This window comes from Glutamicibacter sp. NPDC087344, assembly GCF_044744225.1.
GTDB lineage: Bacteria > Actinomycetota > Actinomycetes > Actinomycetales > Micrococcaceae > Glutamicibacter.
This window is the reverse complement of the sequence record NZ_JBIUXY010000004.1, coordinates 424,468-480,546: the sequence shown is the minus strand read 5'-3', so window position 1 is coordinate 480,546 and position 56,079 is coordinate 424,468. Positions and strand designations below refer to the sequence as shown.

The window sequence follows — 56,079 nt, the reverse complement described above, 5'->3', positions numbered from 1 at the left end:
TCGCCGGCGAGGCGACCCGCATGGCCTATATGACCGACGAAGCGGTTGAGGGGCGCGACGCCTTCCTGGGCAAACGCGACCCGGACTGGTCGAACTACCCGTACTACTTCTAGACACTCCAAAACCACCCTTAGATCCGAATCCAGGAGACAGCATTGGACGCACCACATCTGGAACTCTTAGAAGCCTTGGCCGCCGCGGTGAACGACGACGGACCGGCCGTGGAGGTCATTGCGGATCCCGATTCCCCTCAGGGCTGGAGAATCACCGCTCTCGACCCCGCGCAGTTGGCGGGCTTCGAAGAACCCATGGTGGTGATCCGCACGTCCGGCTCCACCGGGCGTGCCAAGCGCACGGTGCTCAGCGTCTCGGCCATGGCTTCCAGCGCGCAGGCAACCGCCGAATTCCTGGGCTTCGAAGGACAGTGGTTGCTGGCCCTGCCGGTGCACTACGTGGCAGGGCTCAGTGTGCTCACTCGTTCACTGTTCGCCGGCACCAAACCGGTAATCATGGCCCAGCAGGGAAGCTTCTCCGCCGAAGACTTCACCGCGGCCGCCGAGCAAATGGTGGACACCCACCGGCTCACCGCCTTGGTCCCGACCCAGCTAGCCCGGCTGCTGGATAATCCAAGCCCACGAACTTCAGCGGCGCTCAAACGTTTCGACGCGATCTTGCTCGGCGGGGCCCGGGCCAGCAAGGATCTGCTGGCCAACGCCCGCCACCATGGGCTGAAGATCTTCCAGACCTATGGCTCCGCGGAAACCTCCGGCGGGCTGGTGTACAACGGCACCGCCCTGCCCGGGGTGAGCCTGCTGGAGGAGAACGGGCGCGTCTTGGTCTCCGGGCCAATGCTGGCCGACGGCTATGCCGACGATCCTCAGGCAACCGCCGAGCACTTTGTGCACCGTGCGGGACAGCGCTGGTACCTCACCGATGATCTGGGCAGCGTGGATGGCCCCCGGCTGAAAATCCAGGGGCGCATCGACGATGTCATCAACACCGGGGGCGTCAAGCTTTCCGCGGCCAAGATCGAGGGGCTGCTCGAAGAATTCTTCACCCAGACTTTGGTCTTGTCCGTACCCGATCCGCAATGGGGGCAGGCGGTCGGTTTGGCCTATTCCGGCCCGACCCGGACCGAGGATGCTTTCGACGCGGTACGCCGCACCCTGGGCAAGGAGGCAGTGCCGAAGTACGTGCTTCACTACCCGCACGGACTGCCGTTATTGCCCAACGGAAAGTTCAATCGCCAGGTGGTTGCGGCCCAGTTGGCCCAGGCCCGCTAGGCCCTCGATTCGCCTTGCCCGACGAATCGCGGGAAACTAGAGGGTACGGATTTTTGTGTTTTGCCCCGAAAGGACTGAAAGTGGCTACACTTTCCCAATGGGTCGCCGGCGCGCGGCTGCGCACCTTGCCCATCGTCATTGCCCCGGTCGTCATCGGAACAGCCGCCGCGGTGGGCGAAACCGGGATCTTTCACTGGGTCCGTTTCCTCTTGGCGCTGGGTGTCGGCTTGCTGCTGCAGGTCGGCGTGAACTACTCCAATGACTACTCCGATGGCATCCGCGGGACCGATGACGAACGGGTCGGACCGTTACGGCTGACCGGCTCCAAACTCACCGAACCGAAAAACGTGCGTAATGCCGCGTTTGCCTGCTTTGGCTTGGCGGCGGTATTAGGCCTGTTCCTGGTGATCCTTTCCCAGGCGTGGCCATTGCTGCTCATCGGGGTGGCGGCGATCTTCGCCGCCTGGGGCTACACCGGTGGCAAAAATCCCTACGGCTACCGCGGGTGGGGGGACGTGTATGTTTTCATCTTTTTCGGACTGGTTGCCACGCTTGGAACCACGTTCACCCAGAGCGGCACCTTCACCCTGCCGGCCCTGCTCGGCGCGGTGGGCACCGGGCTAATCGGCTGCGCCTTGCTGATGGCCAACAACGTGCGTGATATCCCCACGGACACCGAAGTAGGGAAGATTACCCTCGCGGTGCGTTTGGGTGAGCACAACGCACGCCTGAGCTACGTGCTGATGCTCTCCGTGGCGATCCTGTTGCCGCTGCTTGTCACGGGAACGTTCCCGTGGATGTGGATGATCTTGGTGGCCTTCTTGCCGGCGGTTGCCCCTAGCCTGACCATGTTGCGCCAGCGTGACCTGTCCAAGCTGGTGGTGGTGCTCAAGCAGACCGGCATCGTGAACATGGTGTATGCCGTGCTTTTTGCCGGGGCTATCTTGCTCCCGCTCTGGCTGAACTAGGCCCCGGCTTCCTTACCGCATAAACAAACGCTCCACTGGCCAACCAGGCTGGTGGAGCGTTTGTTTATGGTTTCAGATGCTGCGCAGAAGTGCTTTGGCCATTAGGCGGTTGGATCCTGGGGACGGCGCTGGGCCTCGTCATAAGAATCTTCAATCGCCTCGTCGGCCAGTTGTTTTTGAGTCTTGCCGGCACTGGTTTTGTTGAACGCCTTGCCCACATCCTGGTTTGCGCGAAGCCGTAGATTGTTGAAGAACAGGTAGGACACCGCGAAGGCGATAATCAATCCGACCGCACCTGCCACAAAAATCGGCCATTGCAGACCCCAGAAGAGGCCAAGGAAGACAACCAGGAAGATTCCCAGTCGAAGCACGGTATATTTCAGAAGCTGCATAGTTTAAAGCTTACCGATGAACCTGTGAAGAGAATTATCACTAGACTGTAGTCATGGTCCGCATCATAATATTCGCCGCATTGATTTCCGTCGCGCTAATGATCTACACACTGATCGAATGCGCACGGTCCGAGGCACATCAGGTGCGCTCGCTGCCCAAGCCTGCCTGGTTCGCGGTGATCTTCTTCCTTCCGCTGATCGGAGCCGCATTATGGTTCACCCTGGGCCGCCCGCTGAGCGCCGAGGCAAGCGCCGCCCAGACTTCCAAAGCCCCGGATGACGACGAGGACTTCCTGCGCCAGCTGGAGGTCTGGCGTCGCCAGCAGCAGCGTGACGCCGAGCTGACCAAACGTGAGGAAGAACTCAAGCGCCGCGAGGCCGAGAAGTCCAAGGATCAGTCCGCAGACAAGCCCGCGAAGGAAAATAAAGACCACAAAAACAAATCCGACGGAAACGGCACCGCCACCCCGGACAGCTAATTCCACGGCAACACCCGCAGCAGTTCAACTGCACAGCACCCTCGTCAGGATCCTCTGGCGGGGGTTTGTTTGTTTGAGGTCCGGGGTTGACTCGCGCTCCTGGGTGACCGGTCCACCCGGACGGCTCCGCCGGTTCCAGACTCATTCACTTGCGCCGCAGTCAGCAGGAAATTAAAACACTCCGGCGGCCCACCTGGTGGTGGGCCGCCGGAGCGTCACTACTGGCTTGCGGTAGTGGCTACACGCCAGCGTAGGAGTGCAGGCCGTTGAAGTAGATGTTCACGATGGTGTAGTTGAAAACAACACACAGGAAGCCGATGATCGAAAGCCACGCCGAGCGAGGACCGGTCCAACCGCCGGTGGCGCGCGCGTGCAGGTAGCCTGCATACACAACCCAGATCACGAAGGACCAGACTTCCTTCGGGTCCCAGCCCCAGTAGCGGCCCCAGGCCGCCTCGGCCCAAATGGCACCGGCAATCACGGTAAACGTCCACATGGCGAAGCCGATGGTGTTCAGGCGGTAGGCGAAGTTCTCCAGGGCGCCGGCACCGGGGACCACACGCATGAACGGCAGCTTATCCGACTGTCCCTCGGCGATGCGCTTCATGCGGTAGTGCTGCAGCAACTGGAGAACATTCATTGCGAAGCTGATGGCAAACAGGGCCGACGCAAAAACGGCGATCGACACGTGGATCACAATCCAGGGAGACTGCAGGGCCGGCACCAGGTGTCCAACGGGGGTCGGGAAACCGATGGTCGCGCCGCAGAGCATCAAGGTCACCAGACCGGAGATGAAGCTGCCCATGAATCGCAGGTCCTTGAAGAACAGCGAAACCAGGAACACAACGGAAACCACCAAGGCTCCGGTAGACAAAAATTCATACATGTTGCCCCACGGCACACGGTGCGCGGCGAAGGCCCGGGCGAAGACGGCGAAACCGTGCAACACGACGGCCAAGCACATCAGGACCACGGCGATGCGGGCCATCTTGCGGCTTGATGAAAGTTTGGTGTACTCCATCTTGTCGGTCACGACATCCTCACCGACATTGTCGGCACGGACATCCTGGCCACGGCGTCCGCGGACGGGGCGTGCTGATCCACCGGCTGAAATCAGAAGCTTTTCATCTTCCTTCAGCGCCGCGGCGTCCATTTCGCTGATCGACTTGTTGGTCTTGGCCAGGTCTAGCGCGAAGAAGATAAAAACAACCATGTAGACCATGGCCGCCAGCAACATGAAGAGCTGGCTGTAGACACCCAGCGTTTCGTTGATCGGCTCGAGTGAGGCATTGCTACCCATTTACGGCTCCTAGGTCCTGTTCTTGGCTTGCCAATGGCCAAGCCTTGTCAAAGATTTTCTGCAATTCTTCGGATTCGCGTTCAAGTCTTGGATCCTCACCACGAGCCAAGAGCGCGTATTCGATACTACGCCTACCGTCCTCATTCTTGAGTTTCACCCAGACGCGGCGACGCGGGGTGAACATCGAGATGATCAAGCCCAACAGGGCAAGTCCGGCGAAGATCGCGATGGGTAGCTTGCCCGGATCGTAGTTCACATCCAGGGCGACGTACCGTTTGAGGTCGTCAAAGGTGATGCTGCCAAGTCCGTTCGGCAGTTCGTACGTGTCCCCGGCGCCGAGGACAATACCTCCGGCGTCAAGATTCCGGCTGTTCAGTTCCGTCATCTGCTCGGTATCCAGCACGTACACGTTCTGCGGTTCACCGGAGTCCAGGCCAAGGTCCCCATAAAAGGAGTTCAGCTGAAGCTGCGGGTTGATGGCGTTCGGATCTCCGGAGAAGGCCACGTTGTCCTCACCCACCAGTGCGGTCGGCAGCAGGAAGCCCTGGAAACCTAGCTGTTCTGGTTTCGCGTCCGGTACCTTGATGACCATCAATGAGGTGTAAACCGAATCCTGCGGGACCGATACCAGCGGCCCCGAATAGGAGACGTTGCCTTCTCCGTCGCGCACGGTGACCACCGGGGCGTAACCGTTGCCAACGAGGTATACATCCGCACCGTCAATACGCAGTGGGTGGTTTACCTTCAGATCCTGTGCGACCGGTTCTGCATCCGGATTTTCTCGGACCTGCACGTGGGCGGTGAAGTCCAGTGGCTGCCCAAAAAAGTCCTTGGAATCGCGGTCAAAGAGGATGTCGAACTTGTCCAGTTTCACCGAATACCCCTTGAGGTTATCGGCCGAGAAGTTGCTTCCGGGGCTGAATGAATCGTAGGAAACCAAGGAGTTCACAAAGGTTTCGCCCTCTACGACCACACGTTGCCCGCCGTAGCCATAGGCCTGGCCGATTCCCGCAGACGCGAGGACACCGAGCAACGAAATGTGGAAAAGCAGGTTGCCGATTTCGCGGAAGTAACCACGCTCCGCTGCCACCGAACGCCCGGTCGCGTCTTCGCGACGTTCAACCCGATACCCACGCTTTTTGAGGATTTTATACGTATCGTCAATCAGCTGGTCATCGGTGGGTGTGTCGGGCTGGCCCTCCATAACCGCCAGCGAATGGTACTGCGGCAGCCGATCCAGTTTCGCCGGAGTCCGCGGAGGCGGGGTGCGCAGGGCCTTTGCATGCTTTTTGATGCGCGGGGTGATACAGCCAACCAATGAGATGAACAACAAGATGTAGATCGCGGAGAACCAGGCTGAGGAATACACCTCAAACATCTGGAAACGATCCAACCACGGTCCGGCCACAGGATGCTGGTCAAGGTACTGGGCCACAAGCTCAGAGTTGACCGAACGCTGCGGGAAGATTGATCCGGGCACCGCGGCAACCGCCAGCATCAGCAGGAGGAACAGCGCCGTCGGCATCGACGTCAGCTGAGTCCAAATCCACCTCAGGGATCCGACAAAACCAAGTGCCGGCGCATCGCCCCGGTTCTTGGTTTTCTGCTTGTTCTTCGCCATTAGATTGGCAACCTCACTTCATTGGCAAACCAGTTTTGCAATTCGGTTACCCAGCTGCCCCACAGGCCGGTAACCATAACAAGACCCAAAAGAATCAGTAGTCCGCCGCCCAACCGCATAATCAGCAGCTGGTGACGCCGGAAAAAGTTCAGCGCCTGCATTCCTCGCTGCAGCCCCAGCGCAATCAGGATAAAAGGCAGTCCCAAACCCAGGCAGTAGAACACCGTGAGCAACGTGCCCCGGCCAACGTTTGCATCGACGCCGGTGGACATGATCAGAACCGCGCTCAAGGTTGGGCCAATACACGGTGCCCAGCCCAACCCGAAGGTCAGCCCCAGCACGGGAGCTCCCCACAGGCCGGCCGGTGGTTTGCGGTGGATCTTGCGGTCGCGTTGCATGAAGGAGAATCCGCCCATGAACACAACACCCATAAAAATAACGACGAGGCCCAAAAGCTGGGTGACCCAGCCGCCATTAAAACGAAGCCATGCGGTAGCTTGGCTGAAGAGCACACCGACGGCGATAAATACCACCGAAAAACCCGCAACAAACAACAGCACCCCGGCGAGGACTCGCCCCCGCCGGTGATCTTTGAGGTCGGCGCCGGTCAACCCGGTGACATAACCCAAATAACCCGGTACCAGGGGAAGCACACAGGGTGAGAGGAATGAGACAAGTCCAGCCAACAACGCGACCGGCGCGGCTAACAGCAGCGAACCGTCCAGCACGATGTCCGCAAAAGGATTAGAGGTCAAACCTGGCTCACAACTCTTCGGTCAGAGCGGTGCTGATCAATGACTTCAAGGTGCTTGGCTCCACCGCTCCGATAACTCGGGCACGGACCCGCCCCTTGCGGTCAAGGATGAGGGTGGAGGGAACCGCCTGCAGCGGGACGTACTTGGTCATGGCCAGCTGAATATCACCGCTGGTGTCCTGAACGGATTCGTAGGGAACCTCAAAGGTGCGTTCAAAGGCCATGGCGGCCTCGGCTTCGTCACGGACGTTGACCCCCAGGAAATTCACCTGGCCCTCGAACTCTTCGGCCAACTTCTTCAAATCAGGTGCTTCGATGCGGCACGGTGCACACGCCGCGTACCAGAAGTTCAAGACCACCGGCTGGCCCTGCCAGTCTTCCAAATCAACGGCCGTGCCGTGATAAGTTTCGGTTTTGATCGCTACGGGATCGGTGCGCTGCTGGACATCGTATTCTTGCACGGCCCCATCGCCTGCGATGTAGTTTTTTCCGTCGCCGCTGTTTGCCTGTGCGGTGAGATTATCCTCCTTGACCGAGCAAGCGGCCAACGGCACCACCGCCGCGGCCACCATCAAGGTACGCAACATGGTGCGCCGAGATAGTGGACGAGAGTTCTGCACGGGATCGATCATTTGCTTTAAGCTCCAGGGATGTTTGCCGCGCCCGCAAGAAGTTCAGGACTCGGTTCGGTGTAACGCACGGAGAGTATCTCATCTCCATCAAATTCAAAGCTGGTAATTGAGCTCAGCGTGCACTCGCGCTTGCGCGGATCATGCCACAGCGGTTTGCCTTCCGCTCCACGCCGAGTCACCCAAATCGGTAGCTGATGGCTCACAATGACCACTTCGGCACCCTCACCGTGTTCGGCAAGAGCCTGATTGCGGTGAAAATCCATGGCCTGACGCATCCGAGCGACCTGTTCGGCATAGGGTTCACCCCACGAAGGTTTGAGCGGGTTGATCAACAGCGGCCAGTAGCGCGGGCTCTTCAGATGCTGCGCAACCTTGGACAGCCCCTGCAGTTGATTGCCTGCTTCGATAACCCGATCGTCCGTGAGAATCGGCAGGTCAAGGGCCTTAGCCGTCGGAGCTGCGGTCTGTTGCGCCCGCACCAGCGGCGAGGCGACCAGGCGAACAATTCTCCCGCCGGAAGCCTGGTACTTGGCGAAGTACTCACCAGCACCATCGGCCATTTTGAAACCCAGCTCTGACAAGCCGAAACCGGGGATACGTCCATATAGAACACGGTCGGGGTTAAAAACTTCCCCGTGGCGCAACAAATGAACAGTCGAGATTGGCATGCTTCCAGTGTCTCAAAGAATCAACCTAAAAGATGAATAATGTGCTCACCGTCAACGATTCACAGGGCTTGCATGGCATTCGCAAATAGAAAACCATCCTTTCGGATGGGGTGCATCACAATACACGGCGACTAGGCTAGGAAGGAGAGAACGCACGCCGAACTGGTATCTGGAGCCGCCTTGGTTCTATGACCCGTTCAACCTTTGAGGAAACACATGAGCAACTACGATCCGAATCAACCGGGCCAACCTTACGACCCCAATGCCGGGTCAAATGCTTCAAGCCCGGATCCCTACGGCCAAAACCCCTATGGGCAAAACCCCTACGGTCAGGCTCCGTACGGACAGCCTCAGCCACCGGCCCAGGGCTTTGATCCGTACCCGCAGCAGCAGGGCGGCTACGCTCCGGTTCAGCCGCCAACGCAACGACCTAAAACGCTTCAGTGGGCGTTTTTGCTGATCTTGCTCTCGGGTTTTGTCAATGCCATCGCAACTTGGTTCATGTTCAACTCGAACATGCTCGCCAACATGGTCACCGACCAATGGGCGCTCTTCCAGGAACAGCTCGAGATTCAGCTGCAGGCGACCCCTGAAGCCGCCAACGACCCGCTGATCCAGCAGATGATGAGCAGCCCAGAGGCGTTCATTGCCGAATTCAACTCGGTGATGTCAGGCTTTGTGATTACCTCCGCGGTCATCAGCATCGGCCTGTACTTCCTGGTCGGCTTTTTCGTTGGCCGCGGTGTCAGCGCCATGCGGATTATCGCCACCATTCTTGCGGTCTTCTCCGTGATGGGTTTGTTCTCCTCGGTGGCCATTGTCTCCATGTTCGGGGATACCCAGGCCGGGATGCTGAACACCTTGCTGGTCCTGGCCGTTGGCCTTGGAGTCGCTGGCGTGGTCTTCTCCTGGCTGCGCCCCTCCTCGGAATACATCATGGCCCGCCGGATGGCTCGCCGGGCCGGTTACCGCTAAACCGCAGCAGACTGCAAAAGGCATATGGCCCGTTCCCCAAAGGGAACAGGCCATATGCCTTTTGTGCAGGTTTTTAGGGTTGTACGGCCAGGTAGGCCAAAATCTGAAGTTCCGTAGAAAGATCCACCCGCCGCAGGTTCATACCCCGCGGGACCACCAGCGGTTTGGGAGCAAAGGACAACACCGAGTTGACTCCCAACTCCCCCAGTTCATAAATCAGTTCCTGAGCCGCCTCACCGGGCACGGCAAGCACTGCAATGTTGATCTCTTCACGCTGCACCACGTGAGCCAGGTTGTTTCGGGCCTCCACCCGCAGTTCGCCAACTTCGGTTCCAACCATTTCGGGAAGCACATCAAGTATTGCCCTGACCTTGAATCCGCGAGTGGTGAATCCGGCATAGCCGCTCAGGGCGCGCCCCAGGTTACCAGCGCCGAGGATCAGTACCCGCCAGTCTCGATTCAGCCCCAGGGTGTTGTTGATGTGCTCGGAAAGCTCACGCACCACATATCCCACCCCACGCGTCCCATAGGAACCCAACCAGGACAGGTCCTTGCGCAAGATCGCCGGATTGACCCCGGCCTCTTTGGCCAGGACACCAGAACTGGTGCGTTCTAGGCCGCGGGACTCCAGCACGTTGAGCGCTCGAAGATATTGGGTCAGTCGTGCCACCGTGGCTTCCGGGAGCACCTTGGCCTCAGGCTCAGACATGCAGGTCCCCCCGTTCACTGTGCTTCCCCATGATGGGCTGGGACTGGGCGGTGGAAAACATCAGCTCGTCAGCAGACGTTCAAGCCTGGCCGGATCAATGGTCCAGAAATCTCGAACCTCTCCGTTGATCAGCAATACCGGGACTTCTTCATGATGGCGTTCAAGAAGCTGCGGGTTGGAATCGATATCGAGTTCGGTAAATTGCATCCCCAGACGACCGGTGACCTCGCTGACGGTTGACCGTGCCGCTTCACACAGGTGACACCCTTGGCGCACCAAAAGCTGGATTTCATGCAAAGTACTCATTCATTCATATTCTCATGAGCCGCGACGGGTCTTAAAGTTCGCAATGAAATAAACTGGAGCAAATGTCTTCCTTCGAATCAACCTCACCGTCCGAACCAGCGCAGCGCGCGGAAACTGTCGCCGCGTTTTTCGACGTCGACAATACCCTGGTTCGCGGGGCGTCCCTCTATTTGCTGGCCCGAAAACTTCACGAGCATCGGTTCTTCCGCATGCGTGAGATCCTCTGGTTTGCGCTAAAACAGTTGCGTTTTGCCGCCCGGGGTGAGCATCTGGGAGATATTCACCAGATTCGCGATCGTGCGTTGCTGATGGCCCAAGGCATCAAGGTCGCAGAGATCGAGGAAATCGGCAATGAGATCTTTGACGAATACATCGAGCCGAAGTTGTGGCGTGGCACCGTTGCCATCGCGCAGCAGCATCTAACGGTCGGACGGGAAGTTTGGCTCGTGACCGCAACTCCCCTGGAAGTGGCCAACGTCATCTCGGACAGGCTCAAGTTCTCCGGTGCCCTGGGCACCGTAGTGGAAAGTGTTGACGGCGCGTATACCGGCGCCTTGGCAAGCCCCATCCTGCATGCCGCAGAAAAGGCCCAGGCGGTGCGTGCCCTCGCCAAGGACCGTAGGATCAGCTTGTCCCAGTCCTGGGCCTATTCCGACTCTTACAACGATGTTCCCTTGCTTGAGGCCGTGGGACACCCGGTCTGCATCAATCCCGATGCCAGGTTGCGTGCCTATGCCAAACGTCGAGGCTGGCAGACCTATGACTTCCGCACCGGGCAGCGCGCCGCTAAATTCAGCCTGAAGGCCGCCGGAGTCATCGGATTCATCTGGGCCGCCAAGCGCTCGCTCAAGGACCGCCGAGGCCGTTAGCGGGCCTTTTGAATGCTTCTGAGGGTAAAGCAATCGCCACCGTCCAGGACAAGATCCTGATTCGGTGGCGATGATTGCCAAGCGGCAAGCTGCTCGAAGTATATTTACTTCTTATTGCGGCGCTGGTGGCGGGTCTTACGAAGCAATTTGCGGTGCTTCTTCTTCGACATACGCTTACGGCGCTTCTTGATAACAGAGCCCATACTGGTTCCTCACAAACTAATTAAAATGCGCCAACCTCAATAATCTCCATGCACATCAGCACACAGCAAGGTTGACCGGACGTTAAACGTTCCTTAATAGATTACCCGCTTTTCGGCCATGCTCTGACCACCGCTTGGCTTATCGACCGAGGGAACCCGTACCTCGCTGCGGATCAATAGCCGCAGACTGCAAGTAGGATTCCACAGCGTTTTCCGGAACGCGATAGGAGCGACCAAACTGAACCGCGGGCAGATCGCCCGCGTGGATCAGACGATAAACCGTCATTTTGGAAACGCGCATCATGTCGGCCACCTCGGCCACCGTCATGAAACGGGCTCCTGCAAAATTCTGCTTATCCTGCATGCGGGATATTCTCCTGACGCTGATCTCTTGTTCGTCGCGTGACTAGCACACGTGACCTTACACGACTTAGGATCAACACCGGCGATCGGATTCACGTTTGCTTTGTCCCAGTCTAGTCGCACTTTCATAACTTTCGCATCACGAAACACATACATGTCACGGACAACCCAGCTTTTAACGGGTTCAACGCAACACCCCGGGGCCTGCGGAGTGAAATTGCACTCCACAAGCCCCGGGGTGGCTAACAAACCCGGGCTTAGAACCTTAGATCAGGCCCTGAGCAAGCATCGCATCGGCAACCTTGACGAAGCCGGCAATGTTAGCGCCGGCAACGTAGTTGCCAGGCATTCCGTATTCGTCTGCGGTAGCTGCACAACGATCGTGGATACCAACCATGATCTCTGTCAGTCGGCGTTCGGTGTGTTCGAAGGTCCACGAGTCGCGGCTGGCGTTCTGCTGCATCTCCAGTGCCGAGGTGGCCACGCCGCCGGCGTTTGCGGCCTTGCCTGGGCCGAAGAGCACTCCGGCGTCCTGGAATACGGAAGTAGCTTCGGCAGTGGTTGGCATGTTGGCACCTTCGGCCACGGCAATGGTGCCTGCGGCGACCATCTTCTTGGCAGAAGCTGCGCCCAGCTCGTTCTGCGTTGCGCTTGGCAGGGCTACGGTTCCTGGTACATCCCAGACGTTCCCGCCCTCAACGTACTTCACCTTGCTGCCGCCACGACGCTCTGCGTATTCGGAGATGCGCCCGCGCTCTACGTCCTTGATCTGACGCAACAGTTCAAGGTCGATACCGTTCTCGTCAACAATGAATCCACCGGAATCAGAAGCGGTGAGTACGTGGGCACCCAACGCCTGAGCCTTCTCGATGGCGTGGATTGCCACGTTGCCCGAGCCGGAAACAATCACTCGCTGACCGTCGAAGGACTGGCCGCGGGTCTTGAGCATTTCTTCGGCGAAAATCACCGCGCCGTAACCGGTAGCTTCCGGACGTACCAGCGAACCACCCCAGGTCAGGCCCTTGCCGGTGAGCACACCGGACTCGTAGCGGTTGGTGATTCGCTTGTACTGGCCAAACAGGAAGCCAATCTCACGTCCACCCACACCGATGTCGCCGGCCGGGACGTCGGTGTATTCTCCGATGTGGCGGTACAGCTCGGTCATGAACGACTGGCAGAAGCGCATCACTTCACCGTCGGACTTGCCACGTGGGTCAAAGTCCGAGCCGCCCTTGCCGCCACCGATAGGCATGCCGGTCAGGGAGTTCTTGAAGATCTGTTCGAATCCAAGGAACTTTACAATTCCAAGGTATACCGATGGGTGGAAGCGCAAGCCACCCTTGTATGGGCCCAGTGCCGAGTTGAATTCAACTCGGAAGCCACGGTTGATCTGGACCTTGCCGCTGTCGTCAACCCAGGGAACACGGAAGATGATCTGGCGTTCTGGTTCGCAAAGACGCTGCAGAATGGCGGCTTCTGCGTATTCAGGGTGCTTGAGCGAGACGGCTTCAAGGCTTTCAAATACCTCGGTGACCGCCTGGTGGAACTCTGCTTCGCCGGGATTGCGGCGGAAGACTTCGTCGCGAATCGTCGCTAAGTGCTTATCCAAGTTTCTCTCCTCATCACTTGGGGCAGGCACAGGCCGTGACGGGGCCACAAAATACCCGGCGTCACTGCCCCAGACACGAGAATGCCATGTAAGGCAATCTGAACAAAAATTTTGCGTTATAAAACCGAAATGTCCGCGTAACGTAAATTCTTGGCCATTTTGTAGGCTCGGCAGACGATCTACTGGTCAAATGTCTAACGACGGCGTCCGAAGCGCGGTAGCTTGTCGAAAAATTCCTGAGCTCGTTCGGTGACTTGCTCCAGACCGCGCCCGACACTTCGTCCCAACTGTTGCGTTGCCGGAGTGGCGGCGGTGAGTTCGTCTTGCTCCTGGCGGTGTTCAACGTCTACCGAGACCGCTGAAGGTTCCGGCGCCGGCAAAATATCCGCACACCACCCCACCAAGGTTTCAACTGCTTCGGTATCAACACTGTAGATCCGTCGCTGTCCGGCCGCGGTCATGCTCACCAGGTTTGCTTCGCGCAAAACCTTCAGGTGTTTGGACACCGTTGGCTGGGAGATCTCCAGTTCGGTGACCAACGACCCGACAGCCTTCGGTTCAGATTTCAGTGCTTCAACAATCCTGCGCCGCGTCGGCTCGGCCAACGCAGAAAAAACTTCATCAATAGCCACACACATAACCCTAACGGCATATGACCAATTCGCAACGCAGGTATATGTCCGTGTATCTCATCTGTCCGGTGCTGCCGTACCGGAACGCGGTGTTCCTCACTCCCGCAAGAAGCCTGTGACTAGTCGAACCATGGATCGAGGCCAAAGAGGGGAAACACTTCCTTGCGGGTCGCGATGATGGTGCGGTCAACCGGATCGGCAGGATCGTAGCCGACTTCCCAGTTACGCCACCACAACTGCGCATCATCCCCCATCAGGTACGGCATGGCGCGGCCATAGGTTTCAAGGACGTAGCGACGAAATTCCTCGGGTACGTAGGTACGCAGCGGAATCGGTTTTCCCGCAACGATCCCGGTCAGGTGGGTCCAGGTACGCGGCACCACCCCGGTCACGTTGTAGCCTCCGCCACCGGTAGCGAACCAGCGGCCTTCGCACAGTTCATCGGCAAGCTGCGAAATATCCAATGCCACCTGGCGCTGTGCATCTACGGAAAGTTTGAGGTTTGTCATATCGTCGTCACGGTGCGAATCGCATCCATGTTGCGAAACAATGATCTCCGGTTTGAACGCCCGTACCAGTTGCGGCACCACCGCATGGAATGCACGCATCCAGCCGGCATCAGAGGTCATCGCCGGAATTGCAATATTCACGGCGCTACCCTCTGCACTCGGGCCGCCGACCTCATTGGCGAAACCTGTCCCGGGGAACAGGCTCAACCCCGATTCGTGGATGGAGATGGTCAGGACACGTTCGTCGTCCCAGAAGATTGATTCGGTGCCGTCCCCGTGGTGGGCATCCACGTCGATATACACCACACGTTGGGCCCCGCGTTCAAGCATGCGGTGAATGGCGGCGGCGGCGTCGTTATAGATGCAAAATCCGCTTGCATTGGCGCGGGCAGCATGGTGCATCCCACCTGCAAAATTAACCGCGCGAACGGTGCTCTCATCCATGATTGCGTCGGCTGCAATCACCGAGCCGCCCACAATCCGGGCGGCGGCCTCATGCATGCCGGCGAATACCGGATCATCCTCTGTACCCAACCCGAATTCTTCGGCCACGATGCTCGGATCCAGGCTCACCCTGCGCACCTGGTCGATAAACGACTGGTCGTGGACGGTGGCAATCACCGCATCATCGGCCACGGCAGGTGGCTCGATGCACACGTTGGACTCGCTGAAAACACCAAGTTGATCGCTGAGTCGATACGTCAGTTCCAGGCGAGCTGGATGCATCGGATGCCAGTCACTAAATTTGTATTTCAGGTACTTCTCGTCCCACATCACCATTGTCGGACGGGGGGCATGCTGAGGCTCTAACACACTTTCAGGCTACCCGATAGTGACACAACTCATGCATTTGCGCCGCTTGGGTTGCGTCATGGCCGGGAGAATTTATCTTCATCCGGGCAAAGTCGGGCTCAACGGCCTAGGTTACATGGAGTATGGTTTCCAGTGATTCACTCTTCAAAGAAAGACCGAGCCAAGATCAATGAGCAGCCTAAACAACCCCGGTGCCGGAAGGCAGCCGGGCGAGTTGCGCGATGAGGTCCTCAGAAGGTGGCTGGCGTTTCGCACATCGATCGCCAACTTCACCATCCGCTCCCCCGCGCGCCTGACCCTAGGTACCTTCCTGGTGGTCATCGCGCTGTTCACGTCCCTGCTCGCGGCTCCTTTTTCCTCCGCCACGGGCAAGCCTACGGCCCTGCACGATGCGCTGTTCACCGCCGTGTCTTCGGTCTGCGTGACCGGTCTGACCACGGTGTCCACCGCGGAGCACTGGTCATTCCTGGGGCAGCTGATCATCATTGTCGGTACGTTCATTGGCGGTCTGGGAATCTTGACCCTGGCGTCCATCATGTCCCTGGCGGTCTCCCGCAAGCTCGGGGTGCGCGCCAAACTCATGGCGCAGAATTCCATGAACACCTCCGGCGCCTCTGCACTGGGTGAGGTCGGTTCGCTGCTGCGCATCGTGATCCTGACGGCGATCATTTTGCAGGTACTTATTTCCCTGTTCCTGATTCCACGTTTCTACATCTTGGGTGAGAGCCTGCTCTCCTCGATCTGGCACGGAGTGTTTTACGCGGTCTCTGCATTTAACAACGCCGGGTTCACCCCGCACTCCGATGGATTGGTCCCCTACGAAACCGATCTGTGGATCCTTGGACCACTCATGGCCGGGGTGTTTGTCGGGTCCCTGGGATTCCCGGTCATCATGGTCCTGTTGGCTCACCGGCACAACACCAAAAAATGGAATCTGCACACCAAGCTCACCTTGTTGGTCACCTTGATCTTGTTGGTCTCCGGGGCCTTGCTGTGGTTGATTGCCGAATGGAGCAATCCGAAAACCATCGGCACCCTGAGCATGTCGGACAAATTGATTCACGCGTTGTTCGCCTCGGTGATGACCCGTTCGGGTGGCATGAACCTGGTTGATCAGAACGATATCCATGAAGTGACCATGCTGCTGACCGATGCGCTCATGTTCGCCGGTGGCGGTTCGGCATCCACCGCCGGCGGCATCAAGGTCACCACCATCGCCGTGATGTTTTTGGCGATTGTCGCCGAGGTCCGCGGCGACAGCGAGACCCGCGCCTTTGGCCGGAGCATTCCCGAAGAAACCATGCGGGTTGCCATTGCCGTGGTGGCCCTGGGCGCCACCATGGTGGCCCTGGCAACCGGGCTTTTGATCACCATCAAAGAGGATGTGGGTATATCCCGTGCCCTATTTGAATCCATTTCCGCGTTTGCCACCGTGGGTTTGAGCACCGGGGTCTCCCAGGAGATGCCGCCGGCGGGTAAATACGTGCTCAGCGCGCTCATGTTCGCCGGCCGTATCGGCAGCATTACCCTGGCCAGCGCCCTGACCATGAGGCATCGCGATACGCTATACAAGCTCCCGGAAGAAAGGCCGATCATTGGCTGATAAAAACATTGACCACAATGCACCGGTGCTGGTGATCGGGTTGGGTCGATTTGGTGCGTCGGTCGCCGAGACCCTGGTCAAACAGGGACGTGAGGTTTTGGCCATTGAACGCAGCCCCGAGCTGGTCCAGCAGTGGGCCAGCACGCTGACCCACGTGGTTGCCGCCGATGCCACTAATATCGATGCGTTGCGCCAGCTGGGAGCGCAGGAATTCTCCTCCGCGGTGGTGGGTGTGGGTACCTCGATCGAGTCCTCGGTGTTGATCACCGTCAACCTGGTTGACCTGGGAATCGAACACCTGTGGGTCAAGGCTATTACCCCGTCCCACGGCAAGATCCTCACCCGCATCGGTGCGAACCACGTGATTTATCCTGAGGCGGATGCCGGGGTGCGGGCCGCGCACCTGGTCGGCGGGCGCATGCTCGACTTCATTGAATTCGATGATGGTTTCGCCATTGTCAAAATGTACCCGCCCAAAGAAACCCAGGGTTTCACCTTGGCCCAGTCGCAGGTGCGATCCAAGTACGGTGTCACCATTGTGGGGGTGAAGTCCCCGGGCGAGGATTTCACCTACGCCGTTCCGGACACCGTGGTCACCCGGCGCGACATGCTGATTGTCTCCGGGCACGTGGACCTGCTTGAACGCTTCGCGGCACGCCCCTGACCTTGCGGGCCGTGGCCTCAAAGCAACGGCTGCGCTGCAAGAACTTGAGAGTTCGCGCAACGCAGCCGTTGACTTGTTTGAGATGAGCGGTTAGCCAAGCTCCTTGCTCAGCTGCCCGGCGCGGTCGCAGGCTGCCCGGGTTCCGTCGGCGATAGTCTGCTCGATGCCCTCGGTATCAAACACGGCAATGGCACGCTCGGTGGTGCCATTGGGGCTTGTGACGCCCTGACGCAGGACCGCCGCATCGGCGTGAGGGTCGGCGAGCATCTTGCCGGCACCGGCCACCGTAGCCCTAGCCAGGCTGGCGGAAAGCTGCGCATCAAGTCCCAGGGCCACCCCGGCCTTGGCCATCGCTTCAGCAAGGTAAAAAACGTAGGCCGGGCCGGATCCGGAAATGGCAGACAGCGCGTTCTGCTGGTCTTCGGGGATCACATGCACATCACCAGACCCGGAGAGCAGGCTGGTGACGGCCTGAACCTGTTCCTGGCTGACGGTGTCGGCCGGGGAAATCCCCACCACACCGGCACCAATCATCAACGGGGTGTTGGGCATGGAGCGGATCACCGGCTGCCCGGCGGGAAGCTTAGCCTGCATGGTGGCCAGGGTGATCGCAGCGGCCACCGATACCACCACGGCGTGAGGCTTCAAGGCTGGCGAGATTTCTTCGCACAGGGCCGCGATCCCCACCGGCTTCACACCGAGGAAAATCAGATCAGCGTCGGCCACGGCGGTGCTGTTGGCGCTGGGGTCCAGCGAACTGACCAACACGTTGATTCCCAGCTCACGCAGTTCTGCCACGCGGCTTTCGCTGCGTACCGTGGCGGTAATCAAGTTCGGGTCGTGTCCGGCAGCCAGAATACCGCGCAGAATGGCACCGTTCATTGACCCGGTGCCTAAGAAGGACAGTTTCAGTTTGTTGCTTGCTTCACTCATATTGCTATTTTGCCACCGGCTTGGGGTCCTTACTGACACTGAGGTGATCCCGGGCGAATTGCAGGGTGCTGGCCAGCCATTCTTCCTTCTGGCCGGCGTTTTTGGCCTTCCGTGTGGAGACCTCCACCGCGACCACGCCTTCCCAGCTGCTGTCCCGCAGGAACTGCAACGATTCCGAGACCCGCTGAGTCCCCAGGCCTGGGACCAGATGCTCGTCTTTGCCGTTGTCTAATCCGTCGCAGAGGTGCACGTGCGCCAGCCGGGTGCCGAGGTCCTGAACCGCCTGCCGTGAATCCATGTTGGCGATAGCTGCATGGGAGAAGTCCCAGGTGACATGTTGGTAGGACTGAGGCACCGGGTTCCAGTGCGGAAGATACATTTTGGCTTCACGGCCACGCGCGCGCCACGGGTACATGTTTTCCACCGCGATTTTCATCCCCGTGCTCTCGGTAATGCGGTGCACCCCTTCGGCGAATTCCTCCGCGTAGCTGCCCTGCCACCGAAACGGCGGGTGGGCCACCACCACATTGGCTCCGACCGCCTGCGCCAGAATGACCGAACGTTCAATTTTGGCCCAGGCAGAGCCCCAGACCTGCTGGGTTAACAACAAGGTTGGAGCATGGATGGCCATGATGGGCAGCTGGTATTTGTCCATCAACGCCCGCAATGCGGTGGCCGACTGGCTCGCCGCATTACCGGTGATCAACACCTCCAGACCGTCGTAGCCAACGTCCTTGGCGATCGCAAACGCGTCGTGGACCGTTAGCGGATAAACGGAGGCACTTGAAAGCGTCACCGGAACCTTCGCTGATGAATGTGCTTCCATTCTCATGCCCTCCTAACCGAACCGGCTGATTCCGGTCGCGTAGATCTGAGGAATTTAGCTTTGTTTCTCGGCCATCTGCGGGATGACCGAACCCAAGGCGACTTCCCCTACTCCAACGCTACTACTGAGCGGTGTCGTAGAGTCAAACATCACGTGATCAAAACGTCTCAGCATTAAACCTTCACGCAAGGCCCACGGGCAAATGCGCACGGTTTTTAATTTCAAAGCGCTCATGGCTTCGTGGGCCACGATGGCACCGGCCAACAACTGCGGTGCGCGGATCTCAGACACACCGGGAAGTTCGGCGCGCTCAGCCCAGCTCATGGCGGTCAAACGATTGGTCCACAGCTTCAGAGCATCACGGTGCAGCACCCGCTTGATGTACGGTCCCTCGGTGCTGGGTGCTGCTCCGGTGATCCGTGCCAACGAGCGAAAGGTCTTTGAGGTCGCGGTAGCCAGGGTGGGCTTCCCGTACTGCCGCAACTCGGTGGTGGGATCGGTGAGCACGTCACGGACGTAATCGCGCATCTCACGGACCTCTTTGATGGTTGGCAGGTCGTTCGGCAGCCATTCGCGGGTCAGCCGCCCCGCACCGAGCGGGACGGAGAATGCGACCTGGGGGAATTCATCGGTGCCCAGAGCCAGTTCCAGGGACCCGCCACCCATATCCAGGTTCAAGATGGAATCCGAGGACCAGCCGAACCAGCGACGCACGGAATAAAACGTCATCCCGGCTTCTTCTTCGCCGGTCAGCTCCATCAGGGTCACGCCGGTTTCGTTTTTCACCCGTTCCAGCACCGTATTGCCGTTCGAGGACTCGCGAATGGCTGAGGTGCAGAAAGCCATGAAGTCTTCGACCTGGTGGCTGCTGGCGAAGTCGGCGGCCTCGGTAATGAAGGAAATCAGTTCCCGCTGGCCTTCTTCGGTGATCGCGCCGTAGTCGTTGAGGTAGCGCACCAGCGACAGCGGACGCTTGTGCGAGGCGTAGGGTACGGGGCGCGCCCCGGGGTACGCATCAACCAGCAACAGGTGCACGGTGTTGGAACCGATGTCCAGTACGCCGAGTCTCATGGTGCGCTCCTCAACAGGTGGTTACGAAGAATTATTTCTCGGTGCTTTTAGCGGCCGGCTTCTTGGCTGGGGCCTTCTTCGCCGCCGGCTTCTTGGCTGGTGCTTTTTTCGCGGGAGCCTTTTTCGCGGTACGTTTCACCGGGCCGCGGGCACGCTTGTCGGCCAGCAGCTCGATGGCTTGTTCGCGTGTCAGCTCCTCCAGGTTGGTGCCACGCGGGACCGTAATGTTGGTGACGCCGTCGGTGATGTAGGGACCAAAGCGTCCGTCCTTCACCACAATGTTCTTCTCACTGGTCGGGTCCACACCGAACTCTGCCAGCGGCGGCACCGCGGCACGGCGGCCACGCTGCTTGGGCTGAGCGTAGATCGCCAGGGCCTCATCCAGGGTGATGGTGAAGATCTGTTCCTCGCTCTCAATCGAGCGCGAGTCGCTGCCCTTTTTCAGATACGGGCCGAAACGCCCGTTCTGCACGGTGATCTCTTCACCGTCAGCGTCGGTCCCCAGCACCCGCGGCAGGCTCAACAGCTTCAGCGCATCATCCAGTGTCACGGTTTCGACGCTCATGGACTTGAACAGGCTGCCGGTGCGTGGCTTCACCTTGGTCGGCTTCTTAGGCGGCTTTGGTTTGCCGTTTTTGTAGTACTCAACCGGCAAGGCGGCAATTTCTTCGTCGGTCAGTTCCGGAATGATCTCGGTGACGTAGGCGCCGTAGCGTCCGTCCTTGGCCACGATCTTGCGGCCGGTTTCCGGATCCACACCCAGTTCCTTCTCCGAGACCTGGGAGTTGGCGAACAGCTCCTCGGCCTTTTGCGCCGTGAGTTCATCCGGTGCCAGGTCTTCGGGAACGTTGGCGCGCTGAGGTTCGGTGCCTTCCTCGGCTCCCTCGGGCAGGGCGCGTTCCAGGTACGGGCCGAACTTGCCCACACGCAAGGTGATGTCATCGGTGATCTTGATGGAGTTGATGGCGCGCGCGTCGATATCCCCGAGGTTTTCCACGACGTTCTTCAGGCCTTCGGAGCCATCCTTGCCGAAGTAGAACAGATTCAGCCAATCGGTGCGGGCGCGCTGGCCCTTGGCGATTTCATCCAGGTCGTCTTCCAGGCGCGCGGTGAAGTCATAATCCACGTACTGGGCGAAGTGCTCTTCGAGCAGGCGGATCACCGAGAACGCGATCCAGCTCGGCACCAGGGCGCCGCCGCGCTTGGTGACATAGCCGCGGTCCATGATGGTGGAGATCGTCGGGGCGTAGGTCGACGGGCGCCCGATCTCACGCTTTTCCAGTTCCGCGACAATCGAGGCTTCGGTGTAGCGCGCCGGCGGAGTCGTTTCATGCCCCAGGGCGGTCAGGTCTTCGCCAGCCAGCGGCTGGCCGATGGCCAACTGCGGCAATCTCGCCTCAGCGTTCTCCGACTCGGCGTTCTCCGCCCGGTCCACGTCCTTGCCTTCTTCGTAGGCTGCGAGGAAACCACGGAAGGTAATCACGGTACCCGACGCGGAGAATTCGGCCACACGCTGGTCGCTGGCGGTGCCGGCGAGCTTGATGGTGGCGGTGAATCCCTTGGCATCGGCCATCTGGGAGGCGACGGTACGCTTCCAGATCAGCTCATACAGGGTGTATTCGTCCTTGGACAGCGCCGAACGCACATCGGTGGGGCGGCGGAACATGTCGCCGGCCGGACGGATTGCCTCGTGGGCTTCCTGGGCGGCGTCGGACTTCGCCTTGTAGACACGTGGTTTCGCCGGGATCGAATCCGCACCGTAAAGCTCGGTGGCCTGCTTGCGCGCCGCGGTGACCGCCTCGTTGGAGAGGAACACCGAGTCGGTACGCATATAGGTGATATAGCCGTTTTCATACAGGCGCTGGGCGATCTGCATGGTCAGCTTGGAACTCCAGCGCAATTTACGGCTGGCTTCCTGCTGCAGGGTTGAGGTGGTGAAGGGAGCCGCCGGACGGCGGGTGTACGGCTTGTCTTCAACCGAGGTGACGGCGAAGTCGGTGTTGGCCAGGTTATCCACCAGAGATTGGGCCGAGGCCTGATCCAGGTGGGCAATCTTGGTGCGTGCGGCCTTCAGCTGGCCGCGGTCGTCGAAATCGCGGCCGCTGGCAACCCTGGCCCCATCCACCGCTGAGAGTTTGGCAGCGAATGATTCACCGTTTCCAGTGGCGAACGTTCCCTTGACATCCCAGTAGCCGGCGGAGATGAACGCCATACGCTCGCGCTCGCGTTCAACTACCAGGCGGGTTGCCACGGACTGCACGCGGCCGGCGGACAGACCGCGGGCCACCTTGCGCCAGAGCACCGGAGAGATTTCATAGCCGTACAGGCGGTCCAGCACACGGCGGGTTTCCTGCGCGTCGACCAGGTCGGTATCCAGCTCGCGCATGTTGTCCAACGCGCGGGCGATCCCTTCCTTGGTAATTTCGGTGAAGGCCAAGCGGCGTACCGGGACCTTTGGCTTAAGCACCTGGAGCAGGTGCCACGCGATGGCTTCGCCTTCGCGGTCCGCATCGGTTGCGAGGTAAAGTTCGTCGGCGTCTTTGAGCTTCGCCTTGAGTTCGGAAACTCGTTTCTTCTTGTCCGGGTACACAACGTAGTAAGGCTCGAAGTCGTTGTCCAGGTCCACGGCGAATTTGCCGACCGAGGTCTTTTTAAGCTCGGTGGGAAGTTCCGAGGGCTGCGGAAGATCACGGATGTGGCCCACCGAAGCGTCCACATCGAAGCCTTCACCCAAATACTTGGCGATCGACTTCACCTTGGCAGGAGACTCGACGATGACGAGTTTCTTACCGGTCTTTTCCTTGGCCTTGGCGGGCACGGCTCTCCTTCAGACAACGCGGCATGCCACGAACCCCTCGCGGGTCCCCACACGCCGCCAGCGCAGCTTTGACTGTTTGGGCCTGCTTGGTAAGGCCCAATTCCCGATGATATTACACCGAAAAATACAAAGATCCTGCGCTAGACATATTTCTAAGACGTAGTGTCCCCGACGCTTGAGTATTCGGGAAGCAACGAGATTAAGTAGAACATACGCTTCGAGTCAATGCTGCGTTCCTCCGCCGTGGCCATGGCCTCATATTCGTAAACGAGGTCCAATAAGCGACGGTTAAATTCCAGCTGTTTGGCTTCGGGAAGGAAAACCAACCCGCTAGTCAGCATGGGAGGACGGTCCGGCGACGGGGTAATTCCGGCCTTTGCCTCTGCTTCGCGGCGCTGCACTTCATCATTTAGTCGTGTCCTGAATGCGTTCAACTGCACATTCAGATACGCGGTCTTGGCGTTGGCCGAGTCGATCTGGGTGTTCAGTTCCAGTCGCTCGCCGGCGGCACGCCAACGGCGCTCGCGGGCGTCCCCCTCGCTGGCAGCCCGGATGACGTACCCGTATTTTTCCAGGGCACGCAGGTGATAACTCATGGCGCTGGGTGTCAGATTGCACAGCGAAGCTAGCTCCGTGGCCGTTCGAGTGGTCTGTGAAGCGAAAAGTTCGTCAAGCACGATCAAGCGCGCATCGTGCGCCAGGGCACGGATCGCCTGCGGATCCGTGATCGAGACGAGGTGCGGCAATGTTCCGATGCCGTCCTGCGTCGCTATGGCTTGCTCCTGGTATGTGTTCCCTGTCATACCGAAAAACTTTAGCGCTTGTTTCACATTTTTCGAAGTAGACCATGACGCAATAGTCGGTCAACCGCTTCATAAAGCCGCTCGGTGAAGTCCTCTTCACCTTCCCCGATGAGCGAGTCCAGCGCATTAACCAGTTGTGAAACGGACAAATCCCCATCACAGGCGGAGACAAAGCCAGCCTGCGCGGTATCTAATAATTCGGTGCGGCGCAATCCGGCCCCCTGGCGCAACAGAATCACCCCGGGATGCTCCGCGCCCGGACGCTGGTGGCGTTCCTCAGTGACATCGTCGGCGACCACGAGGTGCCAGTCGCGGAAATCATCCTGGGCCGCGCCCAGCGCATCAGCCATGGCGATATCCCGTTGCAGCGTGCCGGCAACGGGCTGCTCGATGGGATGGGTGATCTGCTCGAAACGGCGCAGGTTCACCGTGCCGTCAAGCGGCTTGCGGAAATACACGAGGCCGAAACCAACCGCGCCGACCCCGCGCGACTCAAAGTCATCCAGGTAGGCGTTGTAGGCAGCGGCGTAGGCGGAACTGTCTTCGGTTTGCGAGGCGTCACGCAACCATGTTTCAGCGTAAACACTCGGAGTGGTTTGTTCGCGTTCGATCACCCAGACATCTAGCTGATCGGGGAACCAGCCTTTAACCCTCCGGTCCCAAGCCTCGTTTGATTCCTCATCCAAAGAATGGATTTCCCAGTTCGACAGCATCTGCATGCTGGCTCCGGGATTCAGGTATTCCGAGGCCTGCGCGATCAACGTGCTGACCAATCGGTCCCCGGACATCCCGCCATCGCGGTAGGTGAAGCGGTCCTTCTCACGTTCGGTGCTCTTGCGCGGAGTGATCACAAACGGAGGATTCGACGCGATCAGGTCGAACCCCTGCCCCGCGACCGGTTCAAACAAACTTCCACGCAACAGGCTCACCCGCTCATCCAAGTTCAGCGGATCCAGCTTGAGCACCTGATGATTGAGCATCAGGTTGAACCGGGTGAAGGCCAGGGCGCGCGCCGACAGGTCGGTTGCGGTGACGTGTCTGGCATGGCCCAGCAAATGGAACAGCTGGATTCCGCAACCGGTTCCCAGGTCCAGTGCGCGTTCAACTTTTTCGCGCACGGTAATTTGGGCCAACGTCAACGAAGCCTGCCCGATACCCAGCACATGATCGGTACGCAAGACCCCGGGACGCTGGTGAGCCCCCAGATCATGAGCCACCCAGAGTTCTCCGGCGGTGTCAGAAGAGTGCAAGGTCAAGGCCACCGTGGACCGGTAACCCGCGGCCCAAGGCTCAACCAGACCCAACTTCAGCAAGCCGTCAACCTTGAGCGTTGGGAACGCTTGGTTCAGGTTCGCGGTTTCTTCGGTTTGCCCGAGCTGGAACAACCGGAAGGCGCATCCCAGCGGCGTCTGGGCGGCATCCCGCTCGATGACCCGCAACGCCGGGAGGATCTGGTCCCGATCCAGAGCGGCCGAGGCTTCATCCCCCAACATTTGGGACACCGCATCGTAATTAAAGCCAATGGCTCTCAGGTCTTCGGCGAGTCGTTCAAGCAACTGCAGATCTGAGCTCTGCGGGGCATCTTCAAGTGCGGAAAATTCGGTGGCATTCACGCCAACTAGTCTATCGACTACTGGCAAAAGAACCGATATGAACCTTGCCCTGCCACCAGCCTAAAATGGTACCCATGACCAACGTCACGATTACCTATCTGCAATTGCTTGCCCCCGAGGATATTAAACCGTCTTCACGCCCGGTACCCGAGGATGTGCGGATCGAGCTGGTCCAGGACATCTCTGCCGAATATTCAAAATTTCTCTACCGCAGTGTGGGTAGCGAACTGAATTGGGCCGATAGGTTGGATTCAACACGTGAGCAATGGGATGCCGTCTTGCGTCGCAGTGGATCGGAGACCTGGGTGTTGTATCGCCATGGGGCACCTCAGGGTTATGTGGAGCTGGTGACCGAAGTCGTTGACGGGCGCAGCGAGGTGGAGGTCTTCTATTTTGGACTGTTCCCTCAAGCCATCGGCCAAGGCCTGGGAGGCATCCTGCTCGGCGAGGTGCTGGCCCAAGCCTGGCGCGTGGATTCACGCACCGGCAGCTTGCCGCCGGTGTCCAGGGTTTGGCTGCACACTTGCTCGCTTGACGGCCCCGCCGCCCTGCCCAACTATGAGGCGCGTGGGCTGAAAATCTACAAACACGATGCCGAAGAAACCGAAATCAAGGACGCCTCGATCGGTTTGTGGCCGCAAAAGTGAATATGGCGGCTCGATAGCTTCCTGCCAGCCGCCGCACCATATACAAAGAGCCAAGGGGCGTGCCCGTCCGGAATGATTCCGGACGGGCACGCCCCTTGGACTTTGAGCTCCTAGACCGCGGCGACGCTGCAGTCCGGGCAAATACGCAACTGCTCATCCTGGGCACAGTCCTCGCAGAACAAACGCAGGTTGCGGCACGACGGATTCGAGCAGTTCTCGAACTTGTTCGTGGGCCCCTCGCAACCCACGCACTGGCCAATGGTCACCGCATCGTCGGAAAACTCGGTGTGCATTCGCTTGTCGAAGACGTAGAGCGAACCTTCCCAGAGCCCGGCATCACCATATTTTTCGCCGTAGCGGACAATACCGCCCTGCATCTGGTAAACCTCTTGGAATCCACGCTTCACCATGAGCGCGGAGAGCACTTCGCAGCGAATACCACCGGTGCAATAGGTGACCACCGGCTGATCCTTGAGGTGGTCGTACTTGCCCGAATCAAGTTCGGCAACAAAGTCGCGAGTGGTATCGACCTCGGGAACAATCGCATCCTTGAACTTGCCGATCTGTGCTTCGAAGGCATTGCGCCCATCGAAGAAGTGCACCTTGGAACCTGATTGTTCCTTGGATTCAACCAGTTCGTGGAGTTCTTCGGGACGCAGGTGGGTTCCACCGCCAACAACACCGTTCTCATCAACTTCAAGTTCACCGGGCGCGCCGAAGGTGACAATTTCATCGCGGACCTTGACGGAAATACGCGGGAAATCGGCTGCGGATCCTTCGGACCACTTGATATCCATCTTTTTGAAGGCAGGTAGTTCGCGAGTTGCCTTCACATACTTTTTGACAGCAGAAAGCTCACCGCCCACGGTTCCGTTAATACCGTCTTTGGAGATGATGATGCGTCCGCGCAGTCCCCAGCGTTCCAGCAGGGAGCGCTGCCAGAGGCGGATCACCTCTGGGTCAGGGAGCGGGGTAAATGCGTAAAACAAAACAATACGTTCAATGGCCACAGATCAAGTTTAGTGGTTTGGCGGCATGAAACGCCGGGTGAACGAGCAAAATCACATTATTCACCCCGCAAAATCGGGGCATCAAGCATACTTTCGTTTCAACTAGGCAACGATTGGCTCAATGTCAGCTAATTCCTAGGAAAGACAAGGTAGGGTCAAGACATGGCATCAAACGCAAGCGATGAACTGATTGGCACCTGGGTCGCCGGCTGGGCAGGAGCCCGCGGATATGAGACCCGTAATGAAGGACGCGTCCATGCAGCGTTGCGTCACGACACGACCGAAGATTGGGAATACGTTATCTACGGCCCTTCCAAGGAAGAGCTGGCCGCGGTAGCCGAAACCCTGAAAAAACATCCAAACCGTCGTTTGACCGCATTCGATGACTCGGTTGAACGATTACTGGTTGCCGCCTCAGAGGTCGGCCTGCAGGTCGCAGCCGATGACGAAGTCTTGATGGTCACCGAGCTGGCAGCTCACGACGTTGAGGTTCCCCTGCCCGCTGAGGGCTTCATGTTCCAGATTGAGCGCGACGGCACCCATGCGTACGTTTCGCTTCACCCGGAGGACAACCAGGACCTTGTCGCGGCCTCCGGCCACGTCTCCGCCGTTGAAGGTTTCGCCATCTTCGACCGGATCATTACCGGCCCGGATTTCCGTCGGATGGGGTTGGGCACTTTGGTCATGCGCGCCCTTGCTTCGCTAGCTCAGGAGCACGACGTTGATGAGGGTCTGCTGATCGCATCGGTGGATGGGCAGAAACTCTACGCATCCCTCGGATGGACTTCCCTTGGCCAGGTTGTAAATTTCAAAGCCTAAGCTCAAGCTTCCCTATCGCCGTTGTCCCCATTTCCCGGGTGCGACGGCGATAGTCTTTTAACACCCCACATTTACCCTCCGGCGATTATTCTCGTTCCGGCGTCGAAAGGCTGTGTTTGTGAAGTCAGTACGCGCCCTGCTTGATCCGTACAACCGGAGCAACGACCCCGACGCGGTGATACATCGCCGCAGTGTTCCCGCCAAGGATCAAATCACCGCCCCATGGCCCGCGTGGTTATCCGATGAGGTCAAACGCACCTTCCAAGACCTCGGCATCAACGAACCCTGGCTTCACCAGGTTCAGGCGGCGGACCTGATTCACGGTGGACGGCACACCATCGTTTCCACCGGGACAGCCTCAGGCAAGTCATTGGCATATCTGATGCCCTCCATTGACGTGTTGTTCCGTACCAGGGATACGGCGGCTAACGATGCCAGCGCCCAGGCCTCCATCTTGTACATCTGCCCCACCAAAGCGCTGGCCGCCGATCAGCTGGCGGCCGTAGCGGGGCTTGAAGTCCCCGGGGTCCGGGCCGCCGCCTACGACGGCGACACCGATCAGGGAACTCGCACCTGGGTCCGTCAGCACGGGAATTTCGTCTTCACCAACCCGGACATGCTGCACCGGGGCATCCTGCCGAACCACCCGGCCTGGTCCCGATTCTTCAAACGGTTGAAGTACGTCGTCATCGACGAAGCGCACTCATATCGTGGAGTTTTCGGCGCCCACGTGGCCAACCTGATCCGCCGCCTGCGCCGGATCTGCGCCCGTTACGGTAACGAGCCGGTGTTCATCGGCGCCTCGGCAACGAGCTCAGACCCCGAAGAATCTTTCGGCAGGCTCATCGGGGCCGAGGTGTCAGCGGTAACCCATGATTTCTCGGCCTCCGGCGAATTGGTGATCGGATTATGGGAGCCCCCGCTGACCGATCGGACCGGCGAAAACGGAGCTCCGCTGCGTCGTACGGCAATTGCCGAGAGCGCATCGATCCTGACCGATCTCATGGCGGACCACATACGAACCATCGTTTTTATCAAGTCACGGCGCGGGGCTGAAACTATCGCAACCCTGACCCGCAAACACCTGGAGAATTTTGCGCCGGAGCTCTCGGTGCGTCTGGCGGCCTACCGTTCGGGCTATCTTCCCGGTGAGCGGCGTGAAGTTGAACAAAAATTGCGATCGGGCGAATTGTTGGGGGTCACCTCCACCTCGGCATTGGAATTGGGTATTGATATTTCCGGGCTGGACGCCGTGGTGGTGGCCGGGTGGCCAGGAACCCGGGCGTCTTTTTTCCAACAGATCGGGCGGGCAGGACGCTCCGGACAAGATGCGCTGGCGCTTTTTGTGGCCGCCGAAGATCCATTGGATACCTACCTGGTCAGCCACCCCGAAGCCATTTTCGATTTAGGTGTCGAGGCGACGGTCTTTGATCCGCAGAACAAATACGTGCTCAGTGGGCACCTGTGTGCCGCCGCGCAAGAAAACCCCCTGCGCCCCGAGGAACTAGCGATTTTTGGCCCGCAGACCGAGACCCTGCTCGATTCGCTGGTGCAGCGCGGATATCTGCGTCGCCGGCCGGCCGGCTGGTTCTGGACCCATCCGCAGCATGCGGCAGGGATGTTCTCCATTCGTGCCGATGGCGGCGGGCCGGTGGACATCATCGATGCGCAGACCGGTGCCCTGCTGGGAACCATGGATTCGCCCCAAAGCCACTATCAGGCCCACCCCGGGGCAATTTATGTTCATCAAGGTGCCAGCTACCACGTTGAAGAACTCGATGAGCAAAACCATGTGGTGGTCGTGACCCGGGTGAACCCCGACTATTACACCACCGCACGCGACATCACCACGGTCGCCATTGAATCCGAAGAACGGACCAGCACCCATCAACAGCTGGAGATCTTCTTCGGCGAAGTGATCGTCACCACCCAGGTGGTCTCGTTCCAACGCAAATCCGTTGCGTCCAATGAGGTGCTCTCCGAAGAACCCTTGGATCTGGAAGCCCGCGACCTGCATACCAAATCGATCTGGTTCACCCTCACCGAGCAACGGCTGGTTCGCGCGGGTTTGAGTGTTGACCAGTTCCCCGGGGCCTTGCACGCCGCAGAACACGCGATGATTGGGTTGCTTCCCTTGGTTGCGACCAGCGACCGGTGGGATATCGGCGGGGTGTCCACCGCGCTGCACATGGACACCGGACATCCCACCATTTTTGTGTATGACGCACAGCCTGGTGGGGCGGGATTCGCCGAACGAGGTTTTGAGCGGTTCTCCACCTGGGTGCGTGCTACCCGTGATGCCATCGAAGCCTGCGAATGCCGCAACGGCTGCCCCAGCTGCGTGCAATCGCCCAAATGCGGCAATAGGAACAATCCGCTCGACAAGGACGGCGCCGTGCTACTGCTCAGTGCAGTGTTGGAGGATGTCCAGCCGAGGCACCATTTTTAGGTTGGTGTAGCCCTAGTCCTGGGTCAGCGGCGGGGCACCGGCTCGCGCTTTCGCCCGGGCCGCCGGGAATTCAAACCCGACCGCAGAAAAACTGATCAAAACCGAAACTTGCACGCTGGCAGTACTCCCGTCGGCCTCGATCAGGCAGGAATCCAACCGGGCATCATTCGCCGCGGCCAGCAACTGTGCAGCGGCGCACGGGTCACCTGCCCGCAATCCGCGCGCGGTGTCGGCAGCTGCCAGCGCGGCGAGGTCCGCGGCACCGGCCGCCTGCATCGCGGCCCGGGTTACCGCTGACCATGCCAAAATCCCCACGGTGAGCAACAAAGCGGCGATGATCAGGGCGGTCACCGCGACGGTGCTGCTCCCCTGCTGAGACAAGTATCCGCGGTATTTCATCGTTCGTTCACCACGCTTGCAGTTCCTTGGACGTCGACCGCCCCGATCACGGGCAGGTCGACTGACTTTCTCACCGTCACGGTCGAGAATTCTCCCGTGTTGCTCACGGTGTAGTGCGCCGAACTGCCGGCAAGCTGAATCCCCTTAGTCATGGCCGCCCCGGGGTCTTCACCGCGGGCCAGCTCCCGCGCCATCGCACCGGCAGCCTGCTGAACCTGGATCTGCTGCATACCCAACACCCCCAAGCACAAAAGCAGCGTAAGCATCAGCGCAATGGCCGGCAGCAGTACCGCGAACTCCGCGGTACTGCTGCCACGATCATCCACGAAGCTCATGGCCTACAAGCTCAGTGCCTTGCTGATCAACCCCATCAGCATGCCGCGCACATCACCGCTGGACAGGATGCTGATGAGCAGGCCGGCGAAGGCCACCGCAGCCAACGTGACCATGGCAAATTCAGCCGTGGTGGAGCCTTGCTCAGCGGCAAGTCGTGTACGAAGCTTAGCCGAAGATATTTTCATGATGTTTCCTTTCATCGAGGGTGGATTCCAATCAGTCCCCGCAGTGGGAGGTCATGGTGGTTACAGGTTGGCAGAGCATTGCTTCGCCCGGTTCGGATCCATGACGGTCTGGGTAAAACTTTGTGGCCGAGCTCAGGACAGGTTTGGAAACTGGGCAATAATCAGCGGCACCACACCTAACGCAATAAACGCCGGCAGTGCGCAGGCGCCCAAGGGCAACACCAGCTTGGTGGCGAACTGAGCACCGCACCTGGCCACACGTTGGACACGTTCACGGCGTTGCAGTTGCGCGGTATTTCGCAGCAGGGCGGAGGCCGGCGCTCCGGTTGTGTAGGCAAATCCCAGCGAACGCTTTAACGGATTAAGCCATGCCGGTGCGGGTTCCCAGGCCCGGTCCCACTCCATGTTCATTTCAAGGCATCTGGCTACCGTGCGCAACGTGGAGCACTGCTCAATGCACTGCCCCAGGGCATCGAGCAGGGCAATCATGGGCAACCCGGAATCCATCAGGCTCGCGCCAAGATCCAGGACAAGCTCAATGGGTTCAATGTGCTGCGCAGGCTTCTGTTCCGCAGTTTCCCGATGTGTTGCGGTGTGGTTCAGCCCTCGGACCAGGTATGGCCCCGGCTGGCGGTGAGTCCACAAGAGCAGCGCCAGCAGTAGCGCCCCCACAGCAAGCGCCGTCATTTCAGCGCCTGAGTTGTGGTTGCCACCATTAATCTCCGGCACCACAGACGATTAAGTATCCACAAGCCCGCCCCAACCACCACACTGAGCTGGGCTATCCACGAGGTCATTAGCGTGTGCCCCACATCGATGCCGAGAAGAAATCCCGCTCCCAGCCCGAGGACCGGTAACCAGGTGAGCAACCGGGTGGTGGCACGGGGACCGGCCATCGCCGCATCAAATGACTGCCTCGCCAACAGTTCTGCTTCCAGGTCCTCGGCTAACTGATCTAGCACCGCCGCCAAGGGGGCACCGGTACGGGCTGAAAGGTTCAGGCACCACACCAGACGCTCAACCGAGGAGTCAGCGACCCGATGTGCTGAACCCTGCGCCAGCGGGTGGTTCTCACCGAGGATTCTTGCGTCGGCATTCATCCGGCGCAAGGTCTCCAGCACCGGGCACGGTTCGTCTCGGACCTTGAGCAGTGCCTCGACTGCCTGCCGAAACATCACCCCGCTGCGCAGCAAGGCAGCAAGTTCTCGAATAATTGCCGCATCCAACAACAGGGTGTGTTGTGCACCGTTGACCCGCCCCGAGCGCCGGGTGAACCAACTGCGGATTTTTGAAACCGAAACCTGTTTCCGTTCGCTACGCCGCACCGGCCAGAGCCAGACTCCGCCGAGCACCAGCAGCACAATAAAAATCATCACTCCCCCAGGAAGTTTCTGCTACGTGTCCACCGTTCAACCTCGCGGGCCACCTGTTGACCCAGTTTTTGCCCTAGGATCTGTAGCCCGTGGGCATCCGGGCTGCTTGCCGATCCCGAATCAATGAGCGGGGACACCAGCAACCGGTCTTGCGAGTCGGTGGCCAAAACACCCAACGCCACCGGCGAGCGCACACCGGTTTCCTGCCGGCTCATATGAATCACCAGGTCCACGGCGCTGGCCGCCTGAAGCGAGGTAGCTTGCAATCCCCAACCGGCCAAGGCGCCCAAGGCGGCTAGACGTGCGGGGACCGCTTCGGGATTGTTTGCATGCAGAGTCCCGGCGGCTCCCTGGTGTCCGGTGTTCATCGCGGCAAGAAAATCGCGTAGTTCCGCCCCGCGGCACTCGCCGACTATCAGCCGGTCAGGTCTCATACGCAAGGCTTGGATCACCAGGTCTTGGAGGTCGATTCGTCCGGCGGCTTCAACGTTGGCAGTGCGTGTTTGCAAACCCACCACGTGGGGATGGTCAATCATCAGTTCGTGCGAGTCTTCGATAATCACCAGCCGTTGGTCAGGATCAACTTCCGCGAGCATGGCCTGCAGCAGCGTGGTTTTTCCGCTCCCGGTGCCGCCGGTGATCAAAAAGTTCAACCGGCGGGCGAGCACCTCTGCCAACAGTGTGCGCCAGAATTCCGGGGCGTGGGCGAGTACCTCGGACAGCGACAGTCGATTCTGGACTTTCACCCGGATGGAAAGCAACGGACCTTCGGTGGCGATCGGTGGGAGTACTGCGTGAACCCGATAGTTTTTGACACTCATATCCATGAACGGATTGGCCGCGTCGAGCCGCCGCCCGGCGAGGGCCGCAAGGTGCACGGCCAGGTTCCGTACTTCTTCGGGAGAGGAAAAACGAAACCCGGTCAGCGCCAGCCCGTGCGGCGAGTCCGTCCATACCTGGCCTTGCCCGTCAACCAGGACGTCCGTCACGCCCTCAGGCGCAGCGAATTGCTCAAGGATCGATAAGCCAGCGACCTCATCTTGCAGGGATTTCAGTGAGGCCCGTGCCCCGTAGGATCCCAGAGCCACCCCGGAGTCATGAATCGCTCCGGCGAGCGTGATGGTGTCCAGTTCTCCCCCGGCGGCCAGGGCGCGCTCTCGCACCGAGTGCAAGATCCGCGAGTCCAACTGCTCCTGCACTGAAGTCCCCGGAATGACAGGCGCATGGCGACCGGGGCTCATGATCCCACTCGATCCGTTGAATGGATGGTGTTGTTGTGTGCGGTGTCGATTTTCGCCGCCGGCAGCAACCGCAGGTCGGCCAGCTGTTGCCGCAGCCTTCGGGATCGCAGTGCATCGAGAAGGTCCCCGTTCGCTACAGCGCGTTCGAGGACAGGCATGTAATTGAGGCAGCCCAACCTTGCGTCATGCCCCTGAGCCTTGGAGGGTTTACGGTGGATGGCTGCCAGAACATAGGGGCCGTGCAACGGAATACTGGATTCATCGCAGATGCTGATCTTCCGGTCGGCAAAGTAGCCGATGACCTCCGCCTGCGGATGCGCCGCTCGTCCGGTGTCCACAACCAGCAGGTCGAACCCTTGCCGGGCAGCTCTCAGCAGCCTGGCGATCAAAGGAGCAGTCACCGCAACCGACGGCCGGACCCCGGACCAGGTCAGCACGGCCGTACCGTGCAGCCTGGGCAGGGTTTCAACCAGTTGGTGCGCGGCCAGGTCACCGCCTGACGCCGCCAAGTCGTCCCAACCGATCCCGCCCCGTGGCTGAGCGCAGATCCGCGGCCAGGTTCCGGAGGAATGCGGGTCTAAATCAATCACCAGGCTTCGCAGTCCGCTCAGGGTTCCGGCGTGGGCCAACAACACCGCAAGCGTAGTGGCGCCGACCCCGCCGGCCTGCGCCTCCAGCACCAGGGTGTGCCCGTGCCCGGCCCGCATCCCCCACAAACCAAGATATTCACCCAACCACTGGCTCGCACCTGGAAGCACTGCCACCCTGGCGTGGGGCAACCGGCTAGCCGCGTCCCAGAGTTGCTGTGCTTGGGTTTCGGTTCCCACCAGCACATCGCATCGAGTGGGTGTCGCCAGCACCGTCGAGATTGAATCGGCACCCCACAGCACCGGACCAGTGGTGTCGTGCAGCAACGGGGACTGCGGGGTGCACCGGCAGATCCGCACCGCCGCCCCCAGAGAGATCAGCGCGCACTGCTCCACCAATTGTTCATCGCTACTCACCAACACACACGATGGCGCACCCCCATCGTTCCGCGGCAGATTCTGAAGCGCCGCCGGCGCTGGTTGATCAGCCGGCGGCGCCGAATGCCCAGGGACGCTTCCGTTGCCGGGCACGCTGGGCCCCGGCTCCAGGGACCGGGGAACAAATCGGGTATCTGAGCCGCGTCCAACATCAGGTGTGTGAAAAGGTAGCCAGTTCATGGATCGAGCTTGCTCCCTGCGCCACGGTTCAAACGCACCACGGCGGCGAACTGGGGATATCTGGGAATCCCACGGCACAATGGATGTATGCCCCGTGGACAATCAGGTGTGTATGCCTTTCTCGCCGCAGATCCTGACGGATTCGCCCTCCTGCAACTGCGTGATGCCTCCCATGGCGAACCATTAACCGCACCACGCACCGTCTCACGCGAAGAACTGTGCCAAACGGTGGCAGAAGTCGAAACCACCCATTGCCCACGCTGGGTGATGCTGCGCACCACCCCATGGCTGGAGATCCTCACCGCGGGCGACGTATATCTGGCGAAGGCACACGTGGTATCGCTCGCGCAGCGATTACTTCACCGGAGCCCCCTCGCAGCGGTGAACATCGCAGATATCGACTTGGAGAACCCTCCGACCCCCGAGGACACCGGAAATCAGGGGGCGCTCTTCTCCACCCCGGTCTCCGGGGAATCCCTGCATGAACTGGTCAACATGTTCGCCGCCCAGCTGCAGGCCCTTCCGGCAGACCCCGGCGCCCGCCGCAGGATTCAGTTGCTTATTAACGCCGAGTCCGTGGGTGCCTTGATCGCAGCCGAGATGGAGACGGCAGGCCTGTCGTGGGACGAACACGGACACCGTCAGCTTCTGCGCCAGATGCTCGGTGAGCGTGTTGCCGAATCCGTGCGTCCGCCAAAACTCGCCGCCCTGGCCCAGCAGCTAGGCCAAGCCCTGCAAACCCCGGGATTGAACCCCGACTCCCCGCAGGAACTGTTGCGTGCCCTGCACCGGGCGGGCTTCGCTGTGCAGTCGGTCAGGGCCTGGGAATTGGAACAGATCAAACATCCGCTCATCACCCTGGTGCTTGAATACAAAAAACTCTCACGGCTTGCCAGCACCCACGGGGACACCTGGTTGGATACCTGGGTAACGGAGGGGCGGTTCCACCCGCACTATGTTTTGGGCACGGTTGCTTCCGGGCGTTGGGCGGCCTCCGGCGGTGGCGCGTTGCAACTTCCCCATTCAATCCGGCAGGTCGTGCGCACCCCGGCGGGCAGGAGCTTCGTGGTGGCCGACGGACGCCAGCTCGAACCACGGATCCTCGCCGCAATGTCCGGGGATCGTGGCCTGCAACAAGCAGGACTCCAAGATGACCTGTACCAATGGCTCATCGAGGCAGGACTGGTCAAAGATCGTGAGGAAGCCAAACTCGGCATGCTTTCGGTCATCTACGGCGGGTCCTCCGGCGGTGCACAAGCAGTAGGCGCGGCGCTGAAAAAGAACTTCCCCGCAGCCATGAGCTTTGTTGATTCGGCCGCCCGCGCCGGCGAACAAGGTGATGGGGTGAGCAGTTTCCTGGGCCGCGGCTGCCCGCCGGCCAACGAGCAGTGGAGGCAGGCTCAGCGCAACACCCGAGATGAGTCTTCGCAACGCGCGGCGGATTCCGCCGCTCGCTCCCGCGGCCGGTTCACCCGGAACTTCGTGGTGCAGTCAACCGCCGCAGAGTGGGCACTGATCTGGATGGGGCATGCCCGGCACCTGATCCATCAGGCAGGCTGGAGCCAAGACTGCCGCCAGGTATTTTTTGTCCATGATGAGATCGTTTTTGAGTGCCCGCAGCACATGGCGCCGCAACTTGCCGAAATCATTCGTCAGGCCGCGGCGCTCGCCGGACGCACCCTGTTCGGGGAGCAATCGGTGAACTTCCCGGTCAGCATCGCGATCACCGACAGTTATGCCGAGGCCAAGTAGCAGCCAGCCGGCTGGGCCCACGCTGGCCTAGAGCATCCGGATTTCGCGTTTGGGTGACCAGGTTTTGGTCCAGCCCAACTCGTTGAAGAGTTTGTCGGCAACCATCGCGGTGAAACCCCAGATGACCCTTCCTTCATATTCGAAGGCCGGGCCGCTGAACTTGCGTCCGCCGCGCTGCACAACACCCAACACGCGGTTGCGGGGGTCTAGGAGTGAGGCCACCGGTGCCCGGAACACTCCGGCGCTTTCCCCCGGGTCAACCGGGAAGACCTCAGACTCGGTGTGCCACCATCCGAGAACCGGGGTGACAATGAAGTTCGAGACCGGCAGTTCGGTGGCGGCCAGCTGGCCTAGCACGTCGATCCCGGAGGTCTGCACCCCGGTTTCTTCCCATGCTTCACGCAATGCCGCATCGGTTTCCGAGGCATCTTGCGGATCAATGCCGCCGCCGGGGAAAGCGATCTGCCCGGCGTGGGCGCGCAGCGTTTCGGCACGTTCAACAAACAACAGGTCCAGGTCTGCCGGATCGGCATCCTGGCTCAGTCCCTGACCGTCGGCCGAGCCGAACAGCATCAAAATTGCCGCCCGACGCACGCTGTTCGCATCAAGCTGCTTGAACGCCCAGGAGTCTGGGAGTTTTTCGGTCGCTCCGCGGGTGTGCGAATGCGCGGCAACTACCTGTCGCAGGTCTTTTAGTGCGCTCATGCGTCCAATCCGTATCCTTCAGCCCGCAGCTCACGGCGGGTTGCCCCGGCGAGCATTTTGCCCAGCAGCTCTTCACGCCCCGGAGCCAGTTCGTACTTAAGCAACGCTTTGGCCTTGGCTGGTATTTCCTCACCGATTCCGTACGACGGGCAGAGGCTAGCCACTGCACAGGCCCCGCAGGCTGGCTTGCGGGAATGACAGACCCGCCTGCCGTGAAAGACAACCCGGTGGCTGAGCATGGTCCAGTCACGTTTTTCAAATAGCTCGCCAACCGCGAATTCGACCTTGACCGGGTCGGTTTCATTGGTCCAGCCGAACCGGTTTGCCAGCCGGCCAAAGTGGGTGTCCACGGTGATTCCCGGGACTCCAAAGGCGTTGCCCAGCACCACGTTGGCTGTTTTCCGGCCAACACCTGGAAGCTTGACCAGTTCACCCAATGTGGGCGGAACCTGTCCGTCGAAACGTTCAACCAGCGCCGCGGAGAGCCCCAGCAGCGAATCCGTTTTGGCGCGAAAGAACCCGGTGGAGCGAATCAGTTCTTCGAGTTCGCTTCGATCGGCCTGGCTCATGGCCACCGCGTCGGGGAATCTGGCGAAGAGTGCCGGGGTGATGGCGTTGACCCGAACGTCGGTCGTCTGCGCCGAAAGCACCGTTGCGACCAGGAGTTCAAAGGGATTTTCGAAATCCAATTCAGGCACCGCATAGGGGTAGGCCCCGGCCAGCAGTCGGTTGATCTTCCGGGCCCTGCGTTTCAGACCCAGTTCGGTTTCGAGTTTTACATTTACAGCCACCTCTTGATCCTGCCATGGACCGGTCGGCTTTTCACCCTTCAGGCTCATCCTCCAGCGCGCGAACTTCGCACCGCGATGGTGCAGTTCGGCGCACCCAATGACCGTTTGGCGCAGAATCGCCCCACCCCCACGCCATTGCGTGACACAAAGCACATGGTTGAGCCTCAAAGCGTGTAACTTTGATCACAGAGTTAAACCTGTCTAACTGGAAGGACCAAATCCCCGTGAGTGAATCCAAGACTTTGGACAACCTGTCGAACGAAACCCGTTCCTTCGCACCGAGCCAAGAATTCAGCGACAACGCCGTCGCAACCCAGGCCAGCTACGATGCCGCGGCAGCCGACCGGTTGGGCTACTGGGCCGACCAAGCACGCCAGGTCCTATCCTGGGATACCGACTTCACCGAAACCCTGGACTGGTCCCAGGCACCGGTGGCCAAGTGGTTCGTCGGCGGCAAGGTCAACGCGGCCTACAACGCCCTGGACCGCCACGTGGAAAACGGCCTGAGTGATCGGGTCGCCATTCATTTCGAGGGCGAACCGGGAGACACCCGCAGCTACACCTACGCGCAGCTGACCGAAGAGGTCAAAAAGGCCGCCAACGCCTTTGAATCCCTCGGTATCGCCAAGGGCGACCGGGTCGCGGTCTACCTGCCGATGATCCCCGAGGCCGTGATCACCATGCTCGCCTGCGCCCGCATCGGCGCGATCCACTCAGTGGTGTTCGGCGGTTTCTCCGCCGACGCCCTGCGCAGCCGCATCGACGATGCCGATGCGAAGCTCGTGGTCACCGCCGACGGCACCTGGCGCCGCGGCAAGCCAAGCCCGCTGAAACCAGCCGTTGACGCCGCCCTGGCCACCGAAGGCCATACCGTGCAGAACGTGCTGGTCGTCAAGCGCAACGGCGAACCAACCGAATTCGGTTCACTGGATTCGTGGTGGCACGACGTGGTGGACGCCGCCAGCAATGAGCACACCGCCGTAGGCCACGACTCCGAGCACCCGCTCTTTGTGCTCTACACCTCGGGAACCACCGGCAAACCCAAGGGCATCGTCCACACCACCGGCGGGTTCCTCACCCAGAGCGCGGTCACCCACCGCGACACCTTCGACCTGCACCCCGAAACCGACGTCTACTGGTGCACCGCGGACATCGGCTGGGTCACCGGCCACTCCTACGTCACCTACGCGCCGCTGATCAACGGCGCCACCCAGGTGATGTATGAGGGCACCCCGGACACCCCGCACCAGGGCCGCTGGTGGGAAATCGTGGCGAAGTACGGTGTCACCATCCTGTATACCGCGCCGACCGCCATCCGCACCTTCATGAAGTGGGGACGCGACATCCCGGACGGTTACGACCTCTCCAGCTTGCGGGTGCTCGGCTCCGTGGGTGAACCGATCAACCCCGAAGCGTGGATGTGGTACCGCGAGGTCATCGGCTCCAACAACGGCGCCAACGGCGAAAAGAAGGAACACCCGACCCCCATCGTGGACACCTGGTGGCAGACGGAAACCGGCGCGCACATGATTGCCCCGCTTCCGGGAGTCACCCACACCAAACCGGGTTCGGCCCAGGTTGCGGTGCCGGGTATCAGCGTCGACGTGGTGGACGAGGCCGGGAACTCGGTCGGCAACGGCGAGGGCGGTTTTTTGGTCATCCGCGAACCGTGGCCGTCGATGCTCCGTGGCATCTGGGGCGACATGGAACGCTACAAGGACACCTACTGGTCCCGTTTCGAGAACATGTACTTCGCCGGAGACGGAGCCAAAAAGGACGACGACGGGGACATCTGGCTGCTGGGCCGGGTGGACGATGTCATGAACGTGTCCGGACACCGCCTGTCCACCACCGAAATCGAGTCCTCCCTGGTGGCCCACCCCTACGTCGCCGAGGCGGCGGTCGTGGGCGCCAAGGATGACACCACCGGCGAGGCCGTGGTGGCCTTTGTGATCCTGCGGGCCGAACCGGCCGAGGGTGAAGATGTCGTGGCGACGCTGCGCAACCATGTGGGCAAGGACATCGGTCCGATCGCCAAGCCGAAACACGTGCTGGTGGTTCCGGAACTGCCGAAAACCCGTTCGGGCAAGATCATGCGCCGACTGCTCAAGGATGTTGCAGAGGGCCGCGAGGTGGGCGATGCCACCACCTTGGCGGATAACACCGTAATGAGCCAGATTGCGCAGTCGCTGAAGAAGTAGCCAAGAACGTCCTGCCCGACCGCCGAACAGCATGGCCGCCACCTGTCACAGGGTGGCGGCCATGCTGTTGGGCGGCGGCCTCAAGCCCGATCGTCAACCGCCACGTTCCAGCGGACGTCGTCGCCTCGAATGCTCAGCTCAATCGATGTCAAGTCCGTAAACTGGCCCTTGGTTGCATCCAGGATTTCGTCGCCAAGTAGGTGAATCGTATGCGGTTCCCCTTGCAACAGGTGGGGGTCTGCGGCGGCGGTTTCTTCCAATGTCACCTTCAGTTCTCCGGCGCTGGTGGATTCGAATCCGTCAATGAAGTAGTACGGCCACGTCAACGCATCGGGGCACCTCGCACCGGCCGAATTCAACCAGGATGCGCCCACCCGGTTGGCCCACTGCTGCTGCACACCGCCGCCCTCAGGCGGATTCCACGCGACGCAGTTTTTATCCCAGGTTGCCGCTGAGCGCCCGAGCTCCAGTGCCCGCTGCCGCGCATCCTCAATCTCGGCCGCTGTGCTCGCCTTGGCCGTGGGCAGCTCTTTGGGAACGATCGGTCCCTGGACGATGGGTGTCCCGGCATTGGCCTCGGCGGTGAGTTCCGGATCGTTTCTCAAAAAGTTCGGATCAAAATGGCTCACAAGAAGAACCGCGACAACACCTGCAAGAAAGGTTCCGACCGATACATTGCCAATGACCCGTTTGGTACTACTCTTCATGCAAGCCCCATTGATCTCATGTTTTTCAATCAATATACCCAGCAAAACCAGGTTTGGCAGTTTTCGCGTTGAAGCATGACACCCCTGGTGCACACTGAGATTAGTACGTCATGGATCACGGTCGGAGCACCTGGCTGTATTAGATTGACTGCATGACTGAAAACGCCTCGCGCACCATCTTGCTGCTTAACGGACCGAACCTGAACTTGCTGGGAACCCGCGAACCGGAAATCTACGGCCGCGAAACACTTGCGGATGTTGAGGCCCTGGCACGAACGACGGCCGAATCCCACGGGTTCGAACTCGTCGCGTTGCAGTCGAATCACGAGGGTGTTTTGCTCGACGCAATCCACGAAGCCCGCACATACGCCGCGGGAATCATCATCAATCCCGGGGCATTCACCCACACCTCGATTGCGCTGGCCGATGCCATCAGCGGTGTTGAGCTTCCCGTTATCGAGGTTCACATTTCAAATGTGCACAAACGCGAAGCGTTCCGCCATCATTCATACGTCTCGCCGGTGGCCAGTTCCATCATCATCGGCGCCGGGGTTAACGGGTATCGGTTGGCCGCAGAACAACTGGTTCACCTGCTGGGCAAGTAATTCACAAGAGGTTGGAGCCGGTTCCGGTCAAGAGCGTTAGTCGCTGAGGCAGGAACCGGTTTTGATCGAGGTCGTCCGATCCCCGCCGGCCGCTAACGCCTGACGCATTTCTGCCAGGCTCAGTGCGAAACCGACTTCGTCATCGCTGCGGGACTTCGCGAAAATCAGTCCTACGGCATCCCCTGATTCATCAAGCAGCGGGCCACCCGAATTGCCCTGTGCGACCTGTGCGGTCAGCTGGTACACCGAAAGCTGCGAGGGGTCTTCCCCGTAGATATTGGCGATCGATACCGTGGCCTTGGAGGCTACCACCGCACCGCGCACCTGTTGCGGCCCGCCGGCCGGATATCCGACAAAGGTTGAGGAGTCTCCGCGCGCGAGGTCCTCGGTGGCCAAATCGATTGGTTCGGCTTCCAGGCCTTCAACATAGAGCAAGGCAATATCAGCGGCCGGATCAAAGTACACCACCTTGCCGCGGCCGAGCTGGCCACCGGGAGTTTCCACGGTCGTTGCGCTGAGTCCGGCCACCACGTGGGCGTTGGTCATCACCACTTCGTGATCGATGACAAAGCCGGAACCGGTCAGGTTGACGCCGCATTCAAGGGCAGTTCCGGAGATCTTTGCCACAGACTTGGCGGCCGCGAGCTGCACGTCATTGGCTTCCCAGTCGGTTTCCGGAACCGGGGCCACCGGAGGCGCAAAGGGTTCCAGGAAGGCCGGAATGGTTTCGGCCATGACCGCCGAACGGGCGCTTGAAATCGCTGAGGTGACGAAATCCGGGGTCAACCCACGGATGGTGTCGATCATTTTTGACTTCGCGATTTCAGCAGACATCCTGGGGATACCCATGCTGGAGGCGGAGAACGCCAGCGCGCCGATGATGGTGGCGGTAATCAGGATCGATAAAGCCCCGCCCGCTAGGCGATCCGCGGCACGCAGGAAATCAACGTTCATCCAGCGTCGGATCTTCGTGGCGATAAAACGCCCCAAGGCCTGGCCCATGATGATCAGCACCGCGGCCGTTGCGACCATCAGCCCAACACGCCACCATGGGTTGGTGGCCAGGGTGGAGACCAGAGGAATGGCGAAGAAGGCTGCGACGCCTCCCACAATCAGCCCGAGCATGTCTCCTACCGTGAGCAGGAAGCCTCGGCGGAGCCCGATAATAAAAAAGCTCAGCAGAACGACGCAGATGACCACGTCCAGCCAGCCAAAAACTCCGAGCACCAGGACTCCACTTCATTCATCTCAACGGTATTAATCCAAGGTACCCTTAGAAGCTGATGGATTTCTGCGAGCATATTCGCGAGTTTTGTTCGAATCTGCGTGATTTTCAACATTTTCTTGGTTAAACCACGTGTGGAAACTGTCACATTGTTACCGAATACGGCACAATGAAGTGAGCGCCTACTACTGTTGACAGGAGATTTAATGGATATCGAGGTACTGCGCCGTGCGCCGCTTTTCGCGTCGCTTGGTGATGAAGTATTCGCCACGCTAACCGAAGAACTGACCGAGGTCGATCTGTCCCGTGGTGCATCGGTGTTCCGTGAAGGCGATCAAGGCGACCGTCTGTACTTCATCGTCTCGGGCAAGATCAAGCTCGGCCGCACTTCATCGGATGGACGTGAAAACCTGATTGCCGTTCTCGGCCCGGGTGAACTGTTCGGCGAGATGGCTCTTTTCGATCCACACCCACGCAACGCAACGGCCACCGCCGTGTCGGAAACCCGACTTGCCGGTTTGAGCCACGAGAACATGCGCAAGGCGATCCTGCACTCTCCTGAGGTTTCGATCCAGTTGCTGCAGGCTCTCGCTGCCCGTCTGCGTCGCACTAACGAGTCCCTAGCTGATCTGGTCTTCTCTGACGTTCCAGGTCGTGTCGCCAAGGCACTGTTGGATCTGGCTGACCGTTTCGGTCGCCCGGCTACCGACGGCATCTTGGTCGCTCACGAACTGACCCAGGAAGAACTGGCCCAGCTGGTCGGCGCCTCGCGTGAAACCGTGAACAAGGCCTTGGCCGAGTTCGTACAGCGCGGATGGCTGCGCCTGGAAGCACGCGCCGTCGTGATTCTAGACATCCAGCGTCTGCGCCAGCGCTCGCGCTAAGCCGTACTAGCGGATCACGGCAAGGGCCGAATACCCCATGGGGTATTCGGCCCTTGCTGCATCCCTGTGCACATCTCGCTTCGCTGGCCTAATGCCCGGCCGTAGCCTGCCACGAGCTGGCTGAGTCGGATTTCTGCGTGCCGATGACCTCTAGGTAGTACGTTCCGTCTCGCACCAGCAGATCCGGGTGTTGCAGGTCGAAGCTCCGAACGCGGGACAGATAGGCAACAACCCCGTTGGCGTCGGTCATTCGTTCAAGCATGATTTCCACCGCCGGATAGGTGATCTGGGACAGTGTCAGGTTCACGGTGTTCGGCTGGCCCACCAGGTCCCCCAGCGCGGTGCTATTTCGTTTGCCGATGACCTGGCTGGCCACGCACCAGCGCCCCCATTTGCCCTTACCGCGCAACACGCTTGGCTCCTGACGCAGGGGAACCGTGACAGCGAAATACCAGGTGTCGAACCTGCGGAAAGCAAAGTTGGGGCTGAGCCAGTGAGCGATCGGGCGCAACAGGTCGGTACGCAAACCAAGGCCGCGGCGGCGCAGGAACTCGTCAAAGGCCAAGTCCTGACCGGCAATCGCTTCGCGAGCGGTCATCCATTCTTCGGGGTCGGTCATTTCGACCACCGACTGCTCGTCGGCACCGGCCAGCAGGATGCCGGTTTCTTCAAAAAGTTCTCGAATCGCGCAGACAATATACGCCTGCACTAATTGCTGGTCCAAGACTTCCATACGTTTGGACCATTGCGACAAGCTCGGGCCGAACCATTGGTAGTTGGCCCGGTCGCTGGCTTCGTGGCTTCCGCCGGGGAAGGCCACGTTGCCCAGGGGCGAGCCCCCTGGCCGATACGTCAGGTAGGTCTCAACTCCCTGGGAGCTATCACGCACCAGCGCCACGGAGGACGCCTTGCGCGCCGCACGCGGGGTGCGCGAGCCGAAAGCGAACCAGTTCTCTGCCGCTGAGACTTCGTGCGGCGGCACGTCAAAGAGCCGGCGCACCACGCCGTGGCGCGGCCCCGACGGGAAAGCCCGCCTGGACCGCGCCACCGCGTCGCGTCGTGGACTACTCAAATTCGGCGACGACCTCAACCTCGACAGGTGCATCCAGTGGCAGCACTGCCACGCCGACTGCTGAGCGGGCATGCAGGCCAGCATCGCCCAGTACCTCGCCGAAGAACTCCGACGCCCCGTTGATCACGCCAGGCTGACCGGTGAAGTCCGGAGCCGAGGCCACAAAACCGACAACCTTGACGATGCGCTTAATGCGATCCAGATCACCAATTTCGGCTTTGATGGCCGCCAACGCATTCAGTGCGGCGGTCTGAGCCTGGGCCTTTGCGGTTTCGGCTGATACCTCTGCGCCGACCTTTCCCAGAGCTGAGAGTTCACCATTAATCAGCGGCAACTGACCTGAGGTGTAGACATAGTTGCCGGTAGTGACAGCAGGCAGGTAGGCGGCTACCGGCTTGGCTACGGCGGGAAGGGTCAGTCCAAGCTCGGCAAGACGAGCTTCGACACGCGAAGAAGTGGCTTCTTGCATGGGGTTTTACTCCTTTAATCGGTGTTGTGAAATTACTGCTTTGGACGCTTGAGGTAGGCGACCGGAGAGGTGCCGTTCGGGCCCGGAACCACGGTTACAAGCTCCCAGCCGTCGTCTCCCCACTGGTCGAGAATCTGCTTTGTAGCGTGGATGAGCAGAGGTAATGTGGCGTATTCCCATTTAGTCATACTCGATACGTTAGCGTGTCCTTGTAAACTAGTTGGTATGGCAGCTAAGAAGTCACCCTTTTTTGATACAGCTACCACTCTGGGCAAAATCGTCGCATTCTTCGGAATCAGTGCTCTGTGTGGTGTGCTTGCCGCCGGCATGATTGTGCCAGTGGCAGCTATCGCAAAAACCGGTTTGACCACCGGTAACAATATTGTGAGCGCGCTTCCCAGCTCGTTCGAGGCGCTCCCCATATCGGAGCCTTCAACGATCGTGGATGCCGACGGTAAAACGATTGCAAATTTCTACGAGCAGAACCGCCAGCCGGTGAAGCTAGATGACATTTCGCCGTTCATGCGTAAGGCAATCGTCTCCGTTGAGGATCAGCGCTTCTACGAGCACAAGGGCATCGACCCCCAGGGCATCGCCCGCGCCGTGGTTAGCAACCTCACCGGTACGTTGCGCTCGGGTGCTTCGACCCTGACTCAGCAGTACGTGAACAACCTGCTGGTGAACAACCAGGAGCTCACCGGCTCCGATGAAAGCACCGTCAGCGGCCAGAAGGACTACGCGGATAAGATTCGCGAGCTCAAATACGCTGTGTCCATCGAAAAGGAAATGTCCAAGGACGAAATCCTCGAGGGCTATCTGAACCTGGTGCTGTTCTCCGGTCGCGAGTATGGGGTGCAGGCTGCCGCGCAGTACTTCTACTCGGTTGATGCCAAGGACCTGAACCTCCAGCAGTCAGCCATGCTGGCCGGTATGGTGCAGCTTCCAAACGTCTACAATCCAATCAACAACCCCGAGCGCTCGTTGGATCGACGCAACAAGGTGTTGGGCAACATGTTGCGTGCCGGGGCCATCACCCAAGCCGAATACGACAAGGCAATCAAAACCGATCTGGAGCTGGATCCCAGCAAGTCCCCTTCGGGCTGTATCGCGGCCGGTGACAACGCATACTTCTGCGACTACGTCACCAACCTGATCCTCACCGATGACGCTTACGGCGAGACGAAGCAGGACCGCGAGAATCTGCTGTACCGCGGCGGTTTGACCATCAAAACCACCCTGAATGGCAAGCTGAACAAAAAGGCCGCCAAGGATGCTCGCAAGGCCATCGATCCCAAGGCCAAGTCGAATACCGACGTTTACTCATCCGTTGTTTCTGTTGAGCCTGGAACGGGCAACATTCTGACCATGGCCCAGAACACCACGTACGACCCGGCCGGCGGTCTGGGCAACACGGTAATCAACTTCGCCGTCGAAAAGTCCTACAACGGCGCTGGTGGCTTCCAGGGCGGTTCAACCATGAAGCCTTACACCACGCTCGCGTGGCTCAAAGAGGGCCACAACATGTGGGACACCATTGATGCTTCGCGCCAGCAGTATCCTTCTTCCTTCAAGTGGAAAGCTTCCTGCCTCGATTCCGGATACGCGCAGGCTTTTGGCGGCTGGAAAGTCGGCAACGCATCGCGCGGCTTCAACCGATCAATGAAGGTCGACTACGGCTTGTACTGGTCGATCAACTCGGCAACGGTTGCAGAAGCCGCAAAGGTTGACCTATGCAACATCACCGACTACATCAACGCATTGGGACTCAAGATGCAGGACAAGGGCGAAAACGGTACGCCTACTGAGTTCACCCCGAGCAACCCATCGTTCATCATCGGTTCCGAGAAAATCACCCCGTTGAGCCAAGCAGCCGCGTTTGCCGCCTTCGCCAACAAGGGTGAGTTCTGCGAGCCTCGTGCGCTGACTTCCGTGACCGACCGCGATGGCAACAGTTACAAGGTGAAGAAGAGCACCTGCAGCCAGGCCGTTGAAGAACAAAACGTCAGCGACTTGAACGGAACGCTGACCCGAATCGCCAAGACCCGTGTCGCCAAGGGAACCATCGATGTTCCAATTGCCGGCAAAACCGGTACGAACAACGGTGCAACCTCCACCTGGTTCGTGGGTTACACCACCGGTATCTCCACCGCCACCTGGGTGGGCCGCTTGAAGGGACAGGGCGAAGACAAGAAGGAAAACCTGATGCACGGCGCCCTCATCAACGATGAGCGTGCTCCATCCATGGTTGACTCCTCGACCTACGCCGCACCGCTGTGGTTGGACTTCATGGAGGAAGCCGTTTACGACTACCCCCACGAGTCCCTTGGCTCGGCACGCAAGGCTCCGGTTGTGAAAAAGAAGGAAACTTCTGACAGCTCCTCGTCAAGCTCCAAGTCTGATTCGAAGGAAGACTCCAAGTCAGAGTCCTCCGACGATTCCAAGTCAGACTCGAAAGAAGAATCGAGCTCAAACGAAGAGTCAAAGCCGGAATCAGATTCCAAGAAGGAATCAGATTCTGACGACTAGCATTTAGCTACGAAGGCCGCGTTCAACTTTGGTTGAACGCGGCCCTTCAGTTTAGATTGGCTTAGTGAAGGCTTTGTGCGAAAGCCATTTTGAAAGGACGATGACGGACTAGTCATGGCGGAACAGAAAAACTTTGTATCGGCACTGGGACACGCTGCCGGAACCGCAGCTCTGCTCACCGCCGGAGCGCTGGCCGCTGGCGGGGCGCTTGTTGGCTACGGGATGTACGAGACACAGAAGTTCGGGGTCCGCCGCGAAACCTTGAAGGTCCTGCCGCGCGGCGCCGCGGATATCCGCATCCTGCACCTGTCCGACATTCATATGATTCCCGGCCAACATGTGAAAACTCGTTGGATCCGCAATCTGGCCAATCTGAACCCCGACTACGTCATCAACACCGGCGACAACCTCAGCCACCTCAACGGCGTCCCGGCGCTGTTGCATGCACTCGAACCGCTCATGCACATTCCCGGCGCGTTTGTCCCCGGCTCAAACTGCTATTTCGCCCCACGACCCAAAAACCCGCTGCGCTACCTCATCCGCCACACCGGAGCCCCGAACCCCTCCGAGCGCGACGCCTTGCCCTTCGAAAAAATGCACCGAGCCTTCGGCTCCGCCGGATGGATCAACATGTCCAACCAGGCGTACTCAACGGTCCTGAAGGGGATCCGGCTGGACCTGACCGGTGTGGATGATCCGCATATTGAGCGCGACCACTTCGCGGGGTGGACCAAGGGATCTTCCACCAGCGATGAAGCACCGCATGTGCGCATCGCGCTAACCCATGCACCCTACCAACGGGTCTTGGATCAGTTCACCGCGGCCAACGCCGACGTGATTTTTGCCGGCCATACCCATGGCGGCCAGGTCTGCATTCCCGGTTACGGTGCCCTCGTCTCCAACTGCGACCTTCCCACCTGGCGTGCTCGCGGCCTGACTTACTGGGAGCATGAAGGCAAGAGCGTTCCACTGAACGTTTCGGCCGGTCTGGGGCATTCGCGCTTCGCCCCGATCCGCATCGCCTGCCCACCGGAGGCCGTTCTCGTGACGTTGACCGCTCGCGACTGACAACCAGAAATCTTGTGGCTTCGGGCCTGACGCACGGTATGGCGACAGGTCCGAAGCCATTTTTTCATCCCTTATGAAACATTTGCTTCCCAATTCTCAGAATGATTGAATTCTCCCAACTAGTGACTGTAGGCTGGAGATCTGTCGAAAATTTGGGTGAATGCGGGGAATCGTGGCGCAGGGCAAGACTGGTGGAACCGCAGAATCGGTTCCACTTTCACAAACACTAAAAAGGCTCGCACCCTTCGTCAAACCGGTACTCCCCCGGCTCATTGGTGGATTCCTTTGCGCCCTTGGCGCAGGAATCGTCGCTTTGGTCATACCGCAGGTTTTAGCCAAACTGGTCAATGACGTCCTCGCGGTCAACGGTGCCTCCGCACAGGTCTGGTTCGCCGTCGCCATCATCACCCTCCTTGGATTTGTTGAAGCGCTGCTCATCTTCCTGCGCCGCCAGTTTGTCCTCAACCCCGCCGCTGGTGTTGAGATGAATATGCGGGTTGGTTTTTACCAGCACCTGCAGCGCCTGCCGGTAGCCTTCCACGAACGCTGGGGTTCGGGTCAGCTGCTGTCACGCTCCATGTCCGATTTGTCGTTGCTGCGCCGCTGGATCGCCTTTGGGGCCATGATGCTGATCGTAGACACCGTCACGGTGATCACCGGCCTTGTGCTGATGTTCACCCACTCTTGGATCCTGGGACTCTTGTTCCTGCTCGGCTCAATCCCCATCGCCATCAAGGCCTTCCATTTCCGCAATGATTTCCGTGCCGCCAGTCGCCTGAGCCAAGACCAGGCCGGCGACCTCGCGACCGCAGTTGAAGAATCGGTACATGGAATCCGTGTTATCAAGGCATTCGGCCGTGGCCGAGACATCTATGAAGGCTTCAACGAGCAGGCTAAGTCGCTTCAGGAAACCGAGCTTTCGAAAGCCAAAACGCTGGCAAGCTTTTTGTTGACCGTGGTTGCCATCCCCGAAACCATCCTCGGGATCGGCTTGATCATTGGCATCGCACAGGTAGCCACCGGGACGCTGAGTGTCGGTTCGCTTGTTGCGTTTTTTGCAATCGCCGCCGTCATCGCCATTCCAGTTGAAGCCATGGGCATGCTGTTGGGAATGACACTGAGCACCAAAACCGCCTTGGAACGCCACTTCGAAGTCATGGACTCAGTGAACGACATCACCTCCCCGGAGCATCCATCCCGGCCGACTCAATACACCGGCCAGGTGCAACTGGAACATGTGCGTTTCGCCTATCCCGACGCCGCGGGACATGCCCGCCCCATCTTGGCAGAGATCAATCTGGACATCCGTCCAGGCGAAACCATGGCGCTGGTGGGCCTGACCGGTTCGGGCAAAACAACGCTGCTGAACCTGATTCCGCGCCTGCATGACACCACCGCAGGATCGGTCCGGGTGCACGGGGTAGACGTTCGCGAGTGGGATCTGGATGAGCTGCGCACCGAAATTGCGGTGGCATTCGAAGACACCACCTTGTTCTCCACCACCATCCGTGAGAACGTCCTCATGGGTGCACCGGCGCACCTGAATGACACCCAGCGTGAAGCGCTGCTGCATGAAGCCTTGGATGTTGCCCAGGCGCAATTCTCCTATCAACTCGTCGACGGGGTGGACACCCTGATCGGGGAGGAAGGATTGTCCCTTTCCGGCGGGCAGCGCCAGCGCATCGCCCTGGCACGCGCCATTGCCGCACGCCCCCGGATCCTGGTGCTCGACGACCCGCTCTCGGCTCTGGATGTGCGCACCGAAGAAGCGGTGACCGAACGGCTTCGCAGCGTCCTGTCCGGAACCACCACCTTGGTTGTGGCGCACCGGCCTTCGACCGTGACGCTGGCCGACCGGGTGGCTCTACTGCGCGACGGGCGCATCGATGCGGTGGGCAGCCATACGAACCTGCTGAGCACCAACGAACACTACCGTTATGTCATTGCCAGCCTGGATGACAACGAACCAGAGATCAGAGCGGAGGTGGCCCGATGAGCCGGCCACTGGGTGTCGCCAATGAAGACGCCGTCAAACTCACCGGCGCCGAACGCAAACAGGTGCGCCGGCGTTCCTTCCGCCTGCTGGCAACTTTGGCCTTGCCGCAGAAAAAGCTGTTTATCATCACCATCGTTTTGGTGTTGTTCACCAATGCCGCCAGGGTGCTGCTACCCATCCTGATCGCCCTTGCCATCGACTGGACCCTGCCTCAGGTGCGGGAGGGCAATTGGGCGTCGCTGGGTTTGACCGGCGGCGCCTACATCCTGTGCGCCATCCTGGCCGGAGTACTGCTGTCCTGGTACATCAAGTGCGCCGCCCGCATCTCCCAGGCGATGCTGCTGGATCTGCGTCAGAAGGTATTCCGCCATACCCAGCGCCTGAGCCTCGAATTCCATGAGAATTACACCTCCGGACGCATCATTTCCCGGCAGACCTCTGACTTGGAAACCCTGCGGGAGCTCTTGGACCAGGGTGTCTCCGAACTGGCATCGTCCTGCGTATTCATCGTTTTCACCCTGATCTCCATCTTTGCCCTCGATTGGCGCTCAGGAGTGGTGGTGTGTGTCGCTGTGATCCCGGTAGCAGTGCTGTTCCACTGGTACCAGAGCCGGTCCGAGGTGCTTTACCGCGAGTCCCGCGTTGTCTCAGCCAAGGTGATCTCCACCTTTGTGGAAACCATGACCGGAATCCGCGCGGTGAAAGCCTTCCGACGCGAACGCGCCAACGATGAGAACTACGCTCAGATCGCCGGGCAGTACCGGGATAACAACGTCCGCTCATTCAACCTCTTCGGTGTCCTGCAGCCCGGTTTGGTCCTCATCGGCAACCTGACGGTTGCAGCGCTTCTGGCCTACGGAGGATTCCGCATCATCGACGGCACCCTCGCGGTGGGTGTGATGGTCGCGATCCTGCTGGCGGCCAAACGGGTCTTCCAGCCAATGGATGAGATCGCGATGTTCTATTCATCCCTGCAGTCAGCCACGGCTGCTTTGGAAAAGGTCTCCGGGCTGTTGGAAGAAGAACCGACAGTGCGTGAGCCTCGCTCCCCCGAACACATCACCGAGGTCCGCGGCGAGCTTGTTTTCCAAGACGCGGTGTTCGGCTACGGGGACGGCCCGGTCATCATGGACCGCTTCGACCTGAAAATCCTTGCGGGTCAGACAGTAGCAGTAGTTGGCCAGACCGGTGCCGGAAAGTCCACGTTAGCCAAGCTGATAGCCCGCTTCTATGATCTGCGTTCGGGAAGCCTCGAACTGGATTCGGTGCCGATCAACAAATTGTCCAATGCAGAGCTGCGCCGTCACGTAGTCATGGTCACCCAGGAAGCATTCCTCTTTTCCGGCACCGTCGCGGAGAATATCGCGCTGGGTCGTCCAGGCGCGTCCTTGGATGAAATCCATGATGCGGCGCGGGCTGTGGGCGCTCACGAATTCATCCTGGATCTGCCCGAGGGATACGACACCGACGTGAACAAACGCGGAGGCCGTGTTTCGGCCGGGCAACGCCAGCTGATCTCCTTTGCCCGTGCATTCCTAGCCGATCCAGCGGTACTGATTCTGGATGAGGCCACCAGCTCGTTGGACATCCCTTCCGAACGCGCGGTGCAGCATGGGTTGCAAACCCTGCTGGGCAATCGTACGGCACTGATCATTGCGCACCGGTTGTCAACGGTGCAGATTGCCGACCGGGTCCTGGTGGTCCATGACGGCCGGATTGTGGAGGACGGAAGCCCAGTTGAATTGATCGCCGCCAACGGCCGTTTTGCGGCGCTGCACAAGGCTTGGATGGACTCGCTGGTATAGCGATCAGGGCTCGGGCCCTGGTTTGGCAGCCTAGTGCCGGCCTGCGTCGATTTCCCTCATATGCGCCAGGACCAGGTCTTTGATCAGCTCGGCGGGCAACGGGTGCGCCGGGGTGAACTGGATTGCATGCACCGTGGTTTTGTAGTCGGTGAGCCGCTCGGCGAGCTCTTCAATGGCCCAAGACGAGGGGTAAAAACTCAGGTGCTTTTTCGACGCGGTGAAGTACACCAGGGCTCGGCCCTTGTATTTCAGTGTGGGCATTGAATAGCTGAGCGTTTCTTCAAGACCTGGAACCAGGTCCATGACCAGTTCACGGATACGTTCAAGCTCAGCACGGAAGCCTGGCTCCACCGCGCTGAAGTACTCTTGGACAGTTTGTATTTTCTCGGCCATGACTTGAGTCTAGCCTTGCGGGAAAACAACGGCAGAAGCAACTCCACCCCGTACCATCAGTTAATGATGGGACGGGGTGGTGTTTTCCTGACAAGAACTAGGCGGTGAAGCTCAGCCCTGTCAGTCGTTCGTAGGCCTCGATATACCGTGCACGGGTTTTTTCGACAATGTCGGCCGGCAGGGCAGGTGGCTGCTCGCCGGAATTCTTGTCCCACCCCGAAGCTTCACTGGTCAGCCAGTCGCGGACAAACTGCTTGTCGAAGCTCGCTTGGGCCTGGCCCGGGGTGTATGAATCGGCATCCCAGAAACGCGAGGAATCCGGAGTGAGCACCTCATCTCCCAGTGTGATCTCACCGGTGGCGGGATCCGCACCGAACTCGACCTTGGTATCTGCAAGAATGATCCCGCGCTCACGAGCGATCTTCTCGGCCTGCTCGTAGAGGGCCACGGTCTTCTCACGCAAAGCCTCAGACACCGCGGCACCCACACGCTCCACGGTCTGGGCGAACGAGATGTTTTCATCGTGTTCTCCGACCTCGGCCTTGGCCGAGGGGGTGAACAACGCCGGTTCCAGTCGCGAGCCGTCAACCAGTCCCGCCGGCAATGGCAGTTCGCACACAGTGGAGGACACCTTGTATTCGGCCAAACCGGATCCGGTGAGGTACCCGCGGGCGATGCACTCGATCGGGTACATGTCCAGCTTCTTGCAGACCATGGCGCGGCCGGCGACGTCGGCGGGAACCTCGGTGGAGATCACGTGGTTGGCGAAATCGCCAAGCTGCTCAAACCACCACAGGCTCAGCTGGGTCAGTACCTTGCCCTTGTCCGGAATTTCACTGGTGAGCACAAAGTCATAGGCACTGATACGGTCCGAGGCCACCACCAGTACCTTGTCGGTGTCCTGGAAACTGACACCAGCCGGAACGTAGAGGTCTCGTACCTTGCCCGAGTAGAAGTGGTCCCAACCTTCGAGGTTGAGCACTTCGGTTTGGAATCCTGCCATGATTCGTTAGTCCTCTACTTGCTTTCGTTTGCCACGACGATTTCGCCGCGTTCTGCCTTCAGTGCGATATCGCTGCGCGACTGGGCACCGGGCCAACTGATTTCTGACACACCCGCATAGGCCGCCGCACGGGCAGCTGACAGGTCATCCCCCAGTCCTACCACCGCGAGCACCCGGCCGCCGGCGACGATGATGTTTCCCGCCTCGTCGCTGGAGGTGCCGGCGTGCATAACGTGCACGTTCTCAAGTGAATTGGCCTGATCCAGACCGTGAATCACGGCGCCCTTCACCGGGGTATCCGGGTAGTTTTCCGCGGCCAGCACCACATCCACGGCGGTCTGCTTCGACCACACCAGCTGCTCGCTGTCATCCAGCTTGCCCTGGGCCGCGGCCAGCAGGATGCCGCCCAGCGGGGTCTTCAGGCGTGCAAGCACTGCCTGGGTTTCCGGATCACCGAAGCGGGCGTTGAATTCGATCACACGAATTCCCCGTTTGGTCACTGCCAAACCGCAGTACAGCACACCGGTGAACGGGGTGCCTCGCTTTTCCATTTCCCGCAGGGTCGGATAGGCAACCCGCTCCATGACCTCGTCCACAAAACCCTGTGGCAGCCATTCCAGCGGCGAGTACGCGCCCATGCCACCGGTGTTCGGGCCTTCGTCGTTGTCGAAGATTCGTTTGAAGTCCTGGGCCGGCGACAGCGGTACCGCGTGCACACCGTCGCAGATGACAAAGAGCGAGACCTCGGGGCCGTCCAAAAATTCTTCGATCACCACGGTGCCACCGGCTTCAAAGCAAGCTTCGGCATGGGCCAGCGCCTCGGCACGGTCGGTGGTGACCACCACTCCCTTGCCGGCGGCCAGTCCGTCGTCCTTCACCACATATGGTGCGCCGAAGTCGTCCAGTGCGTTGGATGCTTCTTCGGTATTGGTTGCAACGTGCGCCATCGCGGTGGGAACCTGGGCCGAAGCCATCACGTCCTTGGCGAAGGCCTTCGAAGCTTCCAGTTGGGCTGCGGCACGGGTCGGGCCGAATACCGGGATTCCGGCCTCGATCAAGGCGTCGGCTACACCGGCGGCCAGTGGCGCTTCGGGCCCAACAACCACGAGGTCGCTGGCTAGTTCCTTGGCGAGCGCCAGAACTGCCGCAGGGTCCTGGGCATCGATCGCGTGGGTGGTGACGTCCTGTGCAATGCCGGCGTTGCCGGGTGCACAATGAACCTCGTTGACGTAGGGGTCTGCACTCAGTGCTCGGACAATTGCGTGTTCGCGGCCGCCTGGGCCAATAACCAGTACCTTCACCTGCCAAAGTTTACCGGACAACGCCACTCTCCCGGGCTTGTGTGACCGGTGCACGCAAAGCAGAACCCGGTAGGGCTGGCAAGTGATGTTGCCGTCCTACCGGGCCGCATGATTCGTGGTGGAAGATTGTTCCTAATGCCGGTTGCGGCGACGCTGTGCTGCAAACAGCGCGGTGCCGATTGCCAGCAGCGCGGCGGCTGCCCCGAGCATGAGCAGGGCACCGTCGGATCCGGTATCAGCCAGATCGTCATTGTCCTGCGAGTCCGATGCCGCCGGTGCGGTTGAGCTGCTGGACGCCGGCGTCGACTGGCTTGCCGAGGCCGAAGACTCCGTAGCCTGAGCAGTCGAACTTGCGGTCGGTGAGCTGCTCTGGCTGAGCGACGGACTCGGGGTGGCGGTCTGCGACGCGGTGGCCGAAGCGGTGGCCGAAGCGGTTTCCGAAGGCGACGGCGTGGTGCTCGGCGTCGGCGAAAGGCTAGGGCTTGGCGTCGGTGTT

General features: G+C 59.9%; 57 protein-coding genes (1 of these 57 only partly in view). 19 read left to right on the top strand and 38 right to left on the bottom strand.

Going from position 1 to position 56,079, the window contains the following annotated elements; genetic code table 11:
* The 3 genes from ACIOWL_RS09855 to ACIOWL_RS09845 form a co-directional block, all read left to right on the top strand.
* On the top strand, positions 1-113 hold the end of the coding sequence (locus ACIOWL_RS09855) for a 1,4-dihydroxy-2-naphthoyl-CoA synthase (protein WP_400384195.1). Its footprint begins 850 nt before the window's first position; 113 of the gene's 963 nt are visible here — the last part of the coding sequence; its start codon lies beyond the left edge, outside the window; it ends in the stop codon at positions 111-113.
* A gap of 42 nt (positions 114-155) precedes the next feature.
* The gene (locus tag ACIOWL_RS09850) at positions 156-1,283 is read left to right on the top strand and encodes an AMP-binding protein (protein ID WP_400384192.1); all 1,128 of its coding nucleotides are present in this window, start codon (positions 156-158) and stop codon (positions 1,281-1,283) included.
* An 80-nt stretch (positions 1,284-1,363) separates the two neighbouring features.
* The gene (locus tag ACIOWL_RS09845) at positions 1,364-2,251 is read left to right on the top strand and encodes a 1,4-dihydroxy-2-naphthoate polyprenyltransferase (RefSeq protein ID WP_400384189.1); all 888 of its coding nucleotides are present in this window, start codon (positions 1,364-1,366) and stop codon (positions 2,249-2,251) included.
* 101 nt (positions 2,252-2,352) lie between these two features.
* Here ACIOWL_RS09845 and ACIOWL_RS09840 read toward each other — a convergent pair whose 3' ends face one another.
* Positions 2,353-2,643, bottom strand: coding sequence for a DUF4229 domain-containing protein (locus ACIOWL_RS09840; protein ID WP_400384186.1), 291 nt, complete (start codon positions 2,641-2,643; stop codon positions 2,353-2,355).
* Positions 2,644-2,696: 53 nt separating this feature from the next.
* Here ACIOWL_RS09840 and ACIOWL_RS09835 point away from each other — a divergent pair, with 53 nt between their 5' ends.
* The gene (locus ACIOWL_RS09835) at positions 2,697-3,122 is read left to right on the top strand and encodes a PLD nuclease N-terminal domain-containing protein (RefSeq protein WP_400384183.1); all 426 of its coding nucleotides are present in this window, start codon (positions 2,697-2,699) and stop codon (positions 3,120-3,122) included.
* A 238-nt stretch (positions 3,123-3,360) separates the two neighbouring features.
* Here ACIOWL_RS09835 and ccsB read toward each other — a convergent pair whose 3' ends face one another.
* From ccsB to ACIOWL_RS09810, 5 genes are read right to left on the bottom strand one after another with little or no spacing between them, the layout of a single operon-like run.
* A complete protein-coding gene (gene ccsB, locus ACIOWL_RS09830) occupies positions 3,361-4,422 on the bottom strand; it encodes a c-type cytochrome biogenesis protein CcsB (RefSeq protein ID WP_400384181.1) in 1,062 nt (353 codons plus the stop codon).
* Positions 4,415-6,043 carry a cytochrome c biogenesis protein ResB gene (locus ACIOWL_RS09825; RefSeq protein WP_400384178.1) on the bottom strand — a complete coding sequence of 543 codons (1,629 nt, stop codon included), beginning with the start codon at positions 6,041-6,043 and terminating at the stop codon, positions 4,415-4,417. The genes ccsB and ACIOWL_RS09825 overlap by 8 nt, the downstream gene beginning before the upstream one ends.
* Entirely contained in the window at positions 6,043-6,798 is a 756-nt protein-coding gene (locus ACIOWL_RS09820) for a cytochrome c biogenesis CcdA family protein (protein ID WP_400384175.1), read from the bottom strand. The genes ACIOWL_RS09825 and ACIOWL_RS09820 overlap by 1 nt, the downstream gene beginning before the upstream one ends.
* Positions 6,799-6,805: 7 nt before the next feature.
* Positions 6,806-7,429 (bottom strand): TlpA family protein disulfide reductase, encoded by a 624-nt coding sequence (locus ACIOWL_RS09815; protein WP_400384172.1) that lies wholly within the window; start codon positions 7,427-7,429, stop codon positions 6,806-6,808.
* A gap of 5 nt (positions 7,430-7,434) precedes the next feature.
* Positions 7,435-8,097 carry a histidine phosphatase family protein gene (locus ACIOWL_RS09810; protein ID WP_400384169.1) on the bottom strand — a complete coding sequence of 221 codons (663 nt, stop codon included), beginning with the start codon at positions 8,095-8,097 and terminating at the stop codon, positions 7,435-7,437.
* Between the two features lie 216 nt (positions 8,098-8,313).
* On the opposite strand from ACIOWL_RS09810, the gene ACIOWL_RS09805 reads away from it, so the two are divergent.
* Complete coding sequence (locus ACIOWL_RS09805; protein ID WP_400384166.1) at positions 8,314-9,072, top strand: hypothetical protein; 759 nt, start codon at positions 8,314-8,316, stop codon at positions 9,070-9,072.
* Between the two features lie 73 nt (positions 9,073-9,145).
* On the opposite strand, the gene ACIOWL_RS09800 is transcribed toward ACIOWL_RS09805, so the two are convergent.
* Together ACIOWL_RS09800 and ACIOWL_RS09795 are read right to left on the bottom strand one after the other, a co-directional pair.
* Complete coding sequence (locus ACIOWL_RS09800; protein WP_400384163.1) at positions 9,146-9,781, bottom strand: redox-sensing transcriptional repressor Rex; 636 nt, start codon at positions 9,779-9,781, stop codon at positions 9,146-9,148.
* A 60-nt stretch (positions 9,782-9,841) separates the two neighbouring features.
* Positions 9,842-10,087, bottom strand: a complete 246-nt coding sequence (locus ACIOWL_RS09795; RefSeq protein WP_400384161.1) for a glutaredoxin family protein — start codon at positions 10,085-10,087, stop codon at positions 9,842-9,844.
* A gap of 62 nt (positions 10,088-10,149) precedes the next feature.
* On the opposite strand from ACIOWL_RS09795, the gene ACIOWL_RS09790 reads away from it, so the two are divergent.
* Entirely contained in the window at positions 10,150-10,956 is an 807-nt protein-coding gene (locus ACIOWL_RS09790) for an HAD family hydrolase (protein WP_400384158.1), read from the top strand.
* Between the two features lie 104 nt (positions 10,957-11,060).
* On the opposite strand, the gene ACIOWL_RS09785 is transcribed toward ACIOWL_RS09790, so the two are convergent.
* The 5 genes from ACIOWL_RS09785 to ACIOWL_RS09765 form a co-directional block, all read right to left on the bottom strand.
* Positions 11,061-11,159: a 30S ribosomal protein bS22 gene (locus ACIOWL_RS09785; protein ID WP_005504750.1), complete on the bottom strand. Its 99-nt coding sequence runs from the start codon at positions 11,157-11,159 to the stop codon at positions 11,061-11,063.
* A 139-nt stretch (positions 11,160-11,298) separates the two neighbouring features.
* Positions 11,299-11,523: a helix-turn-helix domain-containing protein gene (locus ACIOWL_RS09780; RefSeq protein ID WP_141362292.1), complete on the bottom strand. Its 225-nt coding sequence runs from the start codon at positions 11,521-11,523 to the stop codon at positions 11,299-11,301.
* A 264-nt stretch (positions 11,524-11,787) separates the two neighbouring features.
* Positions 11,788-13,131 (bottom strand): NADP-specific glutamate dehydrogenase, encoded by a 1,344-nt coding sequence (gene gdhA / locus ACIOWL_RS09775; protein WP_400384155.1) that lies wholly within the window; start codon positions 13,129-13,131, stop codon positions 11,788-11,790.
* Between the two features lie 194 nt (positions 13,132-13,325).
* Positions 13,326-13,763: an ArsR/SmtB family transcription factor gene (locus tag ACIOWL_RS09770; protein ID WP_400384153.1), complete on the bottom strand. Its 438-nt coding sequence runs from the start codon at positions 13,761-13,763 to the stop codon at positions 13,326-13,328.
* Between the two features lie 119 nt (positions 13,764-13,882).
* Positions 13,883-15,052 (bottom strand): acetoin utilization protein AcuC, encoded by a 1,170-nt coding sequence (locus tag ACIOWL_RS09765; RefSeq protein WP_400384250.1) that lies wholly within the window; start codon positions 15,050-15,052, stop codon positions 13,883-13,885.
* A gap of 202 nt (positions 15,053-15,254) precedes the next feature.
* Here ACIOWL_RS09765 and ACIOWL_RS09760 point away from each other — a divergent pair, with 202 nt between their 5' ends.
* Together ACIOWL_RS09760 and ACIOWL_RS09755 are read left to right on the top strand one after the other, a co-directional pair.
* A complete protein-coding gene (locus tag ACIOWL_RS09760; protein WP_400384151.1) occupies positions 15,255-16,688 on the top strand; it encodes a TrkH family potassium uptake protein in 1,434 nt (477 codons plus the stop codon).
* A 25-nt stretch (positions 16,689-16,713) separates the two neighbouring features.
* Positions 16,714-17,352 (top strand): potassium channel family protein, encoded by a 639-nt coding sequence (locus ACIOWL_RS09755; protein ID WP_400384247.1) that lies wholly within the window; start codon positions 16,714-16,716, stop codon positions 17,350-17,352.
* Between the two features lie 90 nt (positions 17,353-17,442).
* On the opposite strand, the gene proC is transcribed toward ACIOWL_RS09755, so the two are convergent.
* The 6 genes from proC to ACIOWL_RS09725 all read right to left on the bottom strand — a co-directional run bounded on the left by proC (position 17,443) and on the right by ACIOWL_RS09725 (position 25,416).
* Positions 17,443-18,285, bottom strand: a complete 843-nt coding sequence (gene proC, locus ACIOWL_RS09750) for a pyrroline-5-carboxylate reductase (protein ID WP_400384149.1) — start codon at positions 18,283-18,285, stop codon at positions 17,443-17,445.
* Positions 18,286-18,289: 4 nt separating this feature from the next.
* Complete coding sequence (locus ACIOWL_RS09745) at positions 18,290-19,111, bottom strand: sugar phosphate isomerase/epimerase family protein (protein ID WP_400384146.1); 822 nt, start codon at positions 19,109-19,111, stop codon at positions 18,290-18,292.
* Between the two features lie 54 nt (positions 19,112-19,165).
* Positions 19,166-20,182 carry a Ppx/GppA family phosphatase gene (locus tag ACIOWL_RS09740; protein ID WP_400384143.1) on the bottom strand — a complete coding sequence of 339 codons (1,017 nt, stop codon included), beginning with the start codon at positions 20,180-20,182 and terminating at the stop codon, positions 19,166-19,168.
* A 31-nt stretch (positions 20,183-20,213) separates the two neighbouring features.
* Positions 20,214-23,000 (bottom strand): type I DNA topoisomerase, encoded by a 2,787-nt coding sequence (gene topA, locus ACIOWL_RS09735; RefSeq protein WP_400384140.1) that lies wholly within the window; start codon positions 22,998-23,000, stop codon positions 20,214-20,216.
* Positions 23,001-23,152: 152 nt separating this feature from the next.
* Entirely contained in the window at positions 23,153-23,803 is a 651-nt protein-coding gene (locus ACIOWL_RS09730) for an ArsR/SmtB family transcription factor (protein WP_400384137.1), read from the bottom strand.
* A 23-nt stretch (positions 23,804-23,826) separates the two neighbouring features.
* On the bottom strand, positions 23,827-25,416 hold the full coding sequence (locus tag ACIOWL_RS09725) for a methyltransferase (RefSeq protein WP_400384134.1): 1,590 nt from the start codon (positions 25,414-25,416) through the stop codon (positions 23,827-23,829).
* Between the two features lie 74 nt (positions 25,417-25,490).
* On the opposite strand from ACIOWL_RS09725, the gene ACIOWL_RS09720 reads away from it, so the two are divergent.
* Positions 25,491-26,063 carry a GNAT family acetyltransferase gene (locus ACIOWL_RS09720; protein WP_400384131.1) on the top strand — a complete coding sequence of 191 codons (573 nt, stop codon included), beginning with the start codon at positions 25,491-25,493 and terminating at the stop codon, positions 26,061-26,063.
* A gap of 110 nt (positions 26,064-26,173) precedes the next feature.
* On the opposite strand, the gene ACIOWL_RS09715 is transcribed toward ACIOWL_RS09720, so the two are convergent.
* A complete protein-coding gene (locus ACIOWL_RS09715) occupies positions 26,174-27,073 on the bottom strand; it encodes a rhodanese-related sulfurtransferase (protein ID WP_400384128.1) in 900 nt (299 codons plus the stop codon).
* Between the two features lie 162 nt (positions 27,074-27,235).
* On the opposite strand from ACIOWL_RS09715, the gene ACIOWL_RS09710 reads away from it, so the two are divergent.
* Positions 27,236-27,892, top strand: a complete 657-nt coding sequence (locus tag ACIOWL_RS09710) for a GNAT family N-acetyltransferase (protein ID WP_400384125.1) — start codon at positions 27,236-27,238, stop codon at positions 27,890-27,892.
* 118 nt (positions 27,893-28,010) lie between these two features.
* On the top strand, positions 28,011-30,341 hold the full coding sequence (locus tag ACIOWL_RS09705; RefSeq protein ID WP_400384122.1) for a DEAD/DEAH box helicase: 2,331 nt from the start codon (positions 28,011-28,013) through the stop codon (positions 30,339-30,341).
* Between the two features lie 12 nt (positions 30,342-30,353).
* Here ACIOWL_RS09705 and ACIOWL_RS09700 read toward each other — a convergent pair whose 3' ends face one another.
* From ACIOWL_RS09700 to ACIOWL_RS09670, 7 genes are all read right to left on the bottom strand, one after another.
* A complete protein-coding gene (locus tag ACIOWL_RS09700; protein ID WP_400384119.1) occupies positions 30,354-30,740 on the bottom strand; it encodes an Rv3654c family TadE-like protein in 387 nt (128 codons plus the stop codon).
* On the bottom strand, positions 30,737-31,075 hold the full coding sequence (locus tag ACIOWL_RS09695) for a TadE family type IV pilus minor pilin (RefSeq protein ID WP_400384116.1): 339 nt from the start codon (positions 31,073-31,075) through the stop codon (positions 30,737-30,739). The genes ACIOWL_RS09700 and ACIOWL_RS09695 overlap by 4 nt, the downstream gene beginning before the upstream one ends.
* A gap of 3 nt (positions 31,076-31,078) precedes the next feature.
* Positions 31,079-31,261, bottom strand: coding sequence for a DUF4244 domain-containing protein (locus ACIOWL_RS09690; protein ID WP_400384113.1), 183 nt, complete (start codon positions 31,259-31,261; stop codon positions 31,079-31,081).
* 132 nt (positions 31,262-31,393) lie between these two features.
* Positions 31,394-31,948, bottom strand: coding sequence for a type II secretion system F family protein (locus ACIOWL_RS09685; protein ID WP_400384110.1), 555 nt, complete (start codon positions 31,946-31,948; stop codon positions 31,394-31,396).
* Complete coding sequence (locus ACIOWL_RS09680; RefSeq protein WP_400384107.1) at positions 31,945-32,634, bottom strand: type II secretion system F family protein; 690 nt, start codon at positions 32,632-32,634, stop codon at positions 31,945-31,947. The genes ACIOWL_RS09685 and ACIOWL_RS09680 overlap by 4 nt, the downstream gene beginning before the upstream one ends.
* The gene (locus tag ACIOWL_RS09675; RefSeq protein WP_400384105.1) at positions 32,634-33,875 is read right to left on the bottom strand and encodes a TadA family conjugal transfer-associated ATPase; all 1,242 of its coding nucleotides are present in this window, start codon (positions 33,873-33,875) and stop codon (positions 32,634-32,636) included. Before ACIOWL_RS09675 ends, ACIOWL_RS09680 begins: the two co-directional genes overlap by 1 nt.
* Positions 33,872-34,879 (bottom strand): hypothetical protein, encoded by a 1,008-nt coding sequence (locus ACIOWL_RS09670; RefSeq protein WP_400384102.1) that lies wholly within the window; start codon positions 34,877-34,879, stop codon positions 33,872-33,874. The genes ACIOWL_RS09675 and ACIOWL_RS09670 overlap by 4 nt, the downstream gene beginning before the upstream one ends.
* Positions 34,880-35,167: 288 nt before the next feature.
* Here ACIOWL_RS09670 and ACIOWL_RS09665 point away from each other — a divergent pair, with 288 nt between their 5' ends.
* Complete coding sequence (locus ACIOWL_RS09665) at positions 35,168-36,832, top strand: bifunctional 3'-5' exonuclease/DNA polymerase (protein ID WP_400384100.1); 1,665 nt, start codon at positions 35,168-35,170, stop codon at positions 36,830-36,832.
* 27 nt (positions 36,833-36,859) lie between these two features.
* Here ACIOWL_RS09665 and ACIOWL_RS09660 read toward each other — a convergent pair whose 3' ends face one another.
* Together ACIOWL_RS09660 and nth are read right to left on the bottom strand one after the other, a co-directional pair.
* Positions 36,860-37,537 (bottom strand): NUDIX hydrolase, encoded by a 678-nt coding sequence (locus ACIOWL_RS09660; protein ID WP_400384097.1) that lies wholly within the window; start codon positions 37,535-37,537, stop codon positions 36,860-36,862.
* Positions 37,534-38,328 carry an endonuclease III gene (gene nth / locus ACIOWL_RS09655; RefSeq protein ID WP_400384094.1) on the bottom strand — a complete coding sequence of 265 codons (795 nt, stop codon included), beginning with the start codon at positions 38,326-38,328 and terminating at the stop codon, positions 37,534-37,536. The genes ACIOWL_RS09660 and nth overlap by 4 nt, the downstream gene beginning before the upstream one ends.
* A gap of 224 nt (positions 38,329-38,552) precedes the next feature.
* Here nth and acs point away from each other — a divergent pair, with 224 nt between their 5' ends.
* On the top strand, positions 38,553-40,529 hold the full coding sequence (gene acs / locus ACIOWL_RS09650) for an acetate--CoA ligase (protein WP_400384091.1): 1,977 nt from the start codon (positions 38,553-38,555) through the stop codon (positions 40,527-40,529).
* Positions 40,530-40,609: 80 nt separating this feature from the next.
* Here acs and ACIOWL_RS09645 read toward each other — a convergent pair whose 3' ends face one another.
* On the bottom strand, positions 40,610-41,236 hold the full coding sequence (locus ACIOWL_RS09645) for a hypothetical protein (RefSeq protein ID WP_400384088.1): 627 nt from the start codon (positions 41,234-41,236) through the stop codon (positions 40,610-40,612).
* 152 nt (positions 41,237-41,388) lie between these two features.
* On the opposite strand from ACIOWL_RS09645, the gene aroQ reads away from it, so the two are divergent.
* Positions 41,389-41,841 carry a type II 3-dehydroquinate dehydratase gene (gene aroQ / locus ACIOWL_RS09640; RefSeq protein WP_400384086.1) on the top strand — a complete coding sequence of 151 codons (453 nt, stop codon included), beginning with the start codon at positions 41,389-41,391 and terminating at the stop codon, positions 41,839-41,841.
* A 36-nt stretch (positions 41,842-41,877) separates the two neighbouring features.
* On the opposite strand, the gene ACIOWL_RS09635 is transcribed toward aroQ, so the two are convergent.
* Entirely contained in the window at positions 41,878-43,068 is a 1,191-nt protein-coding gene (locus tag ACIOWL_RS09635) for a MarP family serine protease (protein WP_400384084.1), read from the bottom strand.
* A 204-nt stretch (positions 43,069-43,272) separates the two neighbouring features.
* Here ACIOWL_RS09635 and ACIOWL_RS09630 point away from each other — a divergent pair, with 204 nt between their 5' ends.
* Entirely contained in the window at positions 43,273-43,950 is a 678-nt protein-coding gene (locus ACIOWL_RS09630; RefSeq protein WP_400384081.1) for a Crp/Fnr family transcriptional regulator, read from the top strand.
* An 88-nt stretch (positions 43,951-44,038) separates the two neighbouring features.
* Here ACIOWL_RS09630 and ACIOWL_RS09625 read toward each other — a convergent pair whose 3' ends face one another.
* From ACIOWL_RS09625 to ACIOWL_RS09615, 3 genes are read right to left on the bottom strand one after another with little or no spacing between them, the layout of a single operon-like run.
* A complete protein-coding gene (locus ACIOWL_RS09625; RefSeq protein ID WP_400384078.1) occupies positions 44,039-45,022 on the bottom strand; it encodes an NUDIX hydrolase in 984 nt (327 codons plus the stop codon).
* On the bottom strand, positions 45,015-45,491 hold the full coding sequence (locus ACIOWL_RS09620) for a RidA family protein (protein ID WP_400384075.1): 477 nt from the start codon (positions 45,489-45,491) through the stop codon (positions 45,015-45,017). Before ACIOWL_RS09620 ends, ACIOWL_RS09625 begins: the two co-directional genes overlap by 8 nt.
* Positions 45,492-45,523: 32 nt before the next feature.
* The gene (locus ACIOWL_RS09615; protein ID WP_113607488.1) at positions 45,524-45,679 is read right to left on the bottom strand and encodes a hypothetical protein; all 156 of its coding nucleotides are present in this window, start codon (positions 45,677-45,679) and stop codon (positions 45,524-45,526) included.
* Positions 45,680-45,716: 37 nt separating this feature from the next.
* Between ACIOWL_RS09615 and ACIOWL_RS09610 the strand changes: the two genes are divergently transcribed.
* The 4 genes from ACIOWL_RS09610 (at position 45,717) to ACIOWL_RS09595 (ending at position 52,886) form a co-directional block, all read left to right on the top strand.
* The gene (locus ACIOWL_RS09610) at positions 45,717-48,017 is read left to right on the top strand and encodes a transglycosylase domain-containing protein (protein WP_400384072.1); all 2,301 of its coding nucleotides are present in this window, start codon (positions 45,717-45,719) and stop codon (positions 48,015-48,017) included.
* A 114-nt stretch (positions 48,018-48,131) separates the two neighbouring features.
* Positions 48,132-49,085 (top strand): metallophosphoesterase, encoded by a 954-nt coding sequence (locus ACIOWL_RS09605; protein ID WP_400384069.1) that lies wholly within the window; start codon positions 48,132-48,134, stop codon positions 49,083-49,085.
* Positions 49,086-49,245: 160 nt separating this feature from the next.
* The gene (locus tag ACIOWL_RS09600; protein WP_400384066.1) at positions 49,246-51,081 is read left to right on the top strand and encodes an ABC transporter ATP-binding protein; all 1,836 of its coding nucleotides are present in this window, start codon (positions 49,246-49,248) and stop codon (positions 51,079-51,081) included.
* The gene (locus tag ACIOWL_RS09595; RefSeq protein ID WP_400384064.1) at positions 51,078-52,886 is read left to right on the top strand and encodes an ABC transporter ATP-binding protein; all 1,809 of its coding nucleotides are present in this window, start codon (positions 51,078-51,080) and stop codon (positions 52,884-52,886) included. The genes ACIOWL_RS09600 and ACIOWL_RS09595 overlap by 4 nt, the downstream gene beginning before the upstream one ends.
* Before the next feature lie 30 nt (positions 52,887-52,916).
* Here the strand turns inward: ACIOWL_RS09595 and ACIOWL_RS09590 are convergent, their stop codons facing one another.
* From ACIOWL_RS09590 to ACIOWL_RS09575, 4 genes are all read right to left on the bottom strand, one after another.
* Entirely contained in the window at positions 52,917-53,279 is a 363-nt protein-coding gene (locus tag ACIOWL_RS09590; protein ID WP_400384061.1) for an iron chaperone, read from the bottom strand.
* A 97-nt stretch (positions 53,280-53,376) separates the two neighbouring features.
* Positions 53,377-54,282 (bottom strand): phosphoribosylaminoimidazolesuccinocarboxamide synthase, encoded by a 906-nt coding sequence (locus tag ACIOWL_RS09585; protein WP_400384058.1) that lies wholly within the window; start codon positions 54,280-54,282, stop codon positions 53,377-53,379.
* Positions 54,283-54,296: 14 nt separating this feature from the next.
* Complete coding sequence (gene purD / locus ACIOWL_RS09580; protein ID WP_400384055.1) at positions 54,297-55,583, bottom strand: phosphoribosylamine--glycine ligase; 1,287 nt, start codon at positions 55,581-55,583, stop codon at positions 54,297-54,299.
* 132 nt (positions 55,584-55,715) lie between these two features.
* Positions 55,716-56,079 (bottom strand): LPXTG cell wall anchor domain-containing protein (locus ACIOWL_RS09575; protein WP_400384052.1); only part of this gene is annotated, 364 nt, incomplete at its 5' end.

Excerpts from the sequence above, each read along its gene's own strand:
- ACIOWL_RS09595 (WP_400384064.1), top strand. The coding sequence starts at position 51,078 with ATGAGCCGGCCACTGGGTGTCGCCAATGAAGACGCCGTCAAACTCACC.
- ACIOWL_RS09810 (WP_400384169.1), bottom strand. The coding sequence starts at position 8,097 with ATGCCAATCTCGACTGTTCATTTGTTGCGCCACGGGGAAGTTTTTAAC.
- ACIOWL_RS09615 (WP_113607488.1), bottom strand. The coding sequence starts at position 45,679 with ATGACTAAATGGGAATACGCCACATTACCTCTGCTCATCCACGCTACA.
- ACIOWL_RS09680 (WP_400384107.1), bottom strand. The coding sequence starts at position 32,634 with ATGATTTTTATTGTGCTGCTGGTGCTCGGCGGAGTCTGGCTCTGGCCG.
- ACIOWL_RS09695 (WP_400384116.1), bottom strand. The coding sequence starts at position 31,075 with ATGAGCTTCGTGGATGATCGTGGCAGCAGTACCGCGGAGTTCGCGGTA.
- ACIOWL_RS09620 (WP_400384075.1), bottom strand. The coding sequence starts at position 45,491 with ATGCAAGAAGCCACTTCTTCGCGTGTCGAAGCTCGTCTTGCCGAGCTT.
- aroQ (WP_400384086.1), top strand. The coding sequence starts at position 41,389 with ATGACTGAAAACGCCTCGCGCACCATCTTGCTGCTTAACGGACCGAAC.
- ccsB (WP_400384181.1), bottom strand. The coding sequence starts at position 4,422 with ATGGGTAGCAATGCCTCACTCGAGCCGATCAACGAAACGCTGGGTGTC.
- ACIOWL_RS09675 (WP_400384105.1), bottom strand. The coding sequence starts at position 33,875 with ATGAGCCCCGGTCGCCATGCGCCTGTCATTCCGGGGACTTCAGTGCAG.
- ACIOWL_RS09760 (WP_400384151.1), top strand. The coding sequence starts at position 15,255 with ATGAGCAGCCTAAACAACCCCGGTGCCGGAAGGCAGCCGGGCGAGTTG.
- ACIOWL_RS09730 (WP_400384137.1), bottom strand. The coding sequence starts at position 23,803 with ATGACAGGGAACACATACCAGGAGCAAGCCATAGCGACGCAGGACGGC.
- ACIOWL_RS09740 (WP_400384143.1), bottom strand. The coding sequence starts at position 20,182 with ATGAGACTCGGCGTACTGGACATCGGTTCCAACACCGTGCACCTGTTG.
- ACIOWL_RS09690 (WP_400384113.1), bottom strand. The coding sequence starts at position 31,261 with ATGAAAATATCTTCGGCTAAGCTTCGTACACGACTTGCCGCTGAGCAA.
- ACIOWL_RS09835 (WP_400384183.1), top strand. The coding sequence starts at position 2,697 with ATGGTCCGCATCATAATATTCGCCGCATTGATTTCCGTCGCGCTAATG.
- ACIOWL_RS09665 (WP_400384100.1), top strand. The coding sequence starts at position 35,168 with ATGCCCCGTGGACAATCAGGTGTGTATGCCTTTCTCGCCGCAGATCCT.
- ACIOWL_RS09685 (WP_400384110.1), bottom strand. The coding sequence starts at position 31,948 with ATGACGGCGCTTGCTGTGGGGGCGCTACTGCTGGCGCTGCTCTTGTGG.
- ACIOWL_RS09645 (WP_400384088.1), bottom strand. The coding sequence starts at position 41,236 with ATGAAGAGTAGTACCAAACGGGTCATTGGCAATGTATCGGTCGGAACC.
- ACIOWL_RS09765 (WP_400384250.1), bottom strand. The coding sequence starts at position 15,052 with ATGGTGATGTGGGACGAGAAGTACCTGAAATACAAATTTAGTGACTGG.
- ACIOWL_RS09700 (WP_400384119.1), bottom strand. The coding sequence starts at position 30,740 with ATGAAATACCGCGGATACTTGTCTCAGCAGGGGAGCAGCACCGTCGCG.
- ACIOWL_RS09600 (WP_400384066.1), top strand. The coding sequence starts at position 49,246 with ATGCGGGGAATCGTGGCGCAGGGCAAGACTGGTGGAACCGCAGAATCG.
- ACIOWL_RS09585 (WP_400384058.1), bottom strand. The coding sequence starts at position 54,282 with ATGGCAGGATTCCAAACCGAAGTGCTCAACCTCGAAGGTTGGGACCAC.
- ACIOWL_RS09710 (WP_400384125.1), top strand. The coding sequence starts at position 27,236 with ATGGCATCAAACGCAAGCGATGAACTGATTGGCACCTGGGTCGCCGGC.
- ACIOWL_RS09780 (WP_141362292.1), bottom strand. The coding sequence starts at position 11,523 with ATGCAGGATAAGCAGAATTTTGCAGGAGCCCGTTTCATGACGGTGGCC.
- ACIOWL_RS09745 (WP_400384146.1), bottom strand. The coding sequence starts at position 19,111 with ATGGAAGCACATTCATCAGCGAAGGTTCCGGTGACGCTTTCAAGTGCC.
- ACIOWL_RS09805 (WP_400384166.1), top strand. The coding sequence starts at position 8,314 with ATGAGCAACTACGATCCGAATCAACCGGGCCAACCTTACGACCCCAAT.
- ACIOWL_RS09605 (WP_400384069.1), top strand. The coding sequence starts at position 48,132 with ATGGCGGAACAGAAAAACTTTGTATCGGCACTGGGACACGCTGCCGGA.
- ACIOWL_RS09800 (WP_400384163.1), bottom strand. The coding sequence starts at position 9,781 with ATGTCTGAGCCTGAGGCCAAGGTGCTCCCGGAAGCCACGGTGGCACGA.
- proC (WP_400384149.1), bottom strand. The coding sequence starts at position 18,285 with ATGAGTGAAGCAAGCAACAAACTGAAACTGTCCTTCTTAGGCACCGGG.
- ACIOWL_RS09815 (WP_400384172.1), bottom strand. The coding sequence starts at position 7,429 with ATGATCGATCCCGTGCAGAACTCTCGTCCACTATCTCGGCGCACCATG.
- ACIOWL_RS09825 (WP_400384178.1), bottom strand. The coding sequence starts at position 6,043 with ATGGCGAAGAACAAGCAGAAAACCAAGAACCGGGGCGATGCGCCGGCA.
- ACIOWL_RS09590 (WP_400384061.1), bottom strand. The coding sequence starts at position 53,279 with ATGGCCGAGAAAATACAAACTGTCCAAGAGTACTTCAGCGCGGTGGAG.
- ACIOWL_RS09840 (WP_400384186.1), bottom strand. The coding sequence starts at position 2,643 with ATGCAGCTTCTGAAATATACCGTGCTTCGACTGGGAATCTTCCTGGTT.
- ACIOWL_RS09720 (WP_400384131.1), top strand. The coding sequence starts at position 25,491 with ATGACCAACGTCACGATTACCTATCTGCAATTGCTTGCCCCCGAGGAT.
- ACIOWL_RS09790 (WP_400384158.1), top strand. The coding sequence starts at position 10,150 with ATGTCTTCCTTCGAATCAACCTCACCGTCCGAACCAGCGCAGCGCGCG.
- ACIOWL_RS09660 (WP_400384097.1), bottom strand. The coding sequence starts at position 37,537 with ATGAGCGCACTAAAAGACCTGCGACAGGTAGTTGCCGCGCATTCGCAC.
- ACIOWL_RS09785 (WP_005504750.1), bottom strand. The coding sequence starts at position 11,159 with ATGGGCTCTGTTATCAAGAAGCGCCGTAAGCGTATGTCGAAGAAGAAG.
- ACIOWL_RS09630 (WP_400384081.1), top strand. The coding sequence starts at position 43,273 with ATGGATATCGAGGTACTGCGCCGTGCGCCGCTTTTCGCGTCGCTTGGT.
- ACIOWL_RS09795 (WP_400384161.1), bottom strand. The coding sequence starts at position 10,087 with ATGAGTACTTTGCATGAAATCCAGCTTTTGGTGCGCCAAGGGTGTCAC.
- ACIOWL_RS09610 (WP_400384072.1), top strand. The coding sequence starts at position 45,717 with ATGGCAGCTAAGAAGTCACCCTTTTTTGATACAGCTACCACTCTGGGC.